The sequence below is a fragment of the Pseudomonas sp. GW821-FHT07E12 genome, assembly GCF_058986605.1.
Genome location: NZ_JBYSVX010000032.1, coordinates 1 through 57,671, shown reverse-complemented (window position 1 = coordinate 57,671; position 57,671 = coordinate 1). Strand labels below are relative to the sequence as shown.

The following is a 57,671-nucleotide window of genomic DNA, read 5'->3' as shown; positions in this document are numbered from 1 at the left end:
ACCTTACTTAACTTACTCGCCTTCGACAGAGCATTAGCCTCTGTCCCGCCGTACAGCAAGGAGACTAAATCAAATCCCACCTTTCCTTCGGTGTTGCCCTGCATGTAGACATCGTAAATGTCCCACTGCGGGCCGCCCAATGCATTGTTCTTGATCGCACTTCCGAGATCTCCCACATAATCCTTGATGCCGTTTCCTAAGCCAGTCCACATTGACTTGGATTTATTTTTCTCTGCGTCAAGGTAGGCCTCCATCCCGTACTCATTGATGTACTCGATGGCCGTCCACGTCTTACCCATCTGACTGATGGGGTTCATCTCCTTAGCCAGCTCAGCCACCCCCGTCACCGTTTCCACGAGACGCCCACCCACACCACCGACCTGCCCTGCGCCTTCCAGCAAGGTGCGCATAGTTTCATGCCTGATGGCGGCTGCCGGATCACCCTGAAGCACCAAGGCGCCAGAACCGAGTTTGCTGCAATCACTACCTGCCTTGGCACAGTCGATCTTCCATACCAGATCGGCCAAGGTCGTTTGCGTGACGACGTTCTCCATCAATGTTTCGTTGCCGCGCTGCTTGCTCACATTCGCAAGGGTCGAACCATTACTGGCCATCCATTGCCAGTACTCCTTCTCGTTCGCCGTTTGGCTATTGGCGGCAGTGAGCGCGTCCTGCAACGCGCTTTTGCACGCACTGCTTCCCCGGTCTGTACAAGCATTCTTAAGCGCTGTATTTCGGCTTTCCGACAACGATTCAAGCTCTGCTGCGCGGCCGCATTGGTCGCCGGACTTTGCGCAGGCTAGCGCTGTTTCCAGGTACTCCATGCGCTCGGCATGGCTCAGATAGTTGTTCTGCGTGGCCGACAGGGCTACCGCAGCGCCTGTCCCGCCGCCGGCTGCGGCACCAATTGCCAAGCTTCCCAGCTGCATCAAGTTATCGTACTCAGGCGTGCCGGGGGTATAGCCCTCGCCCAGCAGGTAATCCCCCATGGCCTTGGAGGCCAACTGATTGGCCGTCGCGGCTGCCAACCCTTCCAGAGCATTACCACCGCCCAAGGCGGCCATCGCCGCGCCCGTCAGTCCGTGCAAAATCACCTTGTTGGCGCCGCCCTCGCTCCAACTGTCTACGCCGGCTTGGGCTTTATCGATCGCGGCCTGATCGCCACTAGCCTGTGCTGCTGCTAGCTCGGCTTTGGCTTGCTCGCGCATGCTGCCGGCCAGATCCCCCACCGCCCGGAACCCGACTTCACCGGCCAGCTTGCCCAGCTCCATCTGCTCATTGACCTTCTTCTCATCGAAGATCTGTTTCAGGCCGTCCTGTTGCAGTTCGGTCGCGCTGCGATCCAAGCTCGCCAAGGCACTTTCATCACCATTGCGCACGATCACCGTGCCTGCGGCGATGTCGGCCTTCGTCGTGCTGCTGGCGTTGCCGTTCTGTGCGCCCAGCAAGCTACCCGCTGCCGCCAACGCATTGCCGGCCAGGTTGCCGCCGCTGGTGCCGCCGCTGATCCCGAAGCTGCTGGCCTTGTACTCGGCCTCGTTCTGCAAATCCTCCACCGTCAGGCTGCCAGTGGACAGGCGGTTGAGGGCCGCATCGGCGCTACTGGCGATCGCGCCACCTACCAGGTGCGTATTACCCCCGACATTGATGTCAAAACCACCAGCGCCAGCTTGGATACCGCTCTGCTCGTTGACACTGGTGTAGCTGCTGCTGACCTTCTGCTGACTGTAGCTGGCGCTATTACCCGAGCCCGTCGTCAGCGTCATGCTCGCTTGCTGCTGCTTGCTCTTGTACTCGCTGGTGTCCTGTTCGCTCTTGATCAGCAGGTCACCGCCGATGTTGGCGATGACCTGATGGCCGATCGCCTGCGCGCCCTGGATCGTCGTGTTGCTGCCGCTCACCAGCGTCAACGTGTCACCAGCCGTCACCACGCTCTCGCTGTGCTGGGTGCTATTGCCCTTGGCCTCCCCCTTGCCGGCGCTGACCGACAAGTAGTAGCCCGTGGTGGCGCCTACGCTGAAGCCGATCTCGCCACCGGCATTCTTGTTGTCCGACTTGCTGGTATTGGTCTCCTGGTTGCTCAGCAGGTTCAGGTTGTTGGCCGCCGCCAGGGCCACGTTCTGGCCGCTGATCTGGCTGCCGATCACGTTCAGATCCCCGCCGGTCGCCGCGATGGTGACATCGCCCCCACTGAGGATCCGACTCCCTCCGCTCGTTTCTTCGTGCGCGACCGTCTTGCTTGACGCACTGCTGGCGCCGATGCCGATGCGCAGGCTGACGCCGCCGGCCTTGGCCGCACCCTGGGCACCATCAGCCGCCGCTACCGGGTTGCCATTGCCGTCCTTGAGGATCTCGCCGGAAGCATCGCGGGCCACATTGCCGCCCACGGCTTGGCCTGCGTACCCATCCATCATGTTGCCCACACCGCCGGACAGGTCCGACACCGCATAACCGGCCTTGGCGGCATACAGCGCTTTGAGCCGGTCGTCCTCGACCTCGGTGCCGCGCTTGACCGCACCGTAGACGGCTTGCGCGGCATCCACCACACCCCCCGTCAACCCCAAGGTGATGCCCGCACTGCTCTGCTTGGACGTCTGCGTGGTATCCACGCGTTCAGTCACAGCGGCGATCGTCACCTCCTTGCCCACGATCGTCGTGCCGGTGGCGCTGAGCACGTCGCTGCCGGTGATCGAGACCGCGTTGCCGGCGCTCAACGTCACCGTGCCGTCGGTGCTACCCACCACACTGCCGATCTCGGTGATCTTGTCCACGTCCAGCGTGTCCTTGCGCTTGCTCGTGCCCAGCGACACGCTCAAGCCACCGCCACCGTACAACCCCGACTTCTTGACCGTCTTCTCGTGTTCCTCGCTGCTGGTGTTCTGTGCCGTCTCCAGCGTCAGATCGTTACCCGCCGCCAGCACCACATCGCCTGTGCCGACGATCTGCGCGCCCTGCGAGAGCAGGTTGTGGCCGGCCGCGATGCTCACCGTCTCGCCGCTCAGCGTGCTCGTCACCGCCACGCTGTCGCTCCATGCGTCGTGCGTGGTCGTGGTCTTGCTGCTGAACGTGCCCTTCTTCTTTTTCTGCATGTCCTGCACGGCGTCGTGCTGTTCCTGCGCCGACAGCAGGTTCACGTCGTTGCCCGCCGCCAGCACGATGCCACCGGCTTCGCTCAGTGCGCTGATCGCCGTCAGGTTTGCATCGTTGCCCGCCTGCAGCGCGATATCGCCACCCGCTGTGAACTCGCTGCCATGCACCGTCTCATCCGAGGTCTGCGTCACCTGCTTGAAGCGCTTGCGCGTCTCCAGCGTGTTACTGGTGTCGGTGGTGGTCAGCGTGGTGCTGGTGAGGTTGTTGCCCGCTGCTACCGCCAACCCCTGGCCGGCGTCCAGCTTGGCTGCGACCAGGTTCACGTCGTTACCGGCGCTGAGCACCAGGTTGCCGCCGGCGGTCAGCGTCTGCTGATCCAGCGTCTGCGTGGTCGTGGTGGTCGTGATCCGGGTCTTGCCCTGGCGCGTGCTGTCGGTCTGGGTCGTGTTCGGGCCCAGTACCGACTCGACCGTGAGATCGTGACCCGCAGCAGCGAGCAGGTCGCCGCCTGCCTGGACCTGGGCCTGGCGGATCGTCAGGTCGTTACCCGCCACCAGCTGCAGGCTGCCGCCAGTAGTCAGGCTGGTACGTGCACCCGCCTGGCCGTTCGTGCCCGTGGCCGGGGTCAACGACAGGTCGTTGCCGGCCGTCAGTGCGGCGTTGCCGCCGGCAGTGATCGTGACGCCATGCAACTGCGCGTCGTTGCCGGCACTGAGCTGCAGGTTGCCGCCGCTGCTGATCGTGGTGGCATCACCACCGCGCAGCAGGCCATCCTCGCGATGCAGTGCGGTCGGCTGTGCAAGCAGATTGCCTCCAGCGGCGAGCAGCGCCGTATTACCCGCACTCACCGTGGTGCCCGACAGCGTCATGTCGGTGCCGGATACCATCGCCAGATTGTTGCTGGCGCTGATCGTGCCCTGTGTACTCTGCGACCCGAACCCCGCAACCGACAGGCTGCTCAGCTCGTTGCCCGCGCTTATTGCCACATCGCGTCCCTGGATCTGGCCGCCGAGGTTGAGCAGGTCCTCGCGCGCTTCCAGTGTCACTGTCCCGGTTCCGGCGATCCGGCCCTGGTTGAGCAGGCTACCGGCCGTCATCGACACGTCGGTGCCGGTGACCGTGCCCTGGTTGACCAGCCCGTTGGTGGCCTCCAGCTGCACGCTTCCGCCGGCGATCAGCGCGCCGCTCGTACGTAACTCCAGCGAGGTGCGGGCCAGGTACACCACCGGCACCAGGACCTTCTGGCCTTCGTACTCCTGCTCCACCAGCCACACGATGTCTTCGGTGAGCGCGGCCAGCTGCGCGGCGCTCAAGGCCACGCCAGGACTGAGTTGCAGATCGGAGGCGACGCTGATACCGGCGTCCATCAAGGCGCGGTACTGCGCTACACCGTCCTCGTAGTTGCCCAGGTAGCGACGGCCGGTGAGTTCGGTGATCTGGTCCAGCACCAGGCGCTGTTCGTAGAAACCATCACCCAGGCGGGTTTGGGTCCACTCCGGGTCCAGGCCGAGTTTTTCCAGCAGGTAATCGCTGCTGATGAAGTTGTTGTAGTCGATGAAGCGCGAGTCGGTCTCGATCAGGTAACGGTGACCGGGTGCAGAACCCTGACGTGCGTTGACACCACCCAGCCCGCCAGCGGCCTGACCATTGGCGTTGACGCCGATGCCATTGGCGCCCACCAGCCGATACAAACCGCCGATGGGCAGGTTGATGGTGGACAGCGGCGCGCCTACGCCGCCGGCGACTTGCGGGGTCTGGCCGGTGGCCGGGTCCACTTGCATGCGCTCGGTGGCGTTGCCGCTGCTGCTCAGGCCTTGATTGGCGGCATTGCCACCCACGTTGGAGGCGTTGCCACCTTGGGCGCCGCCGCCCAACTGCGCTTGACCGGTGACCGGATCAATCTGCGCGTACTGCGCGCCGTTACTGCCGCTTACCGATTGGCCGGTGGCATTGCCGCCCACGTTGGCCCATGCAGCACCTTGACCGCCACCGCCCAGTTGGGCTTGACCGGTGGCCGGATCAATCTGCGCGTACTGCACGCCGTTGCCACCGCTTACCGATTGGCCGGAGGCATTGCCACCCACGTTGGACCGTGCAGCACCTTGGCCGGCGCCGCCCAGTTGGGCTTGGCCGGTGGCCGGATCAATCTGCGCGTACTGCGCGCCGTTACTGCCGCTTACCGATTGGCTAGAGGCATTGCCACCCACGTTGGACCGTGCAGCACCCTGGCCGCCGCCGCCCAGTTGGGCTTGGCCGGTGGCCGGATCAATCTGCGCGTACTGCACGCCGTTACTGCCGCTTACCGATTGGCTAGAGGCATTACCACCCACGTTGGACCGTGCAGCACCTTGGCCGCCGCCGCCCAGTTGGGCTTGGCCGGTGGCCGGATCAATCTGCGCGTACTGCGCACCGTTACTGCCACTTACCGATTGGCCGGAGGCATTGCCACCCACGTTGGACCGTGCAGCACCTTGGCCGCCGCCGCCCAGTTGGGCTTGGCCGGTGGCCGGATCAATCTGTGCGTACTGCGCGCCATTGCCGCCTGCCACTTGGCCGTATTCCGCGTGCGACTGCACGTCGGCGCTCCGCGCGCCGCCATCGTTGGCGACCACACGCAAGCCATTCTTGCCACCGAACTTGAGAGCGGAGCCGGATGTGGCCTGATTATTGACGCGCACCGCGCTGCTACTGCCACCGGCCTGGGCTTGTACCGCACTGCCACTGGTACTGCCACCGGCCTGCGCGCTGCGACGGTCCAATGCCAGTGCCTGTGCATTGGGGTTGAAACCGGTGCCGTTGACCGCGCGACCATCGGGGGTGACCGCACCATTACGGATATCGGCGCCGTTGATGTAGACGCCTTGGCCACCGGTCATGTTGGCGGCGAGAGCGATGTAGCTGCTGTCGGTGGTCGTGCTTGCGATGACCTGCCAATCTTCTTCGTAGTAGCAGATGACCCGCTGACCAACCGGTTGCATGCAATCGTTGGTGATGGCCGTGACCGTGTACTCCGTATCGGTCTGCTGGACCACTTGGCGCAACGCCAGCGCCTGGTTCAGCACGTTCTCGCCGCCGGTGATCATGCTGTCGGAGAGCCCGCCTACGCCCCGCTGGTTGACCAGCAAGGCGCCTGCGGCGGCGATCGTCGAAGCATTGTTGGTCACGCTGCCGGACAAGCCGATGCTGCCGCCTGCCGCGATGCGGCCCTCGGCGCTGGCGGCGATCAGCCGGTCGCGCTCAATGGCGGAGTAGCTGCGCCAGGTGCCCGGCGCGTGACCGGTGTAGGGGCGCTGCGCGCTCGCACCGTTCGCGCCCCGGATCGTGCCGGCCTTGATCAGTTCTTCACCCGGAAGCGACGCGTTGGCATCCCTCTGCTCGGCCGGGGTCAGCGGCCCGGTCTGTGTCTGGATCGTGCGGCGCCGGTTGTTGATGTCGGTGGCGGCGATCAGGATGTTTCCGTCCGCCTCGATGCTGCCGGAGATATTGTCCAGTGCGCCGGTACGCGAGGTCACCGTGCCTTGCGCGTCGCGCGCGCCACCGATGACGATATTGCCCAGACTGAACAAGCGCGCATCGCGGTTGACCACGCGCTCTCCGGCCAACAAGGTCAGCGAATTGGTGGCGCCGATCAAGGCCGAACCATAGGCTGGCTGGTCGACGGATTGGCCGTAATCCACCCCGTTGATGATGGTGCCGGCTTGCAGCAGCACGTCGCCGCCGATGATGCTGCCCACGTTTTCGATACGGCCGGCTTGCAGGCTGAGCTGGTTGTTGCCGGAGATATCACCGGCGTTGTACAGGTTGCCGCCGGTGCTCAGGCGGGTGTTGTTGGACTGGATGACCGCACCACCCTGGTTGGTGATGTTGGCGGCCTGCACTTCCAGATTGCGTGCGGCGCTGAGCCGCCCGGCGTTAACGAAGTTACCGTCCACCCGCAGGGCGAAGGTGCCGTTGCTGACGAAATCGGTGCCGCTTTGGTGGGTGTAGTCGCTGCGCAGGCGCAGGTCCAGCAGATTCTGCGCCAGGATGCTGCCGGTGCCGCCCAGGCTGCCGATATCCAGCACCACATCGCCGGCGCCACCCACGGTAGTGCCCGCCATGATCTGACCGCCGTCGTTTTCCAGTCGGCCCAGGGTCATGCGCACGGCCTGGTCGGCGCTGATCTTGCCTTGGCGGTTATCCAGCGTGGCATCGGCGCGTTGCAGGCTGAAGCTGTTGCCGGCATAGATACTGCCGCGCTGGTTGTCCAGCCAGCCGGTATCGGCGGTGAGGTTGCCGCTGGCCACCAATTGGCCATCGGTATTGATGATGCTGCCAGCGGTGAGCGCCACATCGCCACGTCCACCCAGGGTGCCACCGGCGTTGAGCAATTGACCGCCGCCCACATTGACGTTGACACGCCCGGTACCGGCGCTGGCGATATAGCCTTGGCTGTTGTCCAGACGGTTGCCGCTGAGGGTGAGCGCGTTGCCGCTTTCGATACGGCCGCTGTTGTTGAGCACGGCGCCGGCGGCGTTCAAGTTCGCATCCCGCGCTGCATACAGCTGGCCGCTGCGGTTATCCAGTTCACCGCGTGCGGTCAGGTTGAGATCGCGCCCAGCCTGGATACGACCGCTCTGGTTGGACAGGTTGTGTGCGCTCAAGGTGACGTCACCCTGCGCGCCGATCAGGCCGTTGTTGTTGTCCAGGGTCTGATTGATATCCAGACGCAGATTGCCGCCCACGCCAGACTGAGCCACCGACTGCACAGTGCCGCCCTGGTTGTCTAAGCTGTTGGCGCGCACGGCGAGATCGCCGCCCACTGCCTGCAGCACACCGCCACGGTTGTTGAGCGCGCCGCCCAGGGTGACATCCAACCCGCGCCCGGAAACGGTGCCCTGTGCGTTGTTCAATGCAGCGGCGGTGAGCGCGATATCGTTCATCGCCACGATCGCGCCGTTCTGGTTTTCTACGCTGCCTGCGGCATTGATCTGCAACCGGCCCTGGCTGGTGAGCGTGCCCTGGCGATTGTCCAGTTGCGCACGGCTGGTGATGTTGGCCGTGCCCTGGCCGGCATGCTGAAGCGTGCCACCGACGTTGCTGATGGAAGCGGCCGAAAGGGTGAGATCAAGGCCATTGCTGGCCAAGGTGCCGCCGTTGTTTTCGAATGCACCGCTCAGTGCGATGTTGGTCTGGCCCGCACCGGTCTGCAACAGGCTGCCATTGTTGTTGTTCAACGCGGCTGCGGTGATGTCGAGCTGGTTGGCCTGGATCTGGCCGCCCTTGCCGTTGAGGGCGCTGTTATCCACACCACCGCCGGCCTGCACGGTCAACTTGCCGCCAGCCAAGAGGTCGGCGCCGCGGTGATCGATAGCGCCACTGGACACCAAGGTGGCATTGCCACCGATACGGCTGGTGCTGCCAGCCAGATTGAGTGCGGCGCCTTCAAGACGGGCATCGGCGCCGGCAATCAGCCGACCGCTCACGTCCAGATTCTGATCGGCACGCAGATTGAGCTGACCGCTGCTGCCGAGGCTGCCATCGGCACGCAAGCCAGCGGCGACGGTGCCCGCTACGGTGATATTGGCTGCGCGCAGGGTGACATCACCCGTGGACAAGGTTTGCCCGGCGTTGTCGATACGCTGCGCCTGCAGGTTGATGCGCTCACCGTTGAGCACGCCATGCTGTTCGAGCAGCGCATTGCTGGTCAGCTGCACATCGCGGCCACTGACCTGACCGGCCAGGGACAGATTGCCCTGCGCATTGACGTTCAAATTGCCCACGGCCGCCAAGGTGCCGGCCTGGCTGAAGTTGCCGGCCGCCTGTGCGGTCAGCGCCGCTGCCGAGGCTACGGTGCCAGCCAGTTGCAGATCGCCACGGCTGGTCAACGTCAGGTCGCCGGCTTCGGTACCCAATTGACCATTGCTGACAATACGGCCCGCCTGGATGTTCAGGCCATTGCCGGAAATCAGGCTGCCACGGTTATCCACTGCACCGCTGGCATTGACCGTGACGCCACCACCGCCATAGAGCTGGCCGGTCTGTTGCAACGAACCTACGTTCAACGCCGCGTTGTTCTGTGCGTGCACGATGCCGGCGTTGTTAAGCTCACCTGCGATGTTGGCGGTGAGATTCTGTTTGGCCGACAACACACCGGTGGCGTTATTGTTCAAGCTCGCTGCCGTCAGCGACAAATCGCGAGCGGCCACCACTTGGGTGTTGTTGTTCAACACTCCGCCGACATTCAAAGCCACATCACGCGTGGCCTGGACCACACCGCCCAGGGTCAGATCGCCAGCGCTATCCAACAGCAGATCGGTGCCGGCATCCAGGGCGCCCTGACTATCGACGCTGCGGCCCGACAGGCTGATCGCGCCGACGCTTTGCACGACGGCATCCGCGCCCACGCTGGAGGCATTGCCCGCGGTCAGTTGGGCATTCGTGCCCGCATACACCTCGTTGTTGATGACAAGGTTGCGATCGGCCCGTGCTTGCAGCGTCTGAGCGCTGTAGAGCGTGCCAGACAAGGTGCTATCGCGGCCGGCCTTCAGCTCAACGGAACGTGCGCTCAGTGCGCCGGACTGGGTCAGATCGTTGGCCGCATTGGCCACCAAGGCACCGGCCGAGACCACCGCGCCGCCGAGCTGGATATCGCTGCGGCTGGTGAGGGTCAGATCGCCAACCTCTGTGCCCAATTGGCCGCTACTGGCGATATGGCCGGCTTCCATACTCAAGCCGTTACCGGAAATCAGACTGCCGGTGTTGTTCACGTTGCCCACTGAGGCAACCGTGACGCCGGTGGCGCCGTAGGCTTGGCCGTTGTTCTGCAACGAGCCCACATTCGACACAAGGCTCTTCTGCGCATGCAGGGTGCCGGCGTTATTCAGTTCACCGGCGATGTTGGCCGTCAGGTTTTCCTTGGCCGACAGGATGCCTGTGGCGCTGTTGCTTGCGCTTGCGGCACTCAGCGAGATACTGCGACCTGCCACGACTTGAGCAGCGTTGCTCAGCGCCGCGCCGGACTTCAGTTCAATGTCATTGACGGCCTGGGCAATACCGCCCAGGTTCAAAGCACCTGCACTGTCCAGCGTGAGGTTGCTGCCCGCATCCAAGATGCCTTGGGCATCGATGCTGCGACCAGACAGCTTGACCGCACCTGCGCCCTGCACGATGCCATCCACCCCCACGGTCAAGGCATTGCCTGCACTCAGCTGGGCAGCGCCGCCGGCATAGACTTCATCATTGATGGCCAGGTTGCGCTCAGCCTGAACCTTCAACGCTTGTGCGCTGTAGACAGTACCGGCCAACACCGCATCCTGGCCGGCTTCCAAATCCACCGAGCGCGCGCTCAGCGCACCGGACTGGGTCAGATCGTTGGCCGCGGTGGCCACCAGTGAATCGGCGGAAACTACCGTGCCGCCGAGCTGGATATCACTGCGACTGATGAGGAACAGATCACCCGCCTCGGTACCCAATTGGCCGCTGTTGGCAATACGGCCAGCTTCAATGTTCAGGCCGTTACCGGAAATCAGGCTGCCGGTGTTGTTCACGTTGCCTGCTGAGGCAACCGTGACGCCGGTGGCGCCGTAGGCTTGGCTGCTGTTCTGCAATGCCCCCACGTTCAGCACAAGGTTCTTCTGTGCGTGCAGGGTACCGGCGTTGTTCAACTCGCCCGCAATATTGGCAGACAGCTTTTCCTTGGCTGACAGGATGCCTGCGGCGCCGTTGCTTACGCTTGCAGCACTCAGCGAAAGATCGCGACCCGCCACGACTTGCGCGGTATTGCTCAACGCCGCGCCGGACTTCAGTTCGATGTCATTGGCGGCCTGGGCGATACCACCCAGGTTCAAGGCACCTGCACTGTCCAGCGTGAGGTTGCTGCCCGCATCCAAGATGCCTTGGGCATCGATGCTGCGACCAGACAGCGTGACCGCACCTGCGCCCTGCACGATGCCATCCACCCCCACGGCCAAGGCATTGCCTGCACTCAGCTGGGCATCACCGCCGGCATAAACCTCGTCGTTGATGGCGAGGTTTCGGTTGGCATCGACCCTCAAGTTCTGCGCGCTGTAGACGGTACCGCCCAGCGTAACGTCCTGGCCGGCTTTCACGTCCACCGAACGCGCACTCAGCGCACCGGACTGGGTCAGATCCTTGGTCGCATTGGCCACCAGTGCGCCGGCCGAAACCACCGTGCCGCCGAGCTGGATATCGCTGCGGCTGGTGAGGGACAGATCACTCGCTTCGGTGCCCAACTGGCCGCTGTTGGCTATAAGACCGGCTTCGATGTTCAGGCCGTTACCGGAAATCAGGCTGCCTGTGTTGTTCATCGTGCCGGCGGCGGTAACTGTAACGCCGGTAGCCCCGTAGGCTTGGCCATTGTTCTGCAACGAGCCCACATTCAACACAAGGCTCTTCTGCGCGTGCAGGGTGCCGGCGTTGTTCAATTCACCCGCGATATTGGCGGTCAGGTTTTCTTTGGCTGACAGAATGCCTGCGGTGCTGTTGCTTACACTTGCAGCGCTCAGCGAAAGATCGCGGCCTGCCACTACCTGCGCGGTACTGCTTAATGCACCGGTGGATTGAAGCCCAATATCGCGCGCGGCCTGAGCGATACCGCTCAGGCTCAGATCACCCGCGCTGTTCAGTACCAGATCGGTACCCGCGCCCAAGGCACCCTGGCTGTCGATATTTTTGCCCGACAGGGTAATGGCACCCGCGCTTTGTACGACGCCGGCGGCGCCTACATTCAACGTATTGCCTGCACTCAGCTGAGCATTTCCACCGGCATAGACTTCATCATTGATGGCCAGGTTGCGCTCAGCCTGAACCTTCAACGCTTGTGCGCTGTAGACAGTACCGGCCAACACCGCATCCTGGCCAGCTTTCACGTCCACCGAGCGCGCACTCAACGCACCGGACTGGGTCAGATCCTTGGTCGCATTGGCCACCATGGCACCGGCTGAAACCACCGTGCCGCCGAGCTGGATATCGCTGCGGCTGGTGAGGGACAGATCACCCGCTTCGGTGCCCAACTGGCCGCTGTTGGCGATATGAGCGGCTTCGATGTTCAAGCCGTTACCGGAAATCAGACTGCCGGTGTTGTTCACCGCGCCTGCGGCGGTAACCGCAACGCCGGTGGCGCCGTAGGCTTGGCCGTTGTTCTGCAACGAGCCCACATTCGACACAAGGCTCTTCTGCGCATGCAGGGTGCCGGCGTTATTCAGTTCACCGGCGATGTTGGCCGTCAGGTTTTCCTTGGCCGACAGGATGCCTGTGGCGCTGTTGCTTGCGCTTGCGGCACTCAGCGAAAGATTGCGGCCCGCCACGACTTGCGCGGTGTTGCTAAGCGCTGCGCCGGACTTCAGTTCGATGTCATTGGCGGCCTGGGCGATACCACCCAGGTTCAAAGCACCTGTACTGTCCAGCGTGAGATTGCTGCCCGCATCCAAGATGCCTTGGGCATCGATGCTGCGACCAGACAGCGTGACCGCACCTGCGCCCTGCACGATGCCATCCACCCCCACGGCCAAGACATTGCCCGCACTCAGCTGGGCATCACCACCGGCATAAGCCTCGTCGTTGATGGCGAGGTTTCGATTGGCATCGACCCTCAAGTTCTGCGCGCTGTAGACGGTACCGCCCAGCGTAACGTCCTGGCCGGCTTTCACGTCCGCCGAGCGCGCACTCAACGTACCGGACTGAGTCAGATCGTTGGCCGCGGTGGCCACCAGTGAACCGGCGGAAACTACCGTGCCGCCGAGCTGGATATCACTGCGACTGATGAGGGACAGATCACCCGCTTCGGTACCCAATTGGCCGCTGTTGGCAATACGGCCAGCTTCAATGCTCAGGCCGTTACCGGAAATCAGGCTGCCTGTGTTGTTTACCGCATTGGTGGCAGTCACGGTTACGCCCGTTCCGCCATAAACTTGATCCGTTTGCTGCAACGATCCCACGTTCAGCGCAAGGCTCTTCTGCGCGTGCAGGGTACCAGCGTTGTTCAATTCACCCGTGATGTTGGTGGATAGATTTTCCTCGGCCGACAGGATGCCTGCGGCACTGTTGCTTGCACTTGCGGCACTCAGCGAGATATTGCGACCCGCCACAACCTGCGCGGCATTGCTTAATACGCCGGTGGATTGAAGTTCGATATCGCGTGCGGCCTGGGCGATGCCACTCAGGCTCAAATCGCCCGCGCTGTTCAGTACCAGATCGCTACCCGCATCCAAGGCACCCTGGCTGTGGATATTTTTGCCCGACAGGGTGATTGAGCCGGCGCCTTGAATGACGCCATCAGCGCTTATGGTCAAGGTACTTCCCGTACTCAGCTGGGCATCGCCGCCGGCATAGACCTCGTCGTTGATGGCCAGATTGCGCTCAGCCCGAACCTTCAACGCTTGTGCGCTGTAGACAGTGCCATCCAGCACAACATCCTGGCCGGCTTTCAAATCCGCCGAACGCGCACTGACTGCACCGGACTGGATCAGATCGTTGGCCGCGTTGACCACCAGTGAATCGGCGGAAACTACCGTGCCGCCGAGTCGGATATCACTGCGGCTGGTGAGGGACAGATCACCCGCTTCGGTGCCCAACTGGCCGCTGTTGGCGATATGAGTGGCTTCGATGTTCAAGCCGTTACCGGAAATCAGACTGCCGATGTTGTTCACGTTGCCTGCTGAGGCAACCGCAACGCCGGTGGCGCCATAGGCTTGGCCGCTGTTCTGCAACGAGCCTACATTCAGCGCAAGGCTCTTCTGCGCGTGCAGGGTGCCGGCGTTGTTCAACTCGCCCGCAATATCGGCCGACAGCTTTTCCTTGGCCGACAGGATGCCGGCAGTGCTGTTGCTTGCACTTGCGGCACTCAGCGAAAGATTGCGACCCGCCACAACCTGTGCGGTATTGCTCAAGGCACCGGTGGATTTCAGTTCGATGTCATTGGCGGCCTGGGCTATGCCACCCAGATTCAAAGCACCTGTACTGTCCAGCATCAGATTGCTGCCGGCATCCAAGACGCCTTGAGCATCAATGCTACGGCCAGACAAGGTGACCGCACCCGTGCCCTGCACGATGCCGTCCGCGCCTACGGTCAACGCGTTGGCCGCGCTCAGTTGAGCGCTCCCCCCTGCATAGACCTCGTCATTGATAGCAAGGTCGCGGTTGGCTTGAATACTCAGTGCTTGTGCAGTGTAGACAGTGCCGTTCAGCGCGGCATCCTGGCCCGCCTTCAACTCCGCCGAACGCGCACTCAGCGCACCGGATTGGGTCAGATCCTTGGCCGCATTGGCCACCATGGCACCGGCCGAAACCACCGTGCCGCCGAGCTGGATATCGCTGCGGCTGGTGAGGGTCAGATCACCGGCCTCGGTACCCAATTGGCCACTGTTGGCGATATGAGCGGCTTCGATGTTCAGGCCGTTACCGGAAATCAGACCACCGGTGTTGTTCACGCTGCCGGCGGCGGTAACCGTAACGCTGGTCGCCCCGTAAGCTTGGCCGCTGTTCTGCAACGAGCCCACGTTCAGCTCAAGGCTCTTCTGCGCGTGCAGGTTGCCCGCGTTGTTCAGTTCACCGGCGATGTTGGCCGTCAGGTTTTCCTTGGCCGATAGAATGCCTGCGGCGCCGTTGGCTGCGCTTGCTGCACTCAGCGAAAGATTGCGGCCTGCCACTACCTGCGCGTTGTTGCTCAATGCAGCGGTAGATTGAAGTTCGACGTCATTGACCGCCTGGGCAATGCCGCCCAGGCGTAGATCACCCGCACTGTTCAGCACCAGATCGGTACCCGCGTCCAAGGCACCTTGGCTGTCGATATTCTTGCCCGACAGGGTAATGGCACCCGCGCTTTGTACGACGCCGTCGGCACCTACATTCAGCGTATTGCCTGCGCTCAACTGGGCATTGTCGCCAGCATAGACTTCATCGTTGATGGCGAGGCTGCGGGTGGCATCACCCCGCAAATTCTGCGCACTGTAAATGGTGCCACCCAGCACTGCATCCTGGCCCGCCTTGAACTCCACCGAGCGTGCGCTCAGTGCGCCGGACTGAATCAGATCGTTGGCGGCATTGGCCACCAGTGAATCGGCGGAAACTACCGTGCCGCCGAGCTGGATATCACCACGGCTGATGAGGGACAGATCACCCGCTTCAGTGCCCAGCTGGCCGCTGTTGGCGATATGAGCGGCTTCAATGCTCAAGCCGCTACCGGAAATCAGGCCGCCAGCATTGTTCACCGTATCGATGGCACTCACGGTTACGCCCGTACCGCCATAGATTTGACCCGTCTGTTGCAACGAGCCCACATTCAACGCAAGGCTCTTCTGCGCGTGCAGGGTGCCGGCGTTGTTCAACTCACCCGCGATGTTGGCGGACAGCTTTTCCTTGGCCGACAGAATGCCTGCGGCACCGTTGCTTACGCTTGCAGCGCTCAGCGAAAGATTGCGACCTGCCACCACTCGTGCGGTGTTGCTCAGAGCCGCACCAGATCTCAGCTCGATATCGTTGGCGGCCTGGGCGATACCACCCAGGTTCAAAGCACCTGTACTGTCCAGCGTGAGGTTGCTGCCCGCATCCAAGATGCCTTGGGCATCGATGCTGCGACCAGACAGCGTGACCGCACCTGCGCCCTGCACGATGCCGTCCACACCCACGGTCAAGGCACTGCCCGCGCTCAGCTGAGCAGCGTTGCCGGCATAAACCTTATCGTTGGTCGCAAGGTTTCGATTGGCATCGACACGAAGATCCTGCGCGCTGTAGACGATTCCATTCAAAGTGACATCGTGGCCAGCATTCAACTCGACGGAACGTGCGCTCAGCGCGCCGGACTGGGTCATATCGTTGGCAGCATCGGCTACCAGCGCACCAGCGGAAACCACGGTACCGCCGAGCTGGATATCGCTGTGGCTGGTGAGGGTCAGATCACCTGCCTCGGTTCCCAGTTGGCCGCTATTGGCGACGTGAGCCGCTTCAATGTTCAGACCATTGCCGGAAATCAGGACGCCGGTGTTGTCCGCCGCGCCTACTGCGGTGACCATAACGCCGGTGGCGCCGTAGGCCTGACCGTTGTTCTGCAACGAGCCCACATTCAGCTCAAGGCTCTTCTGCGCGTGCAGGGTGCCGGCGTTGTTCAACTCGCCCGCGATATTGGCGGTCAGGTCTTCCTTGGCCGACAGGGTGCCTGCGTCACTGTTGCTTACACTTGCGGCACTCAGCGAAATATTGCGACCTGCCACCACTTGTGCGGTGTTGTCCAGAATACCAATGGACTTCAACTCGACATCACGTGCGGCCTGAGCGATACCACCCAGGGTCAGATCGCCCGCGCTGTTAAGTGCCAGATCGGTACCCGCATCCAAGGCACCCTGACTGTCGATATTCTTGCTCGACAAGGTGATCTCACCCGCACTTTGTACGACGCCGCCGGCGCCCAAGCTCAACGCATTGCCTGCACTCAGATGGGCTGCACCACCGGCATAGACTTCATCGTTGATGGCGAGGTTTCGGCTGGCGTCAACGCGCAGGTTCTGCGCGCTGTAGACAGTACCGGACAGCACCGCATCCTGACTGGCTTTCACGTCCACCGAGCGCGCACTCAACGCACCGGACTGGGTCAGATCCTTGGTCGCATTGGCCACCAAGGCACCGGCTGAGACCACCATGCCGTCGAGCTGGATATCGCTGCGGCTGGTGATGATCAGATCACCTGCCGCGGTCCCCAGTTGGCCGCTATTGGCGACGTGGGCCGCTTCAATGTTCAGACCATTGCCGGAAATCAGGCCGCCGGTGTTTTTCACGCTGCCAGCTGCGTTAACTGTAACTCCGGTTGCACCGTAGGCTTGACCGCTGTTCTGCAACGAACCCACGTTCAGCGCAAGGCTGTTCTGTGCGTGCAGATTGCCGGCGTTGTTTATTTCGCCAACGATATTGGCGGCCAGGTTTCCCTTGGTCGACAGGATGCCCGTAGCACTATTGCTCAACTCAGCCGCCGTCAGTGAAAGATTGCGGCCCGCGACTACTTGTGCGGAGTTGCTGATCGTAGCCGCGGCATTCAATGCCACATCATTGGCCGCTTGTGCGATGCCACTCAGCGTCAGATCTCCCGCACTAGTGAGTGCCAGATCCGTGCCGGCGTTCAAGATGCCCTGACTATCGATGCTGCGACCAGACAAGGTGATTGCACCTGCACCCTGCACGATGCCGTCCACGCCTACGGTCAACGCATTGCCCGCACTCAGCTGGGCATCGCCACCGGCATAGACTTCATCGTTGATGGCGAGGTTGCGACTGGCATCAGCGCGCAGGTTCTGCGTGCTGTACACGGTGCCATTCAAGGTGACATCGCGGCCAGCGTTCAACTCGATGGAGCGTGCGCTCAGTGCGCCGGACTGAATCAGATCGTTGGCAGCATTGGCCACCAGGGTTCCGGCCGAAACCACGGTGCCGCCGAGTTGGATGTCGCTGCGGCTGGCAAGGGCAAGATCACCGGCTTCCGTGCCCAGCTGGCCGCTGTTGGCGATGCGGGCCGCTTCAATGTTCAGGCCATTACCTGAGATCAGACTGCCGCTGTTATTCACGGCACCCGCGGCATTTACTGCAACACCGGTCGCGCCATGCACCTGTCCGCTCTGCTGCAACGAGCCCACGTCCAACGCAAGGCTCTTCTGCGCATGCAGAACACCGGCATTGTCCAGTTCACCAGCGACATTGGCAGCCAAGTTTTCCTTGGCCGACAGAATGCCTGCGACGCTGTTGCTTGCGCTTGCGGCACTCAGCGAAAGGTTGCGACCCGCCACAACCTGCGCGGTATTGCTCAAGGTGCCGGTGGATTGAAACTCGATATCGCGCGCAGCCTGGGCAATGCCGCCTAGAGTCAGATCACCCGCGCTGTTCAGCACCAGATCGGCACCTGCATCCAGTGCGCCCTGGCTGCCGATACTCTTACCCGACAGGGCGATCGCACCCGCGCTTTGTACAACACCTTCAGCGCCTACGCTCAACGCATTGCCTGCGCTCAGCTGGGCATTGCCGCCGGCATAGACTTCATCGTTGATAGCAAGATTCCGCTCAGCCTGGATCTTCAACGCCTGTGTGCTGTAGACGGTGCCGGACAACAATGCATCCTGGCCGGCCTTCAAATCCACCGAACGTGCGCTCAGCCCACCAGACTGGGTCAGATCGTTGGTGGCATTGGCCACCAGTGCGCCGGCGGAAACCACCGTGCCGCCGAGCTGGATATCGCTGCGGCTGGTGAGAGCAAGATCACCGGCTTCCGTGCCCAATTGACCACTGCTGGTGATGCGAGCGGCGGTAATACTCAGACTATTACCTGCCACCACATTGCCGGTGTTGTCTACCGCACCTGCAATATCCAGATTGATGTCTCTGCCACCGTAGATCTGACCATGCTGCTGCAATGAATCAGCTGTCAGTGCCAACTCCTGTTGCGCATGTAGAACGCCCGCGTTGCTCAGCTCATTCGCCACCGAAGCCAGATTCCGGCCGGCCGACAGAATACCGTCGGCGGTGTTACTTGCGCTGACTGCGGTCACCGATAGATCACGACCCGCCACCACTTGCGCGCTACTGCTCAGTGCCGCACCGGACTTCAGTTCGATGTCATTGGCGGCCTGGGCGATGCCGCCCAGATTCAGGGCGCCTGCACTGTCCAGCGTCAGATCGCTGCCAGCATCCAAGATGCCTTGGGCGTCGATGCTGCGGCCAGACAAGGTGACCGCACCTGCGCCCTGCACGATGCCGTCCGCGCCTACGGTCAACGCATTGCCCGCGCTCAGTTGGGCGCTACCCCCTGCATAGACCTCGTCATTGATGGCAAGGTGGCGAGTGGCTTGAATATTCAGTGCTTGTGCGCTGTAGACGGTACCGTTCAGCGTGGCGTCCTCGCCGGCCTTCAACGCCACCGTGCGTGCGCTCAGCGCGCCGGATTGGGTCAGGTCATTGCCGGCATTGGCTGCCAGTGCGCCGGCCGAAACCACCGTACCGCCGAGTTGGATGTCGCTGCGGCTGGTGAGGGCAAGATCACCGGCTTCTGTGCCCAGCTGGCCGCTGTTGGTGATACGGGCCGCTTCAATGTTCAAGTCGCTGCCTGAGATCAGGCTACCGCTGTTGTTCACCGCACCTTCTACGGCCACCGTGACGCCGGTAGCGCCGTAGGCCTGGCCGCCGTTCTGCAAGGAATCCGCATCCAATGCAAGGTTCTTCTGCGCATGCAGAACTCCTGCATTGTTCAACTCGGCAGCAATGTTGGCGGCCAGATTCTGTTTGGCCGACAAGATACCTGCGGCGCTGTTGCTCAGGCTTGCAGCGGTCACAGACAGGTCGCGACCTGCCACCACTTGCGCATTGTTGCTCAACGCATCCACCGCATTGAGTTGGATGTCATTGGCGGCCTGCGCGATACCACTCAGAGTCAGGTCACTCGCGCTGTCCAGAACCAGATCAGTTCCAGCGTCCAAAGCGCCTTGGCTTTCTATTTTTCCGCCAGATAGGCTGATCGTCCGTGCGCTTTGTACGACGCCGTCGGCGCCTACGCTCAAGGCATCGCCAGCACTCAGCTGAGCAACACCGCCGGCATAGACTTCATCGTTGATGGCCAGATTGTGCTCAGCCTGAACCTTCAACGCCTGTGCGCTATAGACAGTGCCATCCAGCGTAACGTCCCGGCCGGCTTTCAACTCCACCGAGCGCGCGCTCAGCGCACCAGGTTGAATCAGGTCATTAGCGGCATTGGCCACTAGGCCACCCGCCGAAACCACGGTGCCGCCAAGTTGGATATCGCTGCGGCTGGTGAGGGCAAGACCACCGGCTTCCGTGCCCAGCTGGCCGCCGTTGGCGATGCGGGCTGCCTCAATGTTCAGGCCGCTGCCTGAGATCAGACTGCCGCTGTTGCTCGCCCCACCCTCCACGGCTACCGCGATGCCGGTGGCACCGTACGCCTGGCCGCTGTTCTGTAATGAGCCCGCGTTCAACGCAAGATTCTTCTGCGCGTGCAGGGTACCGGCGTTGTTTAACTCGCCCGTGATACTGGCGGTCAGGTTTTCCTTCGCCGACAAAACACCTGCGACGCCATTACTCAGACTTGCCGCGGTCAGCGAAAGGTCACGCCCGGCCACTACCTGCGCGGTACTGCTCAAAGCTGCGCCGGATTTCAGCTCAATGTCATTGGCCGCCTGGGCGATACCGTCCAGGTTCAAAGCACCCGCACTATCCAGCACCAGATCGGTGCCTGCATCCAGCACACCGTGGCTGTCGATGCTGCGGCCGGACAAGGTGATCCCGCCGGCACTTTGCGCGACCGCATCATTGCCCAGGGTGATGTCCTGGCCACTGCGCAGATCGAGATTGCCACCCGTATAGGCGCGCGCATCGAACGCCAGCGACCGCTGCGTTTGCAGGTTCAAGTCCTGGGCGCTATGCAAAGAGCCGCTCAATGCCGTATCACGACCAGCCTGCAAGGCCACCGATTGCGCTTTCAAAACGCCGGCCTGCACCAGATCGTCGGCCGCGGTTACGGTGAGCGCACGTTGCGAAATCGTCACGCCCGTTATCGCCGCATTACCACGACTGTCAACGACGAGATCGCCGGATTCAGTGCCCAACTCTCCACTGCTGATCAGATTGCCGGCCTGGATGTCCAAGCCGTTGCCTGATACCAGACTGCCACGGTTTTCGGCCGTACCTGCCGCCGCAAGAGTCACGCCCTGGCGACCGTAGGCCTGTCCACTTTGCACAAACTCTTCGGCCTGCATCGACAAAGTTCCGCCTGCGTAGACCACGCCGTCGTTGCGCAGCGTTTTCTGTGCATGCAGATCGACGGCCGCAGCCGCCGACAACAAGCCGGTTCCGGCATTTTCCATGCCATCGCCGGACACACGGATCTCGCCCGCGGACACTACTTGAGCGCGATTGATGATGGCGCCATTGGCGTCCAGCGCGATGTCCTGACCTGCCTGCACCACACCGGCCAATGCAACCGCACCGGCACTATGCACATCCAAGCGGTCACCGGCATCGAGCACGCCCGTGCTGGCGATGTTGCCGGCCTGCAATTGCAATTTCCCGGCGGCCTGCACCTGGCCCTGCTGATTCAAATCACCGGTCGCCGTCAGGCTGGCATCGCCAGCCGCATACATGGCGCCCGCAGTGCGCAGATTGCCGCTGGCATCCAGTACCAGATTGCCGTCGGATACCACGGTGCCGGATAACACGCCATCGCCACCTGCTCTCAGGTTTATCGATGCAGCACCCAAGGTACCGGATTGGCGCAAGGTATTTGCGGCGCGCGCCACCAGAGCACCTTCGGCGATATTGACACCAGCCAAGGTGATATCGCCGCGGCTGTCGAGCGCCACATCGCCACGCTGCGTGCCCAGTTCACCGGTGCTGTCAATGCTGCCGGCGTTGATGCTCAAGGTATTGCCGGCTACCAGGCTGCCCTGGTTGGTTACACCTTCGGCGGCGCGCACGCTGGCGTTACTGCCGGCATAGCTCTGCCCGCTTTGGGTCAAACGCGCAGCATCCACATCGAGATTGCGTCCGGCGAATACGACACCGGCATTGCTGATTTCGCCAGTGGTCTTCATCACTACACCCGCATTGGCGGAAATCACGCCGCGAGAGGTGTTGGTGATAGAGGCCGCATCCAGGGCGATACCATCGCCAGCGACCAGTTGCGCGCTGTTGCGTAGCTGGCCGCCGATCTGCACCTCCACTCTGTCCAATGCCTGCACGACGCCCGCCAAGGACGCATCGCCACCGCTGCGCAAGCCCAGCGCTGTGCCGGCATCCAGAGTCCCGGTGCTGTCCAGCTGCGCCGCTTGCAGATTCAAAGCCCGTGCCGCTTGCACCGTGCCGCTCTGCTGCAACGACTGGCCTGCATTCAAGGTGGCATTGCCACCGGCATAGGCAGTACCACTGGCGCTCAATACACCACTGGCACTCAGTTGCAGATCATTGGCGCTGTAAAGCGTGCCGGCCGTGCTCAGCTCGTGAGCCGCAAAGCCAATGGCTATGGCGCTGCTGCGGCCATCGTGTGTCAACGTACCGCCTGCAGAGGCAGTCAGACTTCCCGCGGAAATCGTGTCCCCGCGCAACTGCATATCGGTGTTGCTGCGCAGATCGACGCTGGCCAGTTCCGAACCCAGCACGCCGTTCTGCACCAGCGTATCGCCCGCGTTGACTTTGACATCACCCAACGCCACCGAGGTACCGGAAAGCGTGACTTTACCGGCACTGTCCACTTCCAGATTGCCACTTTGCGCAGCCAGGGTGCCGCGGCTGACCACGCCCACGCCGGCTTCGGTGGCGACCAAACGGATACGGTCGGCGTACATGCCGCCCAGGTAGGCTACGTCGATGCCCACCCCACTGGTGCCCGTCGTACCGGGCAACATGTCCAGCACCATGCCGTCATAGCCGACCCGGTTGCTGCCGGCAATAGCCAGCAGATCCTTGGTCCACAGCGTGCCTTCTACGCTCATTTCGCGCGAAAGCAGATCCAGGCGATCGATGTTGTAGGCGTTCAATCCACCGCCACCGATCCGCAGCATGCCACGGGTGACATCAAACCCACTCAAGCCACCATCGGCGCCGAACACCGGCACACCGGTGGTCAGGGTGGCGTGCGAGGTATTGAGGAAGCCGCAGCCATCGCAAACGATGCCATTGGGGTTGGCGATCACCAGTTGCGCGGCATTGCCGGCAATTTCGGTATAGCCCTGCAAGCGACTGGTGGTGGAGGTGACCTCGTTGAGAATCAGCCGCGCTGCGCCACTGCTTTTCAGATTGTCATTACCGGAAACATAGCCACCCAGCTGGGTGTTGGAAATCTGAGCGCTGTTGTTGAGGATCAGTCCGTTCTGACCCACGTTGAACTGTGAATAACGGTTGTGGGAAACGCCGGCCGCATTGGGCGCCACGATATTCACCACCGGCACACCGTTGTTGGCCGCTTCCAGGCCGGCCTTTTGGCCACCGGGGTTATCGACAGGCGCCACCTGCGCGTAAACCGGAATCGAGGTAAAGGTCACTGTCACGCTCAACAGCAACGCCAGGGCGCGCTTCAAGTTGTCTGCGACCGAGTACGAAGGACTATGGGAAAGTTCCACTTTCATCGTTCCTTGTCACCGCCCATCCGGACGGATCAATGACCTTCCGCCATGTGGCGGCGGAGTGATTCAAAACTGATAGATCAAACGGATTCCGTACGCCGGCTGCGCGGTTTCAATCCCTTCGGGCTTGTGCAACTCCCAACCGGCAAAGGCATCCCAGTTCAAACGGCCGCGCGCGCCGCGCAGGCCGATGAAGGTACCGGCCATGTCTCTGCCAGACAGGCCACGCGCACTGGGACCACCAATGCGGCCGGCATCCACGCCCAGATACGGCGTGATACCCCAGGCTTGCACCGGAATGCTGAGCGTGTTGCGCCAATAAGCACCGCGTTCGGCGCCGATCGTGCGCTCGCCATCAAAGCCACGCACGCTGTAGCGGCCGCCGATAGAAATGAATTCCGAACCGAGCAGCAGATCCGAGGACGTCTGCGCACGCAAGCTGCTCTCCCAGCTGAGCGGCCTACCCGCCACCTGGAACGGCACGCCAATGCTGGCGTCCAGGGTGGTGACACCGTAACGGAAGGTGGGATAACCCACATTCGGGTCATAGCCGGTCCATTGAGCGTTGAACCAGGGTGTTCCGCGGCGATGGGCCAGACGCACGTCCAACTGCACGCTCCCCAAATAGCGCCGGTGCGAAAAGTACAGTTCGGCACTGGTGGTCTTACGGCGCTGGATGCCGATCTCCACGCCATCCATATAGCTATGTGCTTCACGTCTGGCGACGACCACGCCGGCCGAAGTCTTGCTTACTGCGTTGCGATGCAAGGTGCGCTGCATATCCAACTGCGCGCTTCGTGATTCGCCCGTGGATTGGAACGATTGCAGGTAACCATCTACCCGCTGTGCATAGCGGTATGAGGACAACGACATCGAAAACGTCCACCACCCCCAAGGCAAGCTGTAACTCAAGCTGTTGCCGCGCGTGCCGCGCTCGTCGCCATGGTCGGCCAGATCGTGGTTGTAGCCGATCGACAACAGATCATTGAGGCCCAACGGCGAATCCAACGCGAAGTCGATGCCGCCCTGGGCGCGACCGGTAGCTTCCATCCCTGAGTCGTCGGCATTCATCACCACACGCCAGCGCCGCGCATGTTGCAACGTGATCACCAGATCCGATTCACCCGGCTGCTCGCCCGGCACGATGTCGATCCTGGCGTCTTGCGAAGGCAAACGTTTGAACTGCTCTACGCCCTGTTCGATGGCGCGCAGGTTGAGCACATCACCGGGGCGTAGTGGCAAAGCGCCGCGCCAGAAACCCGGGCGCCCGGATGCCGATTCCACCCGCACCTGCCGCACCTTGCCGGGCAGTAGTTCAAAGCGCAACACGCCAGAGGAAATATCCTGCTCGGGCACTCCAATCCGGGTGGTGACATAGCCGCGCGCGATCAATTGATCCAACGCACGCCGACGGATCAGATCAATGCCTTGCTGGCCGACGCAACTGCCGGTGTAACGCTTCAAATAGATCCACAGCCAGCTGAACTCCGCACCGCCGCCGGTCAGCCGTACACGCTGCAAAGGGAAACAGACACTTTCCGCAGGCACATCTATCCGCTTCATATCGGCGCCCAACGCCGCCTCGCGCGAGCCGGCAAACGGCGCCTCGCGCTCCTGCGCCTGACGGCGCTCCACTTCCTCGGCTTGGCGCAATTGCTCCTGGCGATCCAGCGTGTTCTGTGGCGACGAGGGTGATGACACCTCCTGCGCCATCAACGGCCACGCTGACATCGCGAGAAAACCCGCGGCGGCCACGCTGTTTACACAGCGAGAAGATCCCTTTCCCCGAATCACCTGTTCACTTCCTTATCCTACTAATCCTGCGTGCACATCCGTTGCCGCTTGCATCCCTGTGCCGCCCCCCAGCGCACATCAGGGATAGCATTCCATCGCGTATTCTTCAGTTTGACGGCTCATGACAAATTACGTCAATCGATGCAACACCTACACACTGTAGGGAAAATACCTACACAACAAACCAACACATCAACAATCCACGAAGGCACTCACAAGACAGCGACGAAGCAGTTCGCGACGACAACTCACCCCTCCCCAGGACTCCCCCCATCAACCTCCCGCAAAATCCGCACATCCTGCGGTGACTGCAACGCAATCCCCTCCTGATCCATCCGCTTCAACAACGCAAAGAACAACTGACTGCGCACCGAATAGACCTCGCGCGGACTGCCCACGAACACGAAGCTGTTGAAGTTCGCCATGCCATTGGCCAGCGAATCGATGTACACCGATGGCGCCGGCTCCTTCAACGTGCGCTCGTGCGCCGCATAGATCTCCAGCAGCAGCGCGCGTACCCGCTCCATGTCCTCGCCCAGCGGCACCGAGAACTGCAACTGCGCCCGCCCCATCGGGTTGGACAGCGTCATGTTGCGCACGCTCTTGGTGATCAACTCCGAGTTGGGCACGATCAGTGTCGAACGGTCGCCGACCTGGATCTCGGTAGCGCGCACGTTGATCTTGCGGACGTCGCCCTCCTGATCGCCGATCCGCACCCAGTCGCCGATCTTCACCGGTCGCTCGGCCAACAGAATCAGTCCGGAAATGAAGTTCTGGGTGATCGCCTGCAAACCAAAACCGATACCGACCGACAACGCGCTCACCACCAGCGCCAGCTGGCCCACGCCGATGCCGAGCGCAGTCAAGGTCCACAGACCGACCGCCACCCAGCCCACATAACGCGCCACCGTGCTCACCGAGTTGCGCGCGCCCGGCTCCAACTCGGTCTTCGGCAGATAGGTCTGCACCAGCCAGTGCTGCACCATGTGCACCACCCAAAGACCGATCGCCAACACCAGCAACGCACGCCCCAGCACCATCGGCGTCAGCTTGAAATCACCGATCGTCAGGCCGTTGGTCAGCGTGTCGAGCCAGCCGGTGAACACCGAAATATTGGTGCCGTAAGGCGCCACCAGCGCCATCAACCCTGCGATCACCAGCAGCACGCGCAGCGCCGCCGATACCAGCACGCCCACCTGTTCCAGGCGTCCGCTACCAACGCCCAACGCATGCGACAGCGCGCGGCTCAACCGGGCTTCCGGCCTGAACAACCAGGCCATCAGGTCATCGACAAACGCCATCAGCAGGCCGATGAACGCGACGACCACCACGATCCACACCAGTTGGCTGGCCAGCAGCAGCGCCAGATTGAGGTAACCAAACAACGCGGCCACCAGGGCCGCGATCACGATCAGATGACCTAGCAGGCGTACCAGCACGATCACTCCGCCACCACGGCTGGTGACCGGCGCGGGTGCGTCCTTGTTCGCGGCCTGCGTCTTCGGTGCCGCCGAGGAACGCGCCAGGCTCGACAGCATCGACAGGATCAGGCCGACGTACAACAGTGCAAACACGCCTTCGGCGGCCACGGTCAACGCGGTACCGGTGCGGGCCGATCGGTTCAGCTCGAGTGCCAGCGTGCTGCCCCACGCCACCAGCGCGGTGGCATGGCAGTACCAGCGCAGCCGGCGGGCGATGTCGTCATCGAGCGGGAACAGCCGCCATGAGGGGGTTTCCGGCATCAGCAGGCTGGTGCTGAGCGAACTGATGAAGGCCGCGATGAAGCTGGCCACCACGAAGGTCTCGGCCACATGCGCCAGCGACTTGGGCAGCGCGCCGATGCCGTCCAGGCATTGCACCAGCACCAGCGCCGCCAACCCCAGCGTGGTGGTGCCTACCGTCAGGAACCACAGCGCAAGCCCGGAACGACGCAGGCGTCCGCCCGGCGCGCGCGAGGCCGCATAACGACGCCCGAGATGACGCAGGAACAACCTGAGCGGCAACACCAGCACCAGCGCGATCGCCAGCCCAGTCAGCAGCAGCGCATAGCCGCGCGCGGCCACCGCGTCCTGCACGCTCGCGACGACCTGCTGATACAGCGCGAGCAGCTTGTCCCAGTCGTCCGGAAAGGTTTGCGCCAGCTGGCTCCACAACGCCGGCGACAACGGCGAAGCCACGCGCGTGGACAGTTGTTCGCTGAACAGCTGCGCGTGCGCGCTCTCGATGCTGTCCAGGACCTGCTGTGCATCGGTGGCCAGCAGGTTGGCTCGCTTGATGGAGGAATCCAGCGCGCTCAGCTGGCTGGTCAGGTCCTTGCGCTCCCGAGCGATGTCGGACGATTCCTTGACGCCATCCTGCACAGGCCCCAACTGCGTCAGCTGCGCCTGCACCTGATCGAACTGCGGCGTGATCGCCTGTACGGCGGTCCGCGCATCGCGCTGCGCCCCCAGTGCGCTCTCGGACAGTGCGTTGAAATCTTCTGCCTTGGCCTCGTCCAGCTTGGCCTTGACCTCGTCCAGCGTCTTCCCGGCGCCGTCGATCAGTGCCTGCGGATCATTATCCTGTGGTGTCTGCGCAAGCGCGGCCGCGGCCACCCACATGCTCAGCATCAGGCCGGCCAGCAGCCGCAGGAACAGGGATTGAGGCGGGATACGGGACACAGGCTGCACTTGGGAATGCGCGGACCACCACGCGTGGTCCGCACTATAAGTCAGCCCCCGGCAACGGCACGCTAACGCGCACCCCTCAATAGTGCAGCGCGAACTCCGGCACCCGCGTGCGTGCGGCCTCATACAGGGCCTGGAACTCTTCCTCGCTCAACTCGTCCGGCGCGTAGACCGCCACCGGATCCCAGACATGGTCGGTCGGCAACGGCGTGCGCGGGCCGGCCCGCAGCGAATACGTCACGCCCTCGTGGTCGAACAGCTCCGGCGCATCCTCACGCTGTTCGCGGCTGACATGCGTGTCTCCATGCAACAGGATCAGTTGGATCATGCCCGGTGCTCCTCCTACCTGAGATCCGGCGAGGTTACCGCGGACTGCGCATGCACACCCAGCCAAGGCACCAAAACATACTGTCCTGCGCGAATTGGCGCACATCATCGCCGGCTACGGAAACGGCCTGGCCGATGCAGGCCAGGCCGTCGCGCTACGCCGTACTGGCAGTACGGGCGGGAAAAGCGAACACCGTCGCTGACTTGCGGTAATCGAAAGACCTTCCATCCGGCTGGAACTCGGGAACGGCAAGCCGCAACAGATGATCCAGTGCAACCAGGTCATAGCGCAGTACTGCCTCGCGCAGATGCGTGATGATGCCCTCGATGTTCGCGGCCGAGACATCACGCGGCTCGGCCAGCAGGATCTTCGGATGCACCGTCGGGCAGTAGCGCTCGTCGGCATGGAACAGGGTTTCGTGCAGCTTTTCCCCGGGACGCAGGCCGGTGTAGACGATCGCGATGTCGCGCCCCACCTGTTTGCCGGCCAGGCGGATCATCTGTTCGGCCAGCAGGCGGATCGGCACCGGCTCGCCCATGTCGAGGGTGTAGACCGCCTCGTGCGTTCCGATCGCCGAGGCCTGCAGGATCAGCTGGCAGGCTTCGGGAATGGTCATGAAGAAGCGCGTGACCTCCGGATCGGTCACCGTGACCGGGCCGCCCTTGCGGATCTGTTCGCGGAACAACGGCACCACACTGCCCGCAGAATCGAGCACGTTGCCGAAGCGCACCGTGACGAAGCGGGTTGGATATTGCCGGGTCAGCGCCTGCCCGACCATTTCCGCCAGGCGCTTGCTGGCACCGAGCACGTTGGCCGGATCGACCGCCTTGTCGGTCGAGATCAGCACGAAGGTGCCGATGCCCGCCTCGCTGCAGGCGCGGGCCACGGTTTCGGTCGCCAGCACGTTGTTGCGCACCGCCTCGCGCAGCTGCAGCTCCAGCATCGGCACCTGCTTGTAGGCCGCGGCATGGAAGACCGCATCGGGCCGGGCCCGGGCAAGCGCATACGCGATCACCGCCGGATCGCCGCAATCGCCCAGGATCGGCACGATCTCGATCTGCGGAAAATGACGACGCAGCGAGGTTTCGATGGTCGCCAGTGCCAGCTCGCTCATCTCGATCAACGCGATACGACGGGCACCGTAACGGGCGCACTGCCGGCACAGTTCCGAGCCGATCGAACCGCCGGCGCCGGTGACCAGCACCGAGCGCCCGCCCAGCCAGGTCTGGACCGCCTTCCAGTCCGGCAGCACCGGCTTGCGTCCGAGCAGATCCTCGATCGCGATCTCCTTCAGTTCGCCCGGCAGCAGGCGCCCTTCCAGCACATCCTGCAGGCGCGGCGCGACACGGAACGGCAGGCCGCTGCCTTCGCAGGCGGCGACCACCTGCCGCATCGCCTGCGCATCGGCCGAGGGCATCGCGATCACCAGCAGCCCGGCAGCGGTCTCGCGGGCGATCTGGGCCACGTCCTGCACGCGCCCGAGCACCGGCACGCCCTGCATCTTGCAACCCTGCAGATCCGCGGCGTCATCGAGGAAGCCGACCGGATGATAGGCACTGACACGGCGCAGATCGCGCACCAGCGCCTCGCCAGCCGCGCCGGCGCCCAGCACCAGAATGCGCGTCGCGCCATGGCGATCCTGATCGAGGTCGCGGTCCTTCCAGGCGCGGTAGAGCAGACGCGGCGCGCCCAGCAGGCACACCAGCACCAGCGGATACAGCACCAGCACCGAGCGCGGCAGCGTGCCGAGCCGGTTGTACAGGAACAGCCCCAGCGCGATCCCGAACAGGCCCAGCACCGACGCCTTGAGGATGTTCCACAGATCCGGAACGCTGGCGAAGCGCCACAGCCCGCGATAGAGGCCCATCACCCAGAACGACACCGCCTGCACGCCCAGGACGAAGCCGATCTCCACCGACCACATCGGCAGCAACGGCGGCGAAGGTTCCATGCCCCAGCGCAGCCTGCACAGTACCTGCCAGACCAGCCAGACCATCACGAGGTCATGCGCGACCACCACCGCACGCGGCAGCTGGCCCATCCATCGATCTCGCCACGAATCCACGCCTACCTCCTCTGCTCAGTGCCGCGCACACGCCCGCGTCATGCGGCGATGTGGCAGCGGCTCACGGATACCGGCCTGCGCCGACAGGTGCGACATCACGCCTGTATCGAATCGATGCGACGTGTGTGCGCCGCCCCGCCGGAAAAGGTTGCATGCCGGATCGCCCGTTTTATGCCAGCGCTGTTTCAGAAGCTCCCAGGTGCAAGCAGTGATCGGCGATCGCGGACAGGCGTGGTCGATGCGATACGACCACCAGGGCGGTCTGCGGCAGGCATCGTTTCAATGCCAGCAGCACGGCCTCCTCCGATGCCGCATCCAGCGCGCTGGTGGCTTCGTCCAGCAACGCCAGCGTGGGGCGGTGCAGGATCACCTGGGCCAACAGCAGGCGCTGCAGTTCTCCTCCGGAGAAGCGGTTCGACGTACTGTCCAACGGCGTATCCAGGCGCTGCGACGACCCCAGACGATCGGCCAGCCCGACCGCTTGCAGCGCCGCCCACATCCGCGCCTCGTCGGCGCCGTGATCGGCCCAGGCCAGGCACTCGCGCACCGTGCGCTGCCACGGGCGCACGCCCTGGGCAACGTAGGCGCCGTGTTGAACCCGTGCGCGATACGCGGCGAAACCGAACTGCGCTCCGTGGCGCCGAGCGACGAACGATCGGGGTTCCACCATGCCCGCCAGCACGTCCAGCAGGCTGCTCTTGCCGACACCGGAGGGCCCGAGCACCAGGGTCATTCGGCCGGGTGCCAACACCAGCCCGCCGATATCGAGCGCCTGCAGCGGTGGCGCCAACCTGATCGCCTCGATGCACAGCTCATCGGCCACGGCCTCATCCGACGCCACCTCGGGCGATGGTGGCGAATCCGCGCGCACGTGCCGCTGCCAGAGTTCGAGGGCGGGCGCGGCCGATCGCAACTGCTGCAGGCTCTGTCGTGTCGAGACCAGATACGGCAGCAGCCGGCCGAGCAGCAGGCTCACGGTGATGAGCGCGGCGCGGTCCTCGCCCTGCCGGAGCCCGGCCAGCACCAGCACGCACGCGATCACCGCCACCGCTGCCAGCTCCAGCGCCAGCCGTCCTGCCGCGACCAGATCCTGCTGGCGCCGGTAACCCTCGCCCAGCCGGCCGGAAATCGTCTCGTAGCCCGCTTTCTCGGCTTCTTCGCGGCCAAAGGAGCGGATGTGGCGCAGGCGCCGCGGGAAATCCTCGCTGAGCCAGAACAGGCGCGTCATATCGGCAACATAGCGACGGCTCACCTGCGCCTGCTCCTGCCCGCTGGCGCGGAACGCCAGCACGCCGAATCCCAGCACGAACGGCATCGCCAGCATCAGCGCCGGCGACACCAGGAACGCCAGCACCAGACTCACCACCGCGGTGATCGCCGCGACCAGCAACTGCAGCATCGCGCTGTAGCCCTGGGTGACGATCTCGATGTTGTAGGTGAGCACGTTGGCGATTTCCGCCGAACTCGCATCGGCCAGCGCCGGCAGCGGTGCGTGGATCAGGCTCGCATGCACCTGGCGGCGCAGCGCCATCGCGTAGCCGCTGGCCAGGCGCGCGGCTACGCGCGCGATCAGCCAACGCGACAGCGCAAAGGCCGCGCTGGCCACGACGAACAACACCACCTGCATGGCGATACCGTCGGGCGCGGCGATCGTGTAGCCGCCGAACCGCGGCGCATGCCCCGGCTGCACCAGCGGCACCAATGTCACTGCCGCCAGACTGCCGGCCAGCGCCCCGGCCAGGGACAGCAGCACATACGCGCCGATGCGCCTGCGTTCGGCACGCGGCAACGTGTCGGCGAATGCGCGCAGCAGATGGCGCACGCGATCGAGAAGAGGCTCGCCGGACATCGTCACGAGGCGCTGTGAGCGCGGCGCATGCCATGGCACGCGGTGCGCATGGACGACGGTGATCGCAGCTTCACGATGCGATCATCCGAGCAGCTGCAACAAGGCATCCACCGCGGCCTCAGGATCCGGCCCGCGACGCAGCCGATACACACCTGTTTGCTGCAGCGTCTGCACGAACGCCGCCCAGCCGGGCTGCCCAACCGCATAAGGCTGGTCGTCTGCCAGCCACTGCGCGATCTGCTCACCCGGCATCGGCTCCAGCAAAGGCTCGCCGGGTGGGGCCAGTATCGCGGACACGAAGACCGCACCCGCCAGCTGCAACGGCGCGCTCGCCAGGCGGCCACGGCCCTGGCGAATGTCGAGCTCGAATTTCTCCACGCCACTGCGTCGGCGGATCTGTGGCGATGCCGCGATCCAGTTGCGGGTTTCTGCATCGACCCGTTCCAACACGTCGGGACGCAGATGCAGAAAGTTGGCGATGCCGGTGACCTGCCGGCTTTCCGGCTCGACGAACACGCCATCTTCGGCGAGGAAATCCAGGCCGCGCAGCAGGCTGCACAACGCCAGCGTGGATTTGCCCGCGCCACTGTGGCCCAGCAGCAACACCCCGCGTCCCTGCCAGCCGACGCAGGCGCCATGCAGCGGCACCAGTCCCATCGCGCGCGCCGCCAGCACGAATACCGCGAATTCGATCAGCTCGTAACGCACGTGATAGGGATGCGCGAGCATGTCCTCCGATACCACCACCAGCGCTTTGCGCTCAGCAGGCGAGATCAGCACGTAGTTGCGGTCGTCGATCACGCCGCACAGCACACCCGCACCGGAGTGCGTCCGCAGCGGGGGCGGTTCCGGGGAATAGGGCTTGGCGCGCGGCGGCAACAGATCCAGTTCGATACGGAATTCCGGCATCCCGGGCAACCGATGCGCCGGCACGCCCGCATACGCTGCTTCGACCAGACCCAGCAACGCCTCGCTGTCGCTGGCGAAATGAAAACGCCCACCCAGCAGGTCCTGGCGCGCCTCGCAACGGCGTGGCTGGCGCTCGTGGAAAGGATCGAGGCCGGGGGCAGCGGCGTGGTCCATCAGCCTGCCTGGATCGTTCAACAACATCCGTCATCCCCACTCAGGCGCGGAAATTACAGCGCCGTCGGCGGCAGGAATCGCTCGCATCGTCGAAGAAAGCATCCGCGCTGAATCCATCGGTGGGGTGACGGTGAGTGCGGCGCCCGCGCCGAAAGGTTGCCTGCCCGATCACCACAACCAAACGGCACGCACACGGCACCTACGCTCGCACCGCATGCACGCGGCGCACCGGGCCTGCGCCGACATGGCCGGCCTGGCACGAACGAGGCGCCTTCCCTGATGCTGAAGATCCAGATCGGCCACTCCTATTTCCTGCGCTACGACCCCAAGCAATGGGAGCGCGGCAAACCCTACCCGCCGCTGGCCACGCTGCAGGTGGCCGCACTGCTGCAGCGGATGGGCCATGCCGTCACGCTGTTCGACGCGATGCTCGCCGAAGGCGTGGAGGACTACCCGGCCTCCGTGCAGGCCGCACAGCCCGAGCTGGTGGTGTTCTACGAGGACAACTTCAATTTCCTCACCAAGATGTGCCTGAGCCGCATGCGCGAAGCCGCCTGCCGGATGATCGGCGAGGCCCGCGCCACCGGCGCCCGGGTGATCGTGGCCGGCTCCGACGCATCCGACCATCCGGAAGTGTTCCTCGCCGCAGGCGCGCACGCGGTGCTGATCGGCGAAGGCATTTCGGCACTGATCGAACTGGTATCCAGGCTCGAACACGCGCCCGACATCACGACCGAAGCGTGGCTGTCGGATGTCGCCAGCGTCGCCACCGCCGCGCGCCCCTCGCTCAAGCGCGCGCAGATCGGCACGCAACCGCCAGACCCGCGACTGGCCGGCCGCCCCGCCTGGGAGCTGGTGGACATCGAACGCTACCGGCGCCTGTGGCAGGAACGCCACGGCTATTTCGGCCTCAACATGGCGGCCTCGCGCGGCTGCCCGTTCCGCTGCAACTGGTGCGCCAAACCGATCTGGGGCAACCACTACCAGCGTCACGAAGCCGATGACATGGCCGCCGAGATGATCCATCTCAAGCGCACCTTCGCACCGGACCACGTGTGGATGGCCGACGACATCTTCGGCTTCCATGTCGATTGGGTGGAAGCCTTCGCCGCACACCTCACCGAAGCCAACGGCTCGATCCCCTTCACCATCCAGACCCGCGCCGATCTCACCAGCGAGCGCATGGCCGCCGCGCTCGCCCGCGCCGGCTGCGCCGAAGCCTGGATCGGCGCGGAGAGCGGCAGCCAGCGCGTGCTCGATCGCATGACCAAGGGCACCAAGGTCGAAGGCGTGATCGCCGCGCGCGAGCGCCTCGGCCGGCACGGCATCCGCGTGGGCTTCTTCATCCAGCTCGGTTACCTGGGCGAAGAACTGGAAGACATCCTCGCCACACGCGCACTGGTCACACGCACGCAACCCGACGACATCGGCGTGAGCGTGGCCTATCCGCTGCCGGGCACACCGTTCTACGAACAGGTCCGCAGCCAGCTCGGCCGCAAGACGCATTGGCAGGACAGCGACGACCTGGCGATGATGTTCAGCGGCGCCTACGACTCGCCGTTCTACCGCAGCGTGCGCGACCTGCTGCACCGGCAAGTGGATCTGCAACGCGCACGCGCCACGCTCTCCAGCGAAGACTTCGCCGCCGCTCATGCGAGCCTCGATGCGGAGTGGGACGCGCTGATCGCCCGCGAACATCTGCACCGGACCGAGCCCCTGGTCAGCACCGGCCGCCGCATCGCCGCGGTCCTGAAAGGTTGATGCGCTCGATGCAACCCTCATTCGATGTCCTGCGCACCGGCCTGCACGCCGCCACCGAGGCGCTCGCGCACGAGCTGGCACGTCCCAGCGACAGCACGCCCGCATGGAACGCCTTGCAATGGCAACTGGCGGCCGCCGCCGCGGCCGCGCATGGCATATCGCCGTTGCTGCAACGGCGCTCGCGCTGGCGCGACCCGACCTGGGACGGTTTCCTGGCCGCCCAGCGCGAACATGTCGAAGACCGCCATCGACGCATAGCCGCGCTGCTCGACCGCATCGACGAGCAAGCATGGTCCACAGACCTGCCACTGGTCGCACTGAAGGGCGCCGCCCTGCACGCGCTGGGCCTGTACATACCCGGCGACCGGCCGATGGCCGACATCGACCTGCTGGTCAGCGAGGCTGACGAGGAACGCGCCTGCACGCTGCTGCGCGAGATCGGCTACGTGGAGTCCTACACGCAGTGGAAACACCGCGTGTTCAAACCCGCCACCGGCGAGCCGCCACGCGGACTCGGCGAGCATCGCGACACGCCCATCAACATCGAACTGCACACCCGCATCCACGAACGCCTGCCGGTCGCCGTGGTGGATATCACTCACCGGATCATGCCCACGCGCGCGCAGCCCGGCCTGAACCCGTATCCATCCAAGGGCGCACTGATGAGCCACCTGCTGCTGCACGCAGCCGGCAACCTCTGCAGCCGCAGCCTGCGCCTGATCCATCTCAACGACATCGCGCTGCTGGCCATGCGCATGACCGCCAACGACTGGCGCTCCCTGTGGGACGAACATGCCGGCGACGCGCCCTGGTGGGCACTGCCGCCACTGCTGCTGGTGCGCCGCTACTACCACGACCCGTTCCCCGGCCCCATGCTCGAACGCCTGCGCGCCGACTGCCCACCGCTGCTGCGCTGGTTCTGGCATCGACAGAGCCTGACCACCGCCTCGTGTTCCAACCTGTGGCTGCCGGCCCTGCCCGGCATCGAATGGTCACGCTCGCCCGGCGAAGTGATGACCTACCTGCGCAATCGCCTGAGACCCACCCAGGAAAGCCGCCAGGAACGTGCCGACATGGTGCGCACGCAAACCTGGCTGCAAGACCAGGACTGGGTCACCCAACCGCATCGCCGCCGCCTGCTGACCCGCCTCATCCGCCCGGTTCCGCGCATGGACACGCTCTACGTCGTGCGCGCGGCACTGGATGGCTACGCACCCAGCCACGCATGACCGTCGCCGCCACATCGACCGGATTGCTGGGCGATACCCCCGCCCGCGACTACACCGCGAAACTGCAGCGCTTCAACGCCTTCGCCCAACCCGAACTGCGCCAGGCCATCACAAGCCTTCGACTCGAACCCGGCATGCGCGTACTCGACGCAGGCTGCGGCACCGGCGAAGCACTGAGCTGGCTGGCTGAAGAAGTCGGGCCCCACGGGCAAGTCATCGGCATGGACCTCTCCACCGCCCATGTAGCCGCAGCCCGCGCCATCGCGCCGCCCAACGCCCTGGTCGTGCAAGCAGACGTGCTGAGCGTACCCCTGGCCCCGGCCAGCCTGGACCTGATCTGGTCGGTCAACACCTTCAACCATCTGCACGATCCGGCAGCCGCGTTGAAGCACCTCATCGCCCTGCTCCGCCCCGGCGGACGCATCGCCCTCGGCCAAAGCTCGCTGCTGCCGGACATGTACTTCGCCTGGGACTCGCGCCTGGAGCGACAGGTCAACGAAGCCGTCCGCCACTACTACCGCGACCGATACCACCTCGACGAACGCGACCTGACTGCAATCCGCTCGCTCGTCGGCCCGCTACGTGCAGCGGGATTGTGCGATGTCACCGTGCAGACCTTGATGATTGAATGCACAGCGCCAGTGGGAGCGGGGACCGAGCGCTATCTCGTCGAAACCCTCTTCCGTGATACCTGGGGCGCGCGATTGCGGCCGTATCTGGCTGATGAAGACTACGAAGAGCTGATACGCCTGTGCGACCCGGCGCATGCAGACTTCGTGCTGCGCCGGCCGGATTTTCATTTCTTGCAGAGTTTTACTGTGGCGGTTGGACGGGTTGGGTCGCACTGAGGTTCTGTACGTCGTACGACTGCACCATCGCACGTCGCCAACTCCGCCGATCTGACCACCGGATAGATGTGAAGCCTTATTCCCACGTTAATGATGTCTGCTCCAGACCTACCGCTGGCATCGATACTTTAATGATTGGAGTACCCTCGTCACGGCTAGCCGGATCCGGTATGCACCGGCTTGTTAGCTGGACCTGAGCGACATAAGATCACTAAGGTACCTTGCTAGTAACTGCTGTTATGCGCACCAATATTTATAGCGCACACTCAAACCGATGCCATTTCGAGGACGCCTATTTCATAGTGTTATAAATCAGGGAAATATGCATAAATCCGTCAGATTTTTGGTCAAAATTTGAAGTTGAGATCAAAGACTTCGATGCTCTTGTAGGTGCGGTTAACCAGGTCATGGAGAAATCGGTAAAAAAAGAGATAAAATTCGCCTGGCGTGGGCAAGTCGACTCAAGCTGGGCATTGCATAGTTCACTCTATCGTCGCTTGCGTCTAACAAAGAAGCGTAATCCTATTGAGGCCGAACTAGCTGATGTAGAGTCAGGAATCCTGATAGATCTACATCGCTGGGGCCTACATTCACACCCGGAGCGCGGCAGACTTTCAATACTCAATCAGCTTGCGATTCTGCAGCACTACGGTGCTCCAACACGATTGATAGACATCACCTTTAATGCTTGGGTTGGAATCTTCTTTGCAGTCGAACAGAAATGGAGCAACGGGGAAGAATCGTACAGCGAAACGGACGCCCGTCTATTTGCATTTGATGTCACCAACAAGATCATCAATGAGGACGCAGATAAGCGCCCATGGGAAGATTCTCTTGTCCGCCCCTGGACACCTTCACGCCTAGACAAAGAACTTTGGACCACATCGACCTATGCATGGAAGCCTCCCAGCATTGATCCGCGCATATTTGCGCAAAATGGAGCGTTCCTGGTTGGGGGAGTTCCAGCCTCAAACAAGCCAGGCGGTGCGAAGCTCCAATTCCCAAAGGAGCCCGGGGTTAATACCCGTTGGAAGATTGATGAGGTGCGCACCGCTACAAGCGTCGCTCTTCGCCCCCATGTATTTGACCCGAAAAGTGGCGGTGTCGTTGATGGAGCTCTCTACACATTCCGCATAAGAGCGGCGGCCAAATCCGATATCAGAGCGCGTCTCAAACAGATGTTTGGATATGACCACTCCACAATCTATCCTGACTATAGCGGCTTCTCTTTGTTTGGGACACCGACCCTCAAGAGTTGCCCCTAGTTGTCCGCCCCAAGCCGAAAGCGGCCCGAAAAATCCCTCCCAACCAAGGAACAGAACAGGGGTCAGATTATATTTTCCTAGTCAAATGAAGAAATTAGTACTCTGACCCTGTTTCGCACAACTTCCGCGTCCTGCCTGATTCATATCGCGTCGGGAGTTCGGGTACCGGACCGCTCACTGTTCGGCCTCCTCTGACCTCAGAAGCTTGATAAGGGATACAGAATGCGAGAGTCGGGGTGAGATGTGGCGAGCATGCTGCAGTCTGAGTGATGAACAAACGGCGGCAGCGCGGCGGCAGCTGATCCGTAGTCCGAGTCGTAACATAAGTAGCAGCTGGGTCACCGCTTGCTTGCCGATTTTTGGACATTGCCATCAATGATCACAAATTCTGAAGGTTCAAGGCCCGCCTTGATGATGTCAGATCGGGCATCGCTCAATCCCTTTATCTTGGCGGGCGTAAGTCCGCCTACATCAATTACGATGTAATGTGCGCGGGTTGTCCCCTCAGAAGCTCGGTAAGCATCCAATTGCTTGGTGTACCCATCCACTAGTTTTGGATTCGTAGATCGCTTTAGCTCTAGAAGCACCTTGGATTTCGCACCTTCAGAGACTTTGAAATCAACCGGACCGGCACCACCATCGGATTCAGGCGAGATGTCGAGATCATTTGCTTCGCAATAGGACAATGCGACGGCATAAAAGAGGCGCTGCATGGCCTTCTCTAGGCGGGAATGTTCTTGCCCATCACCCCCATCATTCCAAAGATCTTTCCAGAGCCCGCGATTCTCTATGAGATTCTTGAATTGCGCGATTATCGCCACTACAACTTCGTCAACTTCTTCCAGACCTAACTTTCTTCCTGAATATATATTTAGATTAAGCGGCTGATCCTTGGAGATGCTTCTGCGAATATTCGCTGGGTATATTTCTCCACGATGATCGCCAGCCACGTCGTAAGACTCACCGGAAGCATTTTGAATTACTTCTAACAAGGTCTCGAAAGATTCCTTGCTTCGCATGGCATTCCTGCGAATTTCCTCTTTATCTTTGCGGGTCTTTGCTTTCCATATTTCACCGATATGGGCGTTGACTCGTTCCCGCAAGTCCGCGGTTTCTCTAGCCGCTGCGCCGACAGAACTCCAGTCCGAAGCGATAGGCAGGTCCCTTACAACGTCTTTAGGAACGAGGAGGATCGGCTCAGTAGGTTTAAGCGGATTGGGCGGAAGTTCATAAACGTCACTTCCTATCTGAAACTTTCTAGTTTCTATCCCGATACTACCACATGCTGAGGTAGTGAATCGTGCGAGGCACCCAACTATTATATTGGTAGTCATGTCGCTGATTCGATCCGCGCCAACACCTTCTTCGAACAATGCAAGAGCGACAAAAAGATTTGGATTATCGACGCCCAAACTAATAACTTCTTTCGCGGTAGCAATTAAGTTTCCTGCAAGCTTCTCGCCAAATCCAGAACCGCCCGTACCTGATGAGTAGCCAAGATGGGTGTAGCCAACTTCGTGAAATGATATTTTCTTTTTTGCAGAACGCCATGCAACGTCATTCACGTCCTTCGATGCTGCCAAAAGCTCAATCAGTTGATTGAATAGGCCTTCGTATGCTGCGCTTGCGCATTCGCAGAAGTCCTTGTTAGACGATTCCGCTAGAAGTAGTGGGTCGATAAATAGATTGGTATCGCAGTTCAGTGTTACATCTATTGCCCCGATCTTGGCGATCGCATCCTGATCAACCTCCCATATCATCGAAAGTGTAATCGGTTCATCCTTAGCCATGCACTTTCTCCCACTGTGATTTATGCGATTAACGTGCCGATGATTACACATCCTCGTTGTAACGGCGCGGTGCTTGTTCTTAGCCAGAAACAGGGATCAGATTATCTTTATCCCGGGTCAAATGAAGAAACTAGTACTCTGACCCTGTTTCTCTGTGGCCGCGCGTTCCCGCGCGAAAAGCAATCAGACCTGACGAGGCTTGGCTTTGCGCCCGCGCGAGACTGGCTTCGCCGGCACGCTTCTTCCATATTCGTTCCACCAGACCGTGAGCGCTTCCAATGCCGGTCCGAGTCCACGCGCCTTCTGAGTGATTTCGTATTCGACGCGAGGGGGAACTTCTGCAAATACCTTGCGCGAAACCAGACCGTCCGTCTCAAGTTCGCGGAGCTGTGCCGTCAGCATGTGCTGGGTGATACCGGGGATTGCCTTGCGCAACTCACCAAAGCGATAGATCCGGTGATTGAGCAACCACATGATTTCCAGCTTCCATTTCCCCGACAGAAGCCCGAATGCCCGGCGCATCTCCTCGTGCATGTTGGGCTCGCCATCTTCATTGGTCTGCTTTTCCATACTAGGCACCACTAATTCATCCTACTTGTTGCTTTTCATATTGGACGACATCCTTGGTGAAGTCGATGCAACAGGACTCACCCAGGAAAATCCTCATGACTTCAATCTATGCGTACTGGATCAGTACAACGCTTCTATCGCTGCTCTATCTGGCCTCTGCCTATCTGTACATGACCAAAGGAGACTGGGTTCGAAATGCCCTCGCCGATCTCGGCTATCCGGCTTACCTCGTGCCCGTGATGATCGTCGTGAAGGTTCTGGGCCCTGTGGCAATCCTGACGCGGTTCAGTGTGCCGCTCAGCGATCTTGCCTATGCCGGCATCCTCTATCACCTGCTTCTGTCCGGGCTGGCGCATTTCGGTGTACGCAAGCCCAAGGGGGCTGTTCCCGCGCTCCTCGGCCTTGTTCTGTTGGCCACCTCTTTCCTGACGCAGAATGCCGCCCGACAGTCACCGTCTCCCTACGTTCAAGCAGCAGCGGAGCATCGCGATATCCCGGACAGCGATACGCAATCGGCGATGGCATAGGCGTGCTTATTTCTGTGACTCCCCGGAGGCCCTATGAAAGTCACGCTCTTCGGTGCCACCGGAAAGACGGGGCGGTATCTGATTGCGGAAGGTTTGAAGCGCGTACGCGCCTGGCATCAGTTCGGGTTGACACGTCACCATCCGATTGAAGCTCGAAGACGGCGGCCTTAATCGATCCTTTCCGTAGATTCCGCAGATCCGAACAAGCCGGAATGGCGCTCAGCCACTCCTTCCACCCGCTCCACCCACACTCAACCACCCATACAGGCGCTCGAACGAACGCGCGGTGTGATCGGCATCCTCGCGCACGGCGCGGCATTGGGCGTCCCAGGCCATGCGCAGGCGTAGATCTTCGTCGGTGAGTACCTGGCGCAGTGCTTCGGCCAGGGCGACGGCGTCACCTGGCGGTACCGCCAGGGCGGCCGAAGGCGCCCATTCGATCAGGTGGCCTACGGCGGTGCCTACAGTCGGCACGCCGGCGATGGCGGCTTCCAGCAAGACCAACGGGCCGGCTTCGTGCAGGGAGGACATCACCAGCAGGTCTGCGGCTTCCATGATCGGGCGCAGTTCGCGCTGGGTCTTGAAGCCGAGGAAGTGCACGCGGTGTTGCAGACCCAAACGTTGCGCGAGCGCCTGCATTTCGCCATGCAGGGTGTCCACGCCGACGATGTCGATGCGGAACGGCACGCCTGCCCTTTGCAGGACGGCCAGTGCGTGCAACAGGGTGGGCTGGTCCTTGACTCGATTGAGGCTGGCGACGTGAAGCAATCTGGCCGGGCCTTCACCACGCCGACGCGGCGCAAGCGGTGGCCAGGTGCGCAAGTCCACGCCGAGGGGAATGCGCTGGGCCAGCACGCCGAGGGCGTGCAGCGAATCGAGGATGGGTACGCTGGCGGCGGTGACGGCGTCGGCAGCGCGCAGCACGGTTGCTTCGCGCAGGCGCGCGCGCCAGGTGCGGCGTCCGCCGTAGCCGATGGCGTGCAGGGCGATGAGTTCGCCGCCGGCGATATGGACGAGGCTGGGACGGCGCAGCAGCTTGGCCGCAGCCACCGCGATCAGGCTGCAGTAGCCGGAGAAGATCGCCTGGATCAGGTCGAACGGCGCGCGTTGATGTTCGGCGCGGATGGCGGCGATCGCGCGCAGGCGGGTCCAGCGCTCGCCGACGTTGTGGATGGTGGCGCCGGCCAACGTCCAGCATGCGGGCTTGGGCTCTTGATGCAGGACGAAGACATGCACTTCGTGTTTCTTCGCGAGCCGTCCGATCAGAGTCAGCAGGACCGGGATCACGCGGAACTCGCCGCTGCGATCGACACCGCCGGGCACCACCAGCGCCAGTTTCATCGGCGCTTCTCCGCTGCGTTGACGGCGATGTCTGCATAAGCACTGGCCCAGCGCCGGCCCACCGCCGCGAATGAGAGGTGCTCGTCGAAATGGGCACGTACCTGCTCGCGCGCAGGTCGTTGCGTCGCGGCCTGAAGCAGCGCGCTGGCCAGCGCATCCGGATCGCCGCAGGGCCAGAGCATCCCGACACGGCCTTCGTCAGTGAGCGTGCGGAACGCGGGGATGTCGGTGAGCAACGGCAGCGTGCCGCAGGCGAACGCTTCCAGCGCTGCGTAGCCGCAGCTTTCGCGTCGGCTGCCGGCAACGAACAGATCGGCTGCGCGCATCAATCTCTGCACTTGTGCGTGTTCGACCTCGCCGAGTAATCCGACCCGTCCGGCCAGTCGCGAATCGTGTTCGATGCGTTGCTGCACCTGCTCGCGCAACGGTGCATCGCCAAACACGCACCACAGGCGCAGACCGGGCAACCGCGCGGCGGCACGGGCGATGCCTTCCAGCACGCACATCGGATCCTTGTCGGGGTTCAGGTGGCCGACCCAGAGCACGCAGGGATCGCCATACAGGCCGGTGTCGTTGCGCGCCTGGACGTGATCGCCCGGCGTGAAGCGGCTGCTGGACTCGGGAATGGCGAACAGCCGGGTCGAAGGCGCGAACAGCCCGGCGCGCACAAACGGCTGCGCCAGTTCGAGCGAGGTGAAGGCGATGCCCGAGGCAGCCGCATACCGGCGCCGCCACGGCAGGCGCCGCCACCAGCGCGGCGACCGGTTGGCGTGGTCCTGCAGCATGATCGGCAAGCGCGGCAAACGGCGCGCGATGGCGTGCGCCGCTGCTGCGAATTCGAGCCCGTGTACGTGCAGTACGTCCACATCGAGATCGGCGAGGCGGGCGACGATGGGGGCGACGCTGTCCTCCGGTTCGATGAAGTGGTAATCGATGCCATCGCGGACGAAGCGAGCCGGTGTCGTCGAAACCTGGATCACCGACACACGCAGGCCCGCGCTGGACACCGCCTCGGCGATGTCCGCCAGCGACGGCCAGTGCGCGAATACTTCGTCCGGCGTCAGACCGGGCGGCGTGGGCACGAAGTTGAGCTGCGCTACGTGCATCGACGGGCCTTCTTGCAACGGGCCATGCGTCAAAGCCCGGATACTTGCGGGCGGCGCAGGCGCACCAGCCGGTCGGCCAGATCGAGTTCCCACGGCCGGTCGTAGCGACGAAAGCGATAACGCCACGCCGCCATGGTGCTCAATCCGTGTTTGACCCAGCGCGGCGAGCGCAGGTCCTGCACGGTCGGATAACGGCAGCGCAGCACGGTGACGAAATCGCGGATGCGCCGGCGCAGGTCGTCGCTGACCCAGGGCGCATCGGCGTGGCAGGCGTAATCCACCCAGCGCTGCTCGGTCCACTCCTCCGGCGTGTGCGGGAACGCCACCGGCTGTCCATGCAGGTCCAGCATCGGGCGGGCGGGACGCTTGCCGCGATCCTTCTCGTGACGACTGCTTTCCGGCAGCGGCGTGTAGACGTAGACGATGATCTCCGACTGCGGATTGATGCGCTTGATCTCGCGGATGAAGTCGAAGGTCCGCTCGGTTTCCTCCTCGGTGTTCTCCGGCGGGGCGACCATGAACGACAGCTCCGGGATCACGCCGTTGCGCCGGCACAGTTCGGCCACTTCCAGGGTCTGGTCGGGCCGGGTGCCCTTGCGGATCTCCTTGAGCATGGCGCCGCTGGGCGACTCGGCGCCGATATAGGCCATGCGCAGCCGGCTCTTGCGCACCAGCTTCCAGGTGCTCTCGGACAGGTTCAGCAGCGCGTCGGCGCGGGCGTAGCACCACCACGGCAGTTCCAGCCGCGCCATCACTTCCAGCAGCGGGATCATCTCCACTTCGCGGTCGAAGAAGTTGTGATCGAAGAACTGGATCGAATCGGCACCCAGGCCGTGCTTGAGATAGCCCAGCTCGCGTTCGAGGCGCTGTGCGGTGGGCAACGCGGTAGCACCTCCGAACATCGCCGCGACGCCGCAGAAGGTGCAGCGGAAGCGGCAACCCAGCGCGGCCTGGTGCGCGGCGGTTCGGCGACCAAGGAAGGTGCGCGCCAGATAGTCGCGCGGGTCACCGAGTTTGTCGTACGGCAATACCAGCGCCGGATCGCCGCGCGAGAACCGCCGATCGGGGTTGTGCACGTGCGTGCCGTCGTGCTTCCACGACAGGCCGTCGATGGAGGCCAGCGCCGATCCACCGTTTCGCAATGCGGCCACCAGTGCGGACAGCGTTTCCTCGCCCTGGCTGCGGATCGCGTAGTCGACATAGGGCGCGGCCAATGCGGTATCGGTGTAGAGCGTCGGGAAATAGCCGCCCCAGACGATCGGCATGGCCGGGAAGCGCTCGCGGATCGCCTCGGACAGCGCGATCGACGGCGCCAGCTGCGGCCCGCCCATGACGCTGATGCCGACTGCGTCGTAATGGCTTTCCGCGAGTGCCTGCAGGCTGGTTTCGATGAAGTCGTGATCGACGTTGCCGTCGACGATCCGGCTCGCGCCGTCGCGATCCAGCGCCGCTGCCAGATTGAGCAGCGCCAACGGGAAACGCGCACTGCTGCGCGAGGTGATGGTCGGATTGACCAGCAACGTGTTGGCCATCGGCGTCATGGGTGGAAACATCGTGGCGGTACTCACGGTAGGCGACGCAGCCGGAACACCAGTGCGACCGGAACCTGCAGGGCGGCGTGATCGAAGTGCGCGCCGGTAGGAATGTCGACTGGGTCGAGCATCGGCTCGGTCACTGCCTCGATGGCGAATCCCAGCGATGCACAGGCGGCGTGCCAGTGACTGTAGAGATGCGGCGTGTGGCGTACGGCGTAGCGATGCCCGTCGATCTTGAAATCGCGCAACCAGCCGAGCGCGTGTCCGGTGGGATGGAAATCGCTGCACACCACCAGACCACCGGGGCGAGTGACGCGATGCAGTTCGGCGAGCGCGGGGGCGAGGTGTTCGACATGGCCGATCGCCATTGCGCTGATGGTGAGGTCGGCCTGCGCATCGCCTACCGGCATTGCCGCCAGATCACCGCGCAACAGCGAAAGCTCGGCGTGCATGCGCAACGCGGCCAGTTCGGACTCGGCGCGCGCCAGCATCGGCGCGGACAGGTCCACGCCGGTCAGCTGGCGTGCGCCGCGTGTTGCGGCATGCCGCAGATAGCGCCCGCTGCCGCATCCGGCGTCGAGCACTGCGTACCCGCGCAGATCGTCCGGGATCAGCGCGAGCATCGCGCGCTCCTCGGCCTGCATCACCGGATTGTGCGCATGTGCCGGATAGCTCGCGGCCCACAGCGCATAAGCGGGTTCCGGATCGAGCACCGGCGTGTGGTTCATGCCGCGACTCCGGCCGACTCGATGCCGATGTGTGCGTTGTCGAATTCCAGACCGGGCTCCATCGCGAGCAGCGCGGGATCGGCCAAGGCCTTGGCGAGCAGCTTGGGGCGTCCGTCGAGCGTGACGCGCACCGTCTCGATACCGGCGACTTCGAACCAGCCGGCGAAGTCCGGATCGGCGATGCGCGGAGATCCATCGCGCACCACCGCACGCAGCTCGGCGCGGCTCAATCCGATCAAACTGTCAGCCGGGGCGCCACCACGATCGGCGACGATCACCAGATCGGCTGGGGCGCCGGAGACGAGGCTTCCGTGCTGGGGCAGGCGCAACACGGCGGCGGCGCGAGAGGTGACCAGTTGCAGCAACGCGGTACTGTCGAGCCCGCCACACGCGGCGGCCACGCGCACTTCTTCCAGCAGGTCTCGCGCGCCACTCAGGCGCGAGTCGCTGCCCAGTGTCAATCGACCGGCCGCGTGCAACCGGCGTGGATCGAGCGTGCGGCCCAGCAATGCGAGGTTGCTGGAAGGACACCACACCACCGCGGCGCCGCATTCGATGATGCGATCCATATCGCGCTCATCCAGGCCGACGCCGTGGACCAGCACGCTGTTCGATGCGAGGCAGCCCAATCGATCCAGCGCCGCCAGCTCGGCGCGCGCAACCGCGTCGGTGCCCTCGGCCAGATGGATCACCCAGGGTCGTTCGGATGGGGTGCCGACAAAGCTCTCGCGCACCGGCGGACCGTAATCCGGCCAGCCCGGCGCGTAGCTCCAGCCGAAGTCGCGCAGCAGCGCGACAGGGAAATCGGCCGCGTCGAGCGCCGGATGCCAAGGGTCGTGGTGGACCACACAGGTGACACCGGCGAGCAGGTTCTTCAGCCCGCCATGGCGCAGGCGCAGTGCCTTGGGCACACGCAAGGCGGCGGCGACTTGCGGATCGCTGAAGTGAGCCTGGAAGGCCTCGATCCACGCATAGCTGTTGGGGAATGGCGCGCCCTGCGCCAGCGGCGGCACGGCATTCACATGCAGGTGCTCATGCGCGTTGATCAATCCCGGCAGGACCAGATGTCCGCTCAGGTCGATAGGTGCATCCGCCCTGCCCGATGCGATATCAAGGCGACCGTCGCGCACCGTCAGCGATGCATGCGCAGCACCACCCGGCATCAGCACGCGTGCGCCCTCCAGGCAGACGGCATTGGCGGCATGCACGGTCACGTTTTCAGCGCCGGCGCATCACGATCAGGAAGTGGTCGCCCATCGCGCGCAGCAGCGGCAGTGCACCCAGGCGATCATCTAGCCGACCCAACCGCTCGCCCCATGCACGATGGCGCTCGTACAGATCCACCAGATACGGCGGCGGCAGGAACAGGCTCAGTGCGCGATGGCTTTCCAGCACGAAATGCTCTGAAAACGCGCGATGGAACTCGCGCGGCAGGTAGTAACGCGTCCAGATCGTATGACCGTTCATGCCCACCGCCGTCATGCCCCGCGCGGCCCGCACCGCCGCACGCCGCAAGCGCCCACGTGCAAAGTAATAGCCCAGCTCCCAGGGGCAGATCCGGCCGATCACCGAGAACACCAGGTGACCGTCGCGCCGTACCAGACGCGCGCACTGCCCGGCCACCGCCGACAGGTCCGGAGCGCAGTTCAACGGACCGAAGTTGGAATAGATGCCGTCGAACTCGCCCTCGATCTGATCCAGTTGCTGGATACCGACATGCGCCGCCATCAGTCGCAATTCCAGCTGCGCAGCCTGTGCACGCTGACGTGTGCGCTCGACCATGTTCGGCGACCAATCGGTCGCCAACACGTGATAACCGCGCTGGGCGAGTTCATGTGCGTCCAACCCGGTACCGCAACCGAGATCGATCAAGCGCGACCCGACCGGCAGCTTGGCGGCGACGGTATCCCACAGCGTGGTACGCATACGCTGGATCAACGCGTTGTTGCCGCGCGGACCATCGTAGTCCACCGCCACACTGTCGAAAGCGCGCTGAGTTTCCAGCAACTGCGACCCGTCCAGCGCATCGTGGCGCACATCTGGCGAGGCCATCAGCGTGCCTCGGCCATCGAATTCATTTCATACTGTGACATGCGCTCTCCACGGGCGGCAATGCCGCACCGGGCGGCGGCATTCTTCTACAGGTGAGTGCCGATGAAGCGCGATTTGGTTGAGTCTGGTGCTCTGGGTATTTGGGATGCCAGATCGCCCAACGTGAACAGGCAGGTGAAGGGCTGTGCTTTGGCTTTGGCTTTGGCTTTGGCTTCGGCTTTGGCCCTAGCTTTTGCCGTGGCCGTGGCTTTTGACCTTCCCGGGGCCCCCATCCGCAGCGACGGAGCCAGCGGGAAAAACCCGAAGGGCGACGTGCATGGATGCACGTCGTTTTCTGCCGCGGCATGGATGCCGCGTCAGAAAATCCCGCTGGCGCAGTGCACCCGTAGCGCAGCGAAGGGCGCGAGGACTGGGGCGTGTTTCTTTGGGTTACGTTTCTTTGCACGAGCAAAGAAAGGTGACTCGCTCCGAAGGAGCGAAAGCTGTTGCTGTTGCTGTTGCCGTCACTGCAACCTCAAACCTAGAAGCAACGTCCATGGATCCCCGCGTTCGCGGGGATGACGGTAGAGAGATAGCGAGAACGGTAGAGAACTGGTGCGGAAGTCGCTGGGTCCCCGCCTACGCGGGGACGACGACAGACAGAGCGACTCCCTCCCCAAAAAACCTCAGACCACCCGCAAAACCCGCCGACGCCGCCAAGCATCAGCCCCCACCGCAACCCCCACCCCCAAAGCCCCCCCCAACAACACCCCCACCCCCCAAGCCAACACAGGATTAGGCGACACCGGCCGATCCGGCAGATGGATCGGCCAAGGCAGCGAAGTCTCGTAGGTGTAGCGCGGCGTCAGACGCACGGTCAGATCATCGATCTCCGCCTTCAACCCGCGAATCACCCCCTCCTTCTCCGACAACAACATCCCCGCCACCATCCGGCCCTCGCCATCGGCACGTCCCGCCGGCGCACCCTCACCGTTCACCTGACGCAACCAGCGCTCACGCTCGGCCATCGTCGAAGCCAGCTCACTCCTGATCGTCTGCAGGCGCGCCTGGGTCAGCGCCACCGCTTGCGCACCAAGACCGCGATGGATCTCGCGCAGGCGATCAGCGGTACCCATCACCAGTTTGCGGGCCATCTGCGGTGAATCCGCACGCACCTTCAGCTCGATCAGATTGGCGTAAGGATCCGGCGACAATTTCAGGCTCTTGCGATAGAGCGCGGCACTGCGCCCATTCAACGGCAAGCCCAGCCCGGCAAGCACATCGTCCTGGAATCCACGCGTCTGGATGCGCTCGATGGTGCGCTGGAACGGCTCGATCTTCGGGTCGCGACCGGCCGGGGTGGGGCCGAACTCGCCCACCTGGATCCAGGCGGTCGCCTCCCACTGCGGTTTGGAGAGGGATACGAACGCGAACGTCAGCACCAGCACTGCCGCCAGCACCGCAACGAACCAGCGCCATTGACGGATCAGCGTCCGCGCCATGTCGATCAGGTAGATGTCGTCTTGTTGTTCTTTCATCGCGATTCGGTCGTGGCGGGAGTGGGTGGGAATGCGGAGCGCAGGCCGGCATTGCGATCCGGCAGCAGGACGGTGACGGCGTGCAGCAGCAGGCAGATGCCGATGAAGCCGGCGTTGGTCCAGGTAAACGCCTGCGGCGCGAACGGCGACATCAGGCCGGCATAGGCGATGCGCAGGAAGATCAGCAGCGGGAACAGCGACAGCGCGATGCCGAGCCGGCGCACGCTCCACAGCAGTGCGGCGTACAGCGCCAGCAATGCGGCCAACGCACCGGGCGCGCCCCAGGCCATCAGGAACGGGAAGAACTCGGTGCCGACATTGATGTTCGCCGCGTCGAGCGGGATGTCGGTGCCGGCGGTGGCGATCGAGCCGCTCATCGGCACCAGCTGGTTCACCAGGAAACTGGCGTTCTCGTAACCCTTGGCCAGGATCGCGGCGAAGTTGTACGGGCCGGCGCTGATATAGAGCAGCAGCCACTTGATGCCCTGCGGCGCGGCGCGGTACGCGTCGCTGAACGGCAGCGTCACCGAATCGAGCGAGCCCGAACGCAGCATGCCCAACCCCGAGAACACGCCCGCCCCGGCCAGCAGCAACAGCGCCATGGTCTTCCACGGCAGCGGACGCGCCTCGTCCCGGCGCAGCACGATCAGCAGGGCGAAGGAGAACAGCGAGGCGAAGATCCGGTTGCGGTCGATCACCAGCACCGGAAACAGGAAGCCAACCGCGATCAGCAGGTTGCGCAGCGTGCGGTTGCGCGCGCACAGCAGGCCGATCGGCGGCAGCACCCAGCACATGTTGGACACGTGCCGCACATGCGAACGCAGCGGATCGAGCGTGGCGTAGGACGACGGATCGGTGAGGATCGGGATCGGAAACAACGCCACGTCCAGTACGCAGAACAGCACCACCACTGCGGCGAAGGCCAGCGCGATGAAGGATTCGCGGGTGCCCGCGTAACGGCGCGCGCGGAACCGCGACAGCGTCGGCAAGCGGATGCCCAGCATCAGGTCCAGCACCACGATTGCGACGGCCGCTGCCGCCAGCAGCGCGACACCGGCCAGATAGTCCGGCGGCAGGTCGTAGCTGAGCAGGGTCAGGCCACAACTGAGCAGCATCGGCAGACCCAGGTAGCTCGATGGCAGGCGCAGCAGCTGTTTCATGCCGGCCTCGCGGCGCGTGCGCCCGTCGCCGGCCACCACCGTACCTGCAGCGCCAGCCAGGCATGGATCGCCAGATGCAGGACCGTTTCGAAAGGACGGCGCCGCAGGAACGCCACCTTGGCGGCGATCCGATGCGCCTGCGACCTGAGCAGCGTGCGGTACGGCTCCTCGAACAGCTCGGCGCGCCGCAGCGCCACCTGTCGCGATTCGGCGAGATTGGCGATGCGGGTGGCGACGTTCGCGCTCTTGCTGACGTTGCCGCCGTGCAGGCGATACGCGCAGACCGGAACGTCGATGAAGCCGAGTGCATCGCACGCGGCCAGGCGCAGGAAGAAATCCCAGTCCTCGATGCGCAGTTCCTCGCTCCATCCCGCGCGCGGATCGAGCGCCGCACGCCGCAGCAAGGTGACCGCCCCGCTTACCGCCCAGTGGCTGATCACCGCGCGGCGGATGCCTTCTTCTGACAGGTAGAGCCGTTTGTCCACGCCATACAGGTCGCGCATGCTGCTGGCGTGCAGCAGGTCGCCGTCGCGATCGACGACGATGGCGTCGCCGAATACCGCCGCCTTGCCCGGGTGCGCGCGCAGGTAACGCACCTGCGCATCGAGACCGCCGGGGAGCAGATAGTCGTCGCTGGCGCCCAGACGCAGGAACTCGCCGCTCGCCAGCGACATCATTTCGTTGAGCGTGGCGGCAATGCCGCGGTTGTCGCGCCGCCGGTAGCGCACTGGCACCGCATGACCATGCAGCGCGATCCAGTCTTCGATTCGTCGGGCGGTCGCATCGGTCGAGCCGTCGTCGATGACGACGATCTCCTTGTGCGGATACGGGTCCTCCAGCACGCTGTCCAGGCAGCGCAGGATGAAGTGCTCGTGGTTGTAGGCGGGGATCAGCACCGACACCAGCGGCACCCGTGCTTCCCCGCCTGCCGACGTGCGGAGACTCATGCCGTCGCCCCCAGATAGCGCCGCGCCACCACCACGTTGAATGCCAGGTACAGCACGTAATTGACGACGAAGGCGTACATCGCGCCGACCAACCCGAAGCGGTCGGTGAAGACATACACCAGCCCCAGATAGCTGGCGGCGAACACGCACTCGGATACCACGAACAGCCGCGTCATCGCCTTGGCCAGCATCAGGTACGAGAGCAGGAACGAGGCGATCTTGATCACGTCGCCGATCAGCTGCGGGCCATACAGCGGGTCGGCCGCGGCGAAATCGGCATTGAACAGCAGCCGGGTCACCACATCGCGGAACAGGTAGACCGTGGCAGCCAGCACGATCACCAACGGCATCAAATAGCGATAGGCGGTCTTCAGTTCCTGCACGAGTGCGGCGTGGTCGCGCAGCGATGCCAGTTTCGGCAGGTAGTACACGTTGATGACGGAGGTCAGGAACAGCAGGTAGGCATCGGAGACCTTGCTCACCGCCTGCCAGTAACCGACCTGCTCCCAGCCGAAGCGAGCCGCGAGATGGTCGCGTACCGCGATGCCGACCAGATGCGGCAGCAGCGCCGACACCAACGTCATCACCGAGAACGCTGCGAGCCTGCCGGTCATCTCGCGATCAAAGCGCATGCGCAGCATGCCGCGCTGGAAATAAGGGCTGCGCCACAGCGCGGGCAACCCGACCAGCAGCCACAGCACCTGGCCTGCGACCAGCGCGAACAGCGCGCCCTCCAGTCCATAACGCCACGCCGCGATCGCGGCCACGACCGCGCCGATGGCAGATCCGGCCACCTGGATCAACGCCAGCCGGCGCACGTCCATGAAACCGTTGACCACGGCCAGGATGTAGTTGAGCAGCGCGATGCCGATCTGGGCCAGCGCGAGCAGTACGATCAGGCGCTGGTAATGCGAGTCGCCGAGCAGACGCTGCGCGATCTCGCCGCTGAACAGCAGCGTCGCCACGCCCATCAGCACGGCGGCGCAGATTGCATAAGCCAGTGCCGCGCCGAGCAGGCGCAGCAGCCGGGGCGTATCGTCGCGATATTCGGCCACGTATTTGACGATGCCTGGACCGATGCCACCACCGGCGAGCACTGCCAGCAGCGACATCAGGCTCATGAACTGCCCGAGTCGGCCAACGCCTTCCGGCCCGGCAAACCAGGCCACCAGCTTGACCACCGCCAGTGCCGCGAACAGGCGCGCCGCCGTGCCGATGCCGGTATAGACGCCGCTGCGCAGCACGTTCATGCCGCGTCTCCGAACGTCTGGCAGGCATCGATCACCCGCTGCACCGCAGCCGCGTCCATCGCCGGCCCCATCGGCAGGCTCAGCACCTGCCGATGCAGGCGCTCGGTGATCGGCAGCCGCAGGCCGCCCAACGATGCGGCATAGGCCGGCTGTCGATGCGGCGGCACCGGATAGTGCACCTGGCTGTGGATGCCGAGCGCTTGCAGATGCTGTTGCAGGTCGTCACGGCGCTCGCTGTGCACGACGAACAGGTGCCACACGTGCGCGTCCTCGGCGGTCACCGAGGGCAAGCCGATCTGTGCGTTGCCGATGCCATCGCGATAGCGGCGCGCCACGTCACGCCGCTGCGCGATCTCCGCATCGAGGTGTGCCAGCTTCACCCGCAGCAGCGCGGCCTGCAGTTCGTCCAGGCGCGAGTTGACGCCCGGGAAAAGATGCCGGTACTTGATGTCCGAGCCGTAGTTGCGCAGCGCCCGGATCCGCTCGGCCAGGCGTGCATCGCCGGTCGTCACCGCACCGCCATCGCCGAGTGCACCCAGGTTCTTGGTCGGGAAGAAACTGAAACCGGCGGCATCGCCGAACGCGCCCGCACGACGACCCGCCACCGATGCGCCGTGCGCCTGGGCGGCATCCTCGATCAGCAGCAATCCGTGCCGGTCCGCCAGCGCGCGCAACGCGGCCATGTCGGCCAGTTGCCCGTACAGGTGCACCGCCATGATCGCGCGGGTGCGCGGCCTGATCGCGGCCTCCACCCGTGCGGGATCCAGATTGAACGTGACCGGATCGGGCTCGACCGGTACCGGCACCAGACGGTTCTCGGTAACGGCCAGGAAGCTGGCGATGAAGGTGTTGGCGGGTACGATCACCTCATCGCCATCCGCCAACTGGCCCAGTTCACGATACCCGCGCAGGATCAGCGACAGCGCATCCAGGCCATTGCCGACGCCGATCGCATGCGCGGCGCCGCAATAGCGGGCGAACTCATGCTCGAACGCCTCCAGCTCCTGGCCCAGCACATACCAGCCCGAGTCGATCACCCGCGCCGCCGCCGCTTTCAGCTCGTCGGCGTAGCGCGCATGCGCGGCGCGCAGGTCGAGAAACGGCACTTCGGCGACGGCGACGTCCATCAGAACGTCCACTCGTAGAAATCGTGCACGATCGCGCGTGCGCCGAAGCGCTCTTTCTGCTCGACCAGCCCTTGATTGAGCACGCGCCCTTCGTCCTCGGTCGAGATGCCGAGGCTGAAGTACTCGCGCTGCGCGTAGACCTGTTCGATCAGCTCGGCCAGCAACAGACTGAGTGCATCCACGCGCCGCCCTTCATCCGACGCTGCGAGGTATTGGGTATGCACGACACGGCCAAAGTCGTAGACCAGCGTCCCGGCCAGCAGCTCGCCATCAGCACGCGCCTCGTGCAGCACGATCTGCGAGGGAAAGCGGCTTTGCAGCAATCGCAGTTCCGCCAGGCTGTGGGTCGGGGTGGCGCCATGCCGCTCCAGCACCTGCGTCAGCAACGCGTGGAACTGCGCCAGATCCTGTCCGACCTGCACCTTCAGGCCGGCTTTCCTGGCCTTGGCGATCGAGCGCCTGCGCTCCGGCGTGAACCGCACCGGCTCACGTAACGCGATCGCTGAGGACAGGTCGCGGCGCCACAGGCGCGCGCCGAGGCGATGCAGCGCGTACAGATCCTCGTCGGCCGGACTGGCGTGGAAGACGTGCGGAATGGCCTTGTATAACAGGCGCGCGAATCCCTGCGAGCGATAGTGCCCGGCGATCTGCTCGAACACCGCCAGCGTCGCGCCGACACGCAGCGCAGGCGAGGAAATCAGCCCGGCGTAGCTCAGTCCGGCATGGCTGACGACGCTATCGCCACGGACGCTGGCCGGCAGCACCGCCAGTATTTCGCCGTCGCGTTCCACCATCAGCGAGGCATCGACGAAACGCTCGGCGTGGTAGTCCATGTAGCCGCGCCGATGCAGCAGGTTGCCATTCCTCGACGCTGCGACCAGCGCATCCCAGGCCGTCGCATCGGCAGGCGTATACGGCCTAACCGAAAACATCGTCGCCTCGCGCGTGCAACGGCAGCTCGGCCGTCGCCACACCGAATCCGTCCACGCCCATGTCGTTGCCGTTGTAGAACATCAACAGCCGGTCGCGGTGCCGGATCAATGCCGGATAGCACAGCGTGCGTGCATCCCATCCCTGTCCGGACAGCGTCAGCCCCAGCGCCTCGTCGCGACGCTGCCAGTGCACGCCGTCCTCGCTCTCGGCCAGGCCGGGGAAGTACTCGCCGGTGGTGTTGCCACGCGTGAAATACATCAGATAGCGATCACCGAGGCGATACACGCGTGGCCGACCGATGCGGTACTCGCTGCCCTGCGGCAGCAGGCAGGGATGGTCCTCGCGCGGTATCGCACCAGGATCGGCGGTCTCCACGCAGCGGATGTGGTAACGCGGAAATGGCGTGCCGCCGATCTGCTCCCAGTCGTCGCCGATCGCGTACCACAGCCGCCAGCGGCCATGCTCGTAGCGCGCCGAATGCACCGCGGCGATGGTGCTGCGTCCGGGCGCGCGATCGAGGATCGGCGTTTCCTGCCGGCGCTGAAACGACTCGCCACCGTCGTGCGACACCGCCAGCCCGGTGAAGGCCAGGAACTTGGCCCGTGCCACGCGCTGGAAGCCGACGTAGAACAGGTACAGGCCATCCGGCCCCTGCACCACATCGCCCAGGATCATGCCGTTGTCGTCGAAACAGCCACCACGGCCGACATCGAGTACCGGTTGGGCGCTGACCCGCACGATCGCGGCAGGATCGTCGGCGCGCACGTCGACGTAGCCGATGCGGCTGACACCTTCGTCATCGCGGAAACCGGCATAGATGCGCAAGGTGTCCGCGTCCAGCCGCCAGGGCGTGGGCGTCAGCGCCGAATGGCGCATCCAGCCGCCCACGCCGTGCCGTGCGACATCGAACACCAATCCCTGCTTGACCCAATCGAACACGCGCGCCTCAGAGCTTCACGTCGAGACTGGAACGACCCGGCACCGCGCGCGCCGGCGAGCCGACGTAGACGCGTCCGGGCTCGGTATCGCGCGTGACCAGTGCGCCGGCACCGATCACGTTGTCGGCAGCGACCTTGACCCCATCGTTGAAGGCGGCGTTCACGCCGACAAAGCTGCCGGCGCCGATCTCGCAGTAGCCGGACACGACCGCATGCGAGGCGATGAACGTGTTCTCGTGCACCACGGTGCGGTGGCCGATGTGGTTGCCGCTCCACAGGATGCAGTTGTCGCCGATGCGGGTGAACGGCTGGATGACGTTGCCTTCGAAGATGAAGCTGTTCTCGCCGATCTCGGCATTGCGCCAGACGAAGGCGCGCGAACTGATGTAGCGCGCGCAGCGATAACCACGTTGTCTGGCGTCCCGATACAGACGGGTGCGCAGCCGGTTGAGCCCGGTGGCCGGGATGGCGACGAACACCTCCACCTCGTCCGGTGCATGCACGCGCTCCAGATCCTCGTAGGCGAGCACGGGCAGGCCTGCCAGGGTCGGCGCGGCGATGTATTCGCGTTCCACGCTGAAGGCCACGACCTCGTAATCGCTGTCGTGGGTGAAGTATTCGTGGGCGATCTGGGCCAATTCTCCTGCGCCGACCAACACCAGGGGCCTGCCCACCTCAGGCCTCCTGGCGCTGGACGCCGTGGACTTCGCGCAGGAACTCGTCGTAGTCGAAGATGTAGTCGTCCGGGTCGTAGACCTGATCGGCCAGCACCATCAGCACGCAGTCCTCGCTGAAGTCGTACAGATCACGCCAGACCATGCCGCCGAGCAGCAGGCCGCGCGTGGGATCGTCCAGCACCACCTCCATCGGGCCGTGGCCGTCGTCGGCCAGGAACGTGACCGAGCCATGCAGCGCCACCACCAGCTGGTTGAGGTGGCGGTGCGCGTGCTGGCCACGGTGCACGTTCTGCCGGGTGGCGAACAGGTAGTACACGCGCCGGATCTGGAAGGGCACGTTGCGCTCCTGCTCCAGGGCGACGAGCTGGCCCCGATCGTCGCCGTGCATGCTCAGCTGGATGAGTTCGATTGCCATGACCTGACCTGCCTGCGGCCCTCCGGGAGGAAGCCTCTGTCCGTCTGAGTGCCGGCAGCCGGATCGAAGGTTGCCTTCGATGCGTCATCGCAATGCGGTGAGCCGTCGATGCAACCTTTCGCCGGCCACGCGGCACCCAGGGATACGCAGGGCTCCTGCGTGCGGAGATTGCATCCGCCGCAACGCCCCTCATCGCGACAGCACCGGACCGGACATCCCCTGCCCATGACGCCATCGAACCCTGCTCCCGACGACCTCCCCCGCAGCGCAAAACCGCGCTCGCTGGTCGCATTGCACTGGCTCACCGCATTCGCGCTGGTCGCGGCCGCGACCTTGATCCTGATCCGCGGCGAGGTCGGTGGCCGCGCCCTGCGGCAATGGCTGCTGGAAGGCCATCGTCATTTCGGCCTGCTGGTGCTTGCGCTGTTCTGCCTGCGCATCGCGGTGCGGCTGCGCATGCGCCGGCTGCCAGGTGTGGAAGGTGCGGGCTGGATGATCCGCGCCGCAGCGGCACTGACCCACATCGCCCTGTACGCGCTGCTGCTGTCGCTGCCGCTGCTCGGCTGGGCGCTGAGCGATGCGCTGGGCAAACCGGTGCACCTGTTCGGCCTGGTGCTGCCTTCGCTGGTGGAACCCGATCCGGATCTTGCCGACACGCTGCAGGCCTGGCACCTCGATGCCGCCTGGGTGCTGCTGGCGCTGGTCGCGCTGCATGTCGGCGCCGCGCTGTGGCACCACTTCGTCCGCCGCGACCGCGTGCTGCGCGACATGTTGCCGACGCGCAGGCGCAGCTGATGTCGCGCTCTTTTTGGCTCTGTTCGCATTCGGGATGGGCGATGACCTCTGACGTCGTCCCGCTGCCGGTGCGATCTGCTTTTTGTGGGCCGGTGCGATCGGCCTTTTGTGGGAGGGACTCTGGGTGGCCTCGGGCCATCAGTCCCGACGCTTTGCCGATAAAGCCCGTCGGGACTGATGGCC

General features: G+C 63.6%; 29 protein-coding genes and 2 pseudogenes (1 of these 31 running past the window's edge). 6 read left to right on the top strand and 25 right to left on the bottom strand.

Features of this window, described 5'->3' with window-relative positions; genetic code table 11:
* From AC3WJE_RS16155 to AC3WJE_RS16120, 8 genes and pseudogenes are all read right to left on the bottom strand, one after another.
* Positions 1-9,143, bottom strand: a pseudogene (locus tag AC3WJE_RS16155) (hemagglutinin repeat-containing protein) (its annotated part extends 427 nt beyond the left edge of the window); the annotation flags it as partial.
* A 1,473-nt stretch (positions 9,144-10,616) separates the two neighbouring features.
* A pseudogene (locus tag AC3WJE_RS16150) lies at positions 10,617-23,195 on the bottom strand (two-partner secretion domain-containing protein); the annotation flags it as partial.
* Between the two features lie 63 nt (positions 23,196-23,258).
* Positions 23,259-24,923 (bottom strand): ShlB/FhaC/HecB family hemolysin secretion/activation protein, encoded by a 1,665-nt coding sequence (locus AC3WJE_RS16145; RefSeq protein WP_493731841.1) that lies wholly within the window; start codon positions 24,921-24,923, stop codon positions 23,259-23,261.
* Between the two features lie 311 nt (positions 24,924-25,234).
* Positions 25,235-27,646, bottom strand: a complete 2,412-nt coding sequence (locus tag AC3WJE_RS16140) for a DUF3772 domain-containing protein (protein ID WP_493731840.1) — start codon at positions 27,644-27,646, stop codon at positions 25,235-25,237.
* Between the two features lie 85 nt (positions 27,647-27,731).
* Positions 27,732-27,980, bottom strand: coding sequence for a hypothetical protein (locus AC3WJE_RS16135; protein ID WP_493731839.1), 249 nt, complete (start codon positions 27,978-27,980; stop codon positions 27,732-27,734).
* Between the two features lie 154 nt (positions 27,981-28,134).
* Positions 28,135-30,045: a polysaccharide biosynthesis protein gene (locus AC3WJE_RS16130; RefSeq protein ID WP_493731838.1), complete on the bottom strand. Its 1,911-nt coding sequence runs from the start codon at positions 30,043-30,045 to the stop codon at positions 28,135-28,137.
* A gap of 169 nt (positions 30,046-30,214) precedes the next feature.
* Positions 30,215-31,894 carry an ATP-binding cassette domain-containing protein gene (locus AC3WJE_RS16125; protein ID WP_493731837.1) on the bottom strand — a complete coding sequence of 560 codons (1,680 nt, stop codon included), beginning with the start codon at positions 31,892-31,894 and terminating at the stop codon, positions 30,215-30,217.
* 81 nt (positions 31,895-31,975) lie between these two features.
* Positions 31,976-32,977 carry a phosphoenolpyruvate carboxykinase (ATP) gene (locus AC3WJE_RS16120; protein WP_493731836.1) on the bottom strand — a complete coding sequence of 334 codons (1,002 nt, stop codon included), beginning with the start codon at positions 32,975-32,977 and terminating at the stop codon, positions 31,976-31,978.
* 279 nt (positions 32,978-33,256) lie between these two features.
* Here AC3WJE_RS16120 and AC3WJE_RS16115 point away from each other — a divergent pair, with 279 nt between their 5' ends.
* From AC3WJE_RS16115 to AC3WJE_RS16100, 4 genes are all read left to right on the top strand, one after another.
* Complete coding sequence (locus AC3WJE_RS16115) at positions 33,257-34,738, top strand: B12-binding domain-containing radical SAM protein (RefSeq protein ID WP_493731835.1); 1,482 nt, start codon at positions 33,257-33,259, stop codon at positions 34,736-34,738.
* A gap of 8 nt (positions 34,739-34,746) precedes the next feature.
* On the top strand, positions 34,747-35,967 hold the full coding sequence (locus AC3WJE_RS16110) for a nucleotidyltransferase family protein (protein ID WP_493731834.1): 1,221 nt from the start codon (positions 34,747-34,749) through the stop codon (positions 35,965-35,967).
* Positions 35,964-36,815 (top strand): class I SAM-dependent methyltransferase, encoded by an 852-nt coding sequence (locus AC3WJE_RS16105; protein WP_493731833.1) that lies wholly within the window; start codon positions 35,964-35,966, stop codon positions 36,813-36,815. The genes AC3WJE_RS16110 and AC3WJE_RS16105 overlap by 4 nt, the downstream gene beginning before the upstream one ends.
* A gap of 407 nt (positions 36,816-37,222) precedes the next feature.
* Positions 37,223-38,080, top strand: a complete 858-nt coding sequence (locus AC3WJE_RS16100) for an FRG domain-containing protein (protein WP_493731832.1) — start codon at positions 37,223-37,225, stop codon at positions 38,078-38,080.
* Between the two features lie 338 nt (positions 38,081-38,418).
* On the opposite strand, the gene AC3WJE_RS16095 is transcribed toward AC3WJE_RS16100, so the two are convergent.
* Together AC3WJE_RS16095 and AC3WJE_RS16090 are read right to left on the bottom strand one after the other, a co-directional pair.
* On the bottom strand, positions 38,419-39,870 hold the full coding sequence (locus tag AC3WJE_RS16095) for a DUF8370 family protein (RefSeq protein WP_493731831.1): 1,452 nt from the start codon (positions 39,868-39,870) through the stop codon (positions 38,419-38,421).
* A gap of 183 nt (positions 39,871-40,053) precedes the next feature.
* Complete coding sequence (locus tag AC3WJE_RS16090) at positions 40,054-40,440, bottom strand: winged helix-turn-helix transcriptional regulator (RefSeq protein ID WP_493731830.1); 387 nt, start codon at positions 40,438-40,440, stop codon at positions 40,054-40,056.
* Between the two features lie 95 nt (positions 40,441-40,535).
* Here AC3WJE_RS16090 and AC3WJE_RS16085 point away from each other — a divergent pair, with 95 nt between their 5' ends.
* Positions 40,536-40,967, top strand: a complete 432-nt coding sequence (locus tag AC3WJE_RS16085) for a DoxX family protein (RefSeq protein ID WP_493731829.1) — start codon at positions 40,536-40,538, stop codon at positions 40,965-40,967.
* Between the two features lie 219 nt (positions 40,968-41,186).
* Here AC3WJE_RS16085 and AC3WJE_RS16080 read toward each other — a convergent pair whose 3' ends face one another.
* From AC3WJE_RS16080 to AC3WJE_RS16010, 15 genes are all read right to left on the bottom strand, one after another.
* On the bottom strand, positions 41,187-42,308 hold the full coding sequence (locus tag AC3WJE_RS16080; RefSeq protein WP_493731828.1) for a glycosyltransferase family 4 protein: 1,122 nt from the start codon (positions 42,306-42,308) through the stop codon (positions 41,187-41,189).
* Positions 42,305-43,414: a glycosyltransferase family 4 protein gene (locus AC3WJE_RS16075; RefSeq protein WP_493731827.1), complete on the bottom strand. Its 1,110-nt coding sequence runs from the start codon at positions 43,412-43,414 to the stop codon at positions 42,305-42,307. Before AC3WJE_RS16075 ends, AC3WJE_RS16080 begins: the two co-directional genes overlap by 4 nt.
* A gap of 29 nt (positions 43,415-43,443) precedes the next feature.
* Complete coding sequence (locus tag AC3WJE_RS16070) at positions 43,444-44,955, bottom strand: B12-binding domain-containing radical SAM protein (RefSeq protein WP_493731826.1); 1,512 nt, start codon at positions 44,953-44,955, stop codon at positions 43,444-43,446.
* Positions 44,956-44,978: 23 nt separating this feature from the next.
* Entirely contained in the window at positions 44,979-45,677 is a 699-nt protein-coding gene (locus AC3WJE_RS16065; protein WP_493731825.1) for a class I SAM-dependent methyltransferase, read from the bottom strand.
* Positions 45,674-46,891: an amidohydrolase family protein gene (locus tag AC3WJE_RS16060; RefSeq protein ID WP_493731824.1), complete on the bottom strand. Its 1,218-nt coding sequence runs from the start codon at positions 46,889-46,891 to the stop codon at positions 45,674-45,676. The genes AC3WJE_RS16065 and AC3WJE_RS16060 overlap by 4 nt, the downstream gene beginning before the upstream one ends.
* A gap of 4 nt (positions 46,892-46,895) precedes the next feature.
* Entirely contained in the window at positions 46,896-47,729 is an 834-nt protein-coding gene (locus AC3WJE_RS16055; RefSeq protein ID WP_493731823.1) for a class I SAM-dependent methyltransferase, read from the bottom strand.
* A 665-nt stretch (positions 47,730-48,394) separates the two neighbouring features.
* On the bottom strand, positions 48,395-49,246 hold the full coding sequence (locus AC3WJE_RS16050; protein WP_493731822.1) for a Wzz/FepE/Etk N-terminal domain-containing protein: 852 nt from the start codon (positions 49,244-49,246) through the stop codon (positions 48,395-48,397).
* Positions 49,243-50,406 carry a hypothetical protein gene (locus AC3WJE_RS16045; RefSeq protein WP_493731821.1) on the bottom strand — a complete coding sequence of 388 codons (1,164 nt, stop codon included), beginning with the start codon at positions 50,404-50,406 and terminating at the stop codon, positions 49,243-49,245. Before AC3WJE_RS16045 ends, AC3WJE_RS16050 begins: the two co-directional genes overlap by 4 nt.
* Positions 50,403-51,353, bottom strand: a complete 951-nt coding sequence (locus tag AC3WJE_RS16040; RefSeq protein WP_493731820.1) for a glycosyltransferase — start codon at positions 51,351-51,353, stop codon at positions 50,403-50,405. The genes AC3WJE_RS16045 and AC3WJE_RS16040 overlap by 4 nt, the downstream gene beginning before the upstream one ends.
* Positions 51,350-52,603 carry an O-antigen translocase gene (locus tag AC3WJE_RS16035; RefSeq protein WP_493731819.1) on the bottom strand — a complete coding sequence of 418 codons (1,254 nt, stop codon included), beginning with the start codon at positions 52,601-52,603 and terminating at the stop codon, positions 51,350-51,352. The genes AC3WJE_RS16040 and AC3WJE_RS16035 overlap by 4 nt, the downstream gene beginning before the upstream one ends.
* The gene (locus AC3WJE_RS16030; RefSeq protein ID WP_493731818.1) at positions 52,600-53,730 is read right to left on the bottom strand and encodes a DegT/DnrJ/EryC1/StrS family aminotransferase; all 1,131 of its coding nucleotides are present in this window, start codon (positions 53,728-53,730) and stop codon (positions 52,600-52,602) included. Before AC3WJE_RS16030 ends, AC3WJE_RS16035 begins: the two co-directional genes overlap by 4 nt.
* On the bottom strand, positions 53,730-54,662 hold the full coding sequence (locus AC3WJE_RS16025; RefSeq protein WP_493731817.1) for a GNAT family N-acetyltransferase: 933 nt from the start codon (positions 54,660-54,662) through the stop codon (positions 53,730-53,732). Before AC3WJE_RS16025 ends, AC3WJE_RS16030 begins: the two co-directional genes overlap by 1 nt.
* Positions 54,649-55,602 carry a hypothetical protein gene (locus AC3WJE_RS16020; protein WP_493731816.1) on the bottom strand — a complete coding sequence of 318 codons (954 nt, stop codon included), beginning with the start codon at positions 55,600-55,602 and terminating at the stop codon, positions 54,649-54,651. The genes AC3WJE_RS16025 and AC3WJE_RS16020 overlap by 14 nt, the downstream gene beginning before the upstream one ends.
* A 7-nt stretch (positions 55,603-55,609) precedes the next feature.
* Positions 55,610-56,275 carry an acetyltransferase gene (locus AC3WJE_RS16015; RefSeq protein ID WP_493731815.1) on the bottom strand — a complete coding sequence of 222 codons (666 nt, stop codon included), beginning with the start codon at positions 56,273-56,275 and terminating at the stop codon, positions 55,610-55,612.
* Position 56,276: 1 nt separating this feature from the next.
* A complete protein-coding gene (locus tag AC3WJE_RS16010; RefSeq protein WP_493731814.1) occupies positions 56,277-56,693 on the bottom strand; it encodes a sugar 3,4-ketoisomerase in 417 nt (138 codons plus the stop codon).
* A gap of 225 nt (positions 56,694-56,918) precedes the next feature.
* Between AC3WJE_RS16010 and AC3WJE_RS16005 the strand changes: the two genes are divergently transcribed.
* Positions 56,919-57,488, top strand: a complete 570-nt coding sequence (locus tag AC3WJE_RS16005; protein ID WP_493731813.1) for a cytochrome b — start codon at positions 56,919-56,921, stop codon at positions 57,486-57,488.
* Positions 57,489-57,671 lie beyond the last annotated feature (183 nt).

Excerpts from the sequence above, each read along its gene's own strand:
- AC3WJE_RS16145 (WP_493731841.1), bottom strand. The coding sequence starts at position 24,923 with ATGTCAGCGTGGCCGTTGATGGCGCAGGAGGTGTCATCACCCTCGTCG.
- AC3WJE_RS16135 (WP_493731839.1), bottom strand. The coding sequence starts at position 27,980 with ATGATCCAACTGATCCTGTTGCATGGAGACACGCATGTCAGCCGCGAA.
- AC3WJE_RS16125 (WP_493731837.1), bottom strand. The coding sequence starts at position 31,894 with ATGTCCGGCGAGCCTCTTCTCGATCGCGTGCGCCATCTGCTGCGCGCA.
- AC3WJE_RS16120 (WP_493731836.1), bottom strand. The coding sequence starts at position 32,977 with ATGGACCACGCCGCTGCCCCCGGCCTCGATCCTTTCCACGAGCGCCAG.
- AC3WJE_RS16115 (WP_493731835.1), top strand. The coding sequence starts at position 33,257 with ATGCTGAAGATCCAGATCGGCCACTCCTATTTCCTGCGCTACGACCCC.
- AC3WJE_RS16110 (WP_493731834.1), top strand. The coding sequence starts at position 34,747 with ATGCAACCCTCATTCGATGTCCTGCGCACCGGCCTGCACGCCGCCACC.
- AC3WJE_RS16105 (WP_493731833.1), top strand. The coding sequence starts at position 35,964 with ATGACCGTCGCCGCCACATCGACCGGATTGCTGGGCGATACCCCCGCC.
- AC3WJE_RS16100 (WP_493731832.1), top strand. The coding sequence starts at position 37,223 with ATGGAGAAATCGGTAAAAAAAGAGATAAAATTCGCCTGGCGTGGGCAA.
- AC3WJE_RS16095 (WP_493731831.1), bottom strand. The coding sequence starts at position 39,870 with ATGGCTAAGGATGAACCGATTACACTTTCGATGATATGGGAGGTTGAT.
- AC3WJE_RS16090 (WP_493731830.1), bottom strand. The coding sequence starts at position 40,440 with ATGGAAAAGCAGACCAATGAAGATGGCGAGCCCAACATGCACGAGGAG.
- AC3WJE_RS16085 (WP_493731829.1), top strand. The coding sequence starts at position 40,536 with ATGACTTCAATCTATGCGTACTGGATCAGTACAACGCTTCTATCGCTG.
- AC3WJE_RS16080 (WP_493731828.1), bottom strand. The coding sequence starts at position 42,308 with ATGAAACTGGCGCTGGTGGTGCCCGGCGGTGTCGATCGCAGCGGCGAG.
- AC3WJE_RS16075 (WP_493731827.1), bottom strand. The coding sequence starts at position 43,414 with ATGCACGTAGCGCAGCTCAACTTCGTGCCCACGCCGCCCGGTCTGACG.
- AC3WJE_RS16070 (WP_493731826.1), bottom strand. The coding sequence starts at position 44,955 with ATGACGCCGATGGCCAACACGTTGCTGGTCAATCCGACCATCACCTCG.
- AC3WJE_RS16065 (WP_493731825.1), bottom strand. The coding sequence starts at position 45,677 with ATGAACCACACGCCGGTGCTCGATCCGGAACCCGCTTATGCGCTGTGG.
- AC3WJE_RS16055 (WP_493731823.1), bottom strand. The coding sequence starts at position 47,729 with ATGGCCTCGCCAGATGTGCGCCACGATGCGCTGGACGGGTCGCAGTTG.
- AC3WJE_RS16050 (WP_493731822.1), bottom strand. The coding sequence starts at position 49,246 with ATGAAAGAACAACAAGACGACATCTACCTGATCGACATGGCGCGGACG.
- AC3WJE_RS16045 (WP_493731821.1), bottom strand. The coding sequence starts at position 50,406 with ATGAAACAGCTGCTGCGCCTGCCATCGAGCTACCTGGGTCTGCCGATG.
- AC3WJE_RS16040 (WP_493731820.1), bottom strand. The coding sequence starts at position 51,353 with ATGAGTCTCCGCACGTCGGCAGGCGGGGAAGCACGGGTGCCGCTGGTG.
- AC3WJE_RS16035 (WP_493731819.1), bottom strand. The coding sequence starts at position 52,603 with ATGAACGTGCTGCGCAGCGGCGTCTATACCGGCATCGGCACGGCGGCG.
- AC3WJE_RS16030 (WP_493731818.1), bottom strand. The coding sequence starts at position 53,730 with ATGGACGTCGCCGTCGCCGAAGTGCCGTTTCTCGACCTGCGCGCCGCG.
- AC3WJE_RS16025 (WP_493731817.1), bottom strand. The coding sequence starts at position 54,662 with ATGTTTTCGGTTAGGCCGTATACGCCTGCCGATGCGACGGCCTGGGAT.
- AC3WJE_RS16010 (WP_493731814.1), bottom strand. The coding sequence starts at position 56,693 with ATGGCAATCGAACTCATCCAGCTGAGCATGCACGGCGACGATCGGGGC.
- AC3WJE_RS16005 (WP_493731813.1), top strand. The coding sequence starts at position 56,919 with ATGACGCCATCGAACCCTGCTCCCGACGACCTCCCCCGCAGCGCAAAA.